The sequence below is a fragment of the Cyanobium usitatum str. Tous genome, from assembly GCF_003011885.1.
Classification (GTDB): domain Bacteria; phylum Cyanobacteriota; class Cyanobacteriia; order PCC-6307; family Cyanobiaceae; genus Cyanobium_A; species Cyanobium_A usitatum.
Map to the genome: position 1 here is coordinate 109,931 of NZ_PXXO01000006.1, position 55,804 is coordinate 165,734.

A 55,804-nucleotide genomic window follows, 5' to 3' on the forward strand; every position below is an offset into this window, starting at 1 on the left:
GCAGTTGCGGACTTCAGATAGGCATCTGCAGAAAGATCGTCGATCAGAAGATCTTTGTCAGCATCGGGATTGATGCCCAACGTGGTGTATGTGGCATCGCTTAGGGCTAAACCGTAGATTTTGCCATGCAGAAGACCATTTCTAGCTAGGAACTTATCCCGCTCAGATGCGGTGCTTTCGTTAATGGTGGTGCCATCAGCCAGTTTGCCCTTGATGCCGATGTAGATGCGGTTAGGGACGGATTTATCGTGGTTGTAGCCCGAGAGGACCATGGCCACGTAGTCCTTATGGCCAGGATTAATCGGCAGGAGCTTTTCATAGCCCCCCTGACCCAGGACGGGGACGGTGTACGCCGTTTTGTTTGCAACGTCGATCACCATCGACGCTAGGCCCATGGTGTCGTTCGCCGTGGCAGCGCTTCCGAAGTACCCGGCGCCCATGTTCCATTCTTCTGCCATGAACCAAACATCGTTAGCAAAGCCGATGTTGTTCCCATACTTATTGGCTTGCTCGAACCAAGATCCGCAGAAGGAATGGAAGTGGAAGTCAGCTTCGGTGAGCCTCATGTCCTTCGCGGGCCTACCACCACTCTGAGCGACGGCGCTGCCGAACTCAACATAGGTTCCGTCGGGCTTGGTCTGGTTGCCCCATTTGGCACTTAGATCAGTTTTGTCGCTGTTCTTGCCATCGACAACCTCTCCAAAGACGTTGTAGAGGGTGTCGAACAGGAAGCCGCTGCCTTTGACGATGTCAGCGCCGGTTTTGCCGGTCTGGAGGAAGTCGGCAAAGCCCGCACGGTCGTAGTCGACGTAATGGGTCTTGGAGCCGGTGAAGGTGACCTTGCCACCATTCAAGGGCTGGGCGTAGGTCTGGTTGGAGCTCGTGGCGTACGACTCGGACTGGAACGCCACCCGAATTGTGGTGTCGTTCAAAAGCCAGGCGGCATTGCCATCCGGCCAGCCGGTTAGGGCCAGGCCAGTGGATTTGTCGACTTCACCGACGGTGGCAAGGGCCTTGAAGGTTCCGTTGGGGAAGTCGGTGCGGCCGCTGCGCCCGTCGATGAGATGCTCGGGGGCAGTGGAGGTTCCGGCCTGGGGGATCAGGGCCGTTGTTTCGCCGATGGTTTTGAGGTTCACCTGGTAGGTGTCGAGGGTGCCAGAAACTTCATTGGCAGCTAGTAAGAAGCCACTGCCATCGCTATCGGTGCTTACGAACTCGAGCCCTTCAGGGGAGATCGAGTTCACGTTCTGAAGCAACTTGAAGAAGGTTGCCTTGCTTGGATCAGTGACGTCGTAAACGGCGATGGATGCGGATGTGCCCCGCTCCATACCGATAAAGGCGAAGACACGCCCGTTGATCTCCTTGGTGGTGACCATTTCGGGTTCCATGCCCTTGTCGTCACTGCGACCATCGTCATAAATGCCGGCTGTCTTGGCGATCTCGTCAAGCTGGTTGCCCGAATCGAACACCAGGTTGCCTTTGGTGTCGTAAATGCGGAAGCTGCGGCTGCCGAAGGCATAGGCTTGGTCAAGGGTGCCATCTTTGTTGTAATCTCCCTCGGAATTGATCAGGTTGAGACGATCACCAAGGTTAGCCCTGTCAGCTCCCGTCAGATCTTTCGAACGGGTTGCATCGTTGATGTGCAATCCTCCAGTTTTGAGATCACCGTTACGATCATCCCCTTCTCCGGCAACAATCAAATAGGTAATGTTGTTGCTTGCGTAGGCCGTGATGCCATCGGCCATGGGCAGGCCGTAGACGTCTTTAATGCCTATGGCACCACCGGCATCTGTTGTTGTGTTGGATGTATCGATTGGAGTGGATTTGAAGCTGATTACCGCAGCCGAGTTATCGGCGCGGCCATCAACGGCAACGAAATCGTTGTCGTTAAACACCACCAAGCTTCCATCGGGCTTGAGGGCTAGGCCCTCTGGCTTGTCGAATGCTGGGTTGGCGCCGACACTTGGAATGTTCAGCAGCTCCGTGCGCTGAACCATCCGGATGCCCTTGGCGGCCAGGGCATCGGCAATGCTGGTTGTCTCCAGCAATTCGGGTTGAGTGAACCCGATTTTGGCAGTCCAATCGAAGCCGAGCACATTGGTGGCACCGATGAGGTCGATCTCGACAACCGATTTATTTGCGGATGCCCCGGTGAGCGAATCGCGCTCAATCAGCAGAAAACGCTCGCGGGCTGCGTCATAGACCGCATCGCCAATCTTGTCGACCTTGGCTGATCCAGCCAGCTTGGAATCGGCATCGAGGAGATGCAGATATTCAGCTTTGGGAGTACCAGTTGCGGGGTCAATGGCAAGAATACGAATAAACTCTGCGTTTTTGAACCCACTGGGTTGTAACGCACTCTGTACGAAGGCATACAGGTATCCATCCTTGCTGTTGAAGGCCATGCCTTCAAAACCGCGGTTAATCAAACGGTTGGCATAGACGGCTGGCAGAGTCGCGAGGGTATAAGTTGAAACATCCCCACGACCCTGCGGATAGGTCACACCACTAAAGTCAGTGCCGCTAGGCACATAACGGCGTACCAGATTGCCGGTTTCGCTATCGAACAGGGCAATCTGGGGAAAATATTCATCTGAAACGGCAAACATTGGTTTGCCGCTGTTCATTGATGCAACCGTGATCAGGTTGATCGACTCGGTATCCAGGCCGAAAGCATCCCTGGGAATCTCGGTGTAAACATTGTATCGACCAGCATCATTTGCGATGCCGTTGCCGGCTTGGCTCAGTTGGAAGCCCTTGTCGTGGGTGGCTAGGGCGCCGATGCCGGTGGAGCTGCGGAAGCCGCCGCTGCCATCGGGTACCTTGAGGGTGATCGCCTGAAGTTGCTGGAAGCCAGAAGCGGTCTGGGCGAGCTTGTAGATCGTGATCGGAAAATCCGGATCATCAAAAATCTTGCCGGTCCTGTTTGCATCGCTGGGATTGTCGTTGGTGCGATCGCCAATGGCAGCGGCCTGGGGACCCCGGTCAGTGATCACATAGAAAATGTCCTGACCATTCTCGATGCCTCCGTAAACCGCACCGGAAAGGCCACCTGCGGTCACCTCGCCTGGATTAACAACTCCATTGCTGTTGAAATCAGGGCGACTGTTGCTATTGGTTCCTGTGGGGTAGGAGAGCGAAAAGGTGTAGTTGGCGGCCTTGGCTGTGCCGCGGCTCCAATCCTTGATGCCCATGCCCCAGACCTTGGTCAGGGTGCCGGTGGCCAGATCGATCTCGGCAACAGCATTGTTCTCCTGCAGGGTGACCCAGGCTGTGTTGCCGAGGGTCGCGATCGATTCGGGCTCAAAGTCCTGGGCGACGGTGGCATCCTTGCTGCCGCCGCTGATGCGGATGCCCTGCAGGTTGAGGCGTGCGGCCTGACCGTTGAATGCTTCAAAATTAACGGTCTTGACCGTGAAGCCAGTGGCGTTAGCGGTGGTAGGTCCGAAAGAGGTGGTATCGATCACTGAGATCGTCCCCTGGGCGTCGCTCTCGGCAATGGGCGTGTCGATCACCTCGCCTTCATTGGCGACGACAAGTTTTTTTCCATCGCTACTGAAGCTCACCGCGTCGGGCAGGGCCCCCACAGTCACCTTGCCCAGTTCGGTCAAGGTTGCACTTGAACCTGAGCCACTGAGGCGATAGAACGCCACATGGCCGTTGGCCGACTTGGGCTTGGTGGCGTCTGCGACCGCGACAGCCACGAGATCGCCACTGACGTCGACGCTCTGAGCTGGACCAGCAAGGGTCAGCTTGCTGACCCGGCTCGGGGCAAGCTGACCGTTGAAGGCGAGGAGCTCTAAGGTCTCTCCGCCTGTAATGACAAGTACAGAATTATGTTCCTTTGAATACGAAACAATCTCGGCACCACCGAGGTTGACGTTGTTAAGGAGACCAAAAGACATGATGGCTTTTGAATTTTCCAAAACTTAACGACCCGGTTGGCTTCTCGATGTCCTGGTGGATTCAGTTGCATGTGACGAGCGATACACCATGATTTTTTGCGGACCTTAGTCAGAGTTCACCCCGGCCCTGTGCAGTCGGCAGGTTTACCTGGATGGCCAAGTCAAAATGGTGCATTTTGCGGATGGGCTGCCAGCTCAGCTCAATTTGACGGCGAAACCCTTGGCGTGGGAAATGGGTAAAGGCTTGGTGGTCGTTTGCCAATCTTCCCCAAAGATGAGGTCTGGCATTTTGGGATTGGGGCGATCGCCGCTGTCATGGCTGGCGGCGCCAATCCAGTAGTTCAGGGCACCAGCATCGAATCAGCAAGGCTGACCCCCATCGCCCACGCTCAGATCTGTGAGGCCACTCAGGAATGTGCCAGGAATGCGATCTTTTTGATGACCGGCGTGGTGCCGCTTAGATCGAGCTCGGCGAAGGCGTTGTTCTCCTGCAGGGAGATCCAGGCGCTGAAGTCGATGCTCTGCACATCAATCTGGGCTAGCGCCACTGGCATTTCTGCCAGGAAGCCGCTGGTGTCGATCACCGAGATCGTGCCTTCGGGATCGATTGTGTACAGCGCATCCGGCTCGCCTTCATTCGTTACTAGAAGCCGGGTGCCTTCAACATTGAACTTCACCGCATTGGGCAGGGAACCAGCTGTGCCGCTGCTCAGAAAGGTTGGTAGCGGAATTGGTCAGGTCGTAAAACTGAACAAACCCAGGTTCGGTCTTGATCTTGTTCTGAACTGCAACGGCAAGCAGTTTCCTGAAGACGGCAACACCCTGCAGGGTTTCGAGGCTACCCTCGGGACGTGCAATGGCGATGGACGTTAGGTTGGATGGGTCAGTCAGATCTGATACAACGATGGCGCCAGAGCCGCTACCCACTGTGTAGAGATAACCAGTGTCAGCGCTGTAAGCGGAGATTTCCGCATTCGCCCCAAAGCTTGCCATAGAGAGGACATCCTCAGCTGCAAGCACCGCCGGGTCAAGAAGATTGACGACGAGTGAAGCGCTGAGTTGGATCAAGTGTTACAAGATTGCCAACCTCGTGCTCGGTAGAGAGTTAAGGAGTGGCTATCGGTTTGTTTGCTGGAGGGCTGAAGTTAGGAGCCATGCTTTAACTCTATTCAGCGATATAAGCACTGAGTTGTTGCGTCTGTCTTGGGTGCGACTCCTTAATCAAGGTTATACCTTCTTGGCTGTCTCTTGCCTTTCCGAACAGTTTTCACGTTGTTAGCCGCCAATCCCGCAGCGCTGCGATCAACACAAACCAAGCCAGCCGCAGCTTTGCCAGCAGCCCCTGCTGGGCGGCCAGTTGGTCGTATTTGGCGCGACCGCACTCCGTTTTGATCCAGCGGTAGGCCTGCGGCTGGGGATGGTCCATGAAGCCATCTTGCCGCGCAGGGTCCTAGGGGACCTGCGGATCGCTTGGTCGCCTTAAGTGGGTAAAGCACTCACGGCTGATGGAACCTCCGCAACCCAGCGCCTGGGATTGGCTGGCCATCGATCGAGCCCCCCAGCCCCCGGATCTAAGTCAGATCGGCTCGCCGGAGGCCCTCACTGCCTATCTAGTGGGGGTGGAGGAGCGGATGCAGCGGCTTGCCCTCATCGTTGAGGCGATGAGGCAAAGCTGGGCGGCTGGAGGACTGCTGAGTGAAGCCCAGTTGCTGGAGAAGGTGACCGAGCTTGATTTGCGCGATGGGGTTGCCGATGGGCGCAATGTGGCGCCTGTGCTGCAGGTATGCGGCAAGTGTGGTTGCAACCAAACGGGCCAGCACCGTTTTGGGGTGCGCTGCGGCAGCGATGCGCTGCGGCCCGCTGAGGAGCTTTCTGATCCCTAATCTTTGCCAATAACCTTTTCCTGCTTGGAGATAGGGCAATGGCAGGTGGATGGCACAACTTTGAGGGGCGAGATTCGCGTCAAGCGCTATCGCCTTAGTAAGCAGGGTGATCAGGCAATTCTGGGTGCCCACTGTCAGCTACTGAAGCGATACCTGGATTTCAATAGCCAGTCACTGCAACGCTGTCTGGATTTGGAGAGTGGCCAACTGATCGATGATCTGCCCGCCTTTCTTGAGGCCAGCCATGCTGCTAGCCAGCAGGGACAGCTTGATCGCCTCTATCAAAGTCATCAAGATGAATTGGCCGTTCTTTTGTATGTGGGGCGTGCCGATGGGGTTTTGCAGCGGCGCGAAAAGGAATTGATTGCCCACTACCTGGTGGGCCGATTTACAGGTGGATCCCTGCAAGTTGAAGAGATCGCCCGTGATCTGGCCTGGAAGCCTGTGCCAAATCACGATGATTTCAAGTTGGCTACGCAACGGCTTGCTCAGCTGGAGGCTTCGCTTAAGAAGCAGATCGTGCAGTTATGCAGGCAGCTCATTGAGGTGAAGGAAACTCTTGATGGCGATGAGGAGGCATCTATAGCTGAGGTGATCGCCCTGCTCCAGCCTTAAGCAGAGCCAGCCTTAAGCAGCTCCAGCAGTCCAGCTTCATCCAACACCGCCACCCCCAGGCTTTCGGCCTTGCTGAGTTTGCTGCCGGCTTCCTCGCCGGCCACTACGTAGCTAGTTTTTTTGCTCACCGAGCCGCTCACCTTGCCGCCGGCCGCCTCGATCAGGGCTTGGGCGGCGCTGCGGCTCATAGATGGCAGGCTGCCGGTGAGCACAAAAGTCTGCCCGCTTAGGGGCGTTTCGGAAATAGCTCCAGGCTCCTCAGGCTCTGCTGCCAGCGAGAAGCCCAGCTGCTCTAGGGCCTGCAGCAGCAGCTGGTTGGCAGGAGTGGCAAACCACTGCTGCAGCGATTGGGCTATTTCAGCGCCAATGCCGAACACGGCGGTGATCGATTCGGGTGTGTTGGCCGTGGCGGTTGCCAGATCAGCAGCACTAGGGAAGGCCTTCGCCAGGGCTTTGGCGTTGACCTCGCCCACGTGGTGGATGCCCAGGCCGTAGAGCTGGCGGTGCCACGGTTGCTGTTTGGATGCCGCCAGGGCAGTCACCAGGTTGTCGGCGCTCTTGGTTCCCATTCGCTCCAGGCTGGCCAGCAGGGCCGCATCGAGGCCATAGAGGTCGGCGATCGAGCCCACCAGGCCCCGATCCACCAGCTGCTCGATCAGCTTGGCTCCCAGGCCATCCACATCCAGGGCTCCCTTGCTCACCCAGTGGCGCAGGGCGCCGCGCAGGATCGCCGGGCAGCTGGAATTCACGCAGCGGGTGGCCGCTTCGCCCTCCTCCCGCACCAGCTCCGAGCCGCACTCGGGGCATACCTGGGGCAGCTCCAGCCGCCCGGCTCCCGCTGGTCGCAGCTCGCTTAGAACCCTCACCACCTCGGGGATGATCTCGCCGGCCTTGCGCACCACGATCGTGTCGCCGGCGTGCAAATCCAGCTCCGCCAGGCGATCGGCGTTGTGCAGGGTGGCCCGGCTCACCGTGGTGCCGGCCAGGGGCACCGGTTCGAATTCGGCCACGGGGGTTATCACCCCGGTGCGCCCCACTTGGCAGGCCAGCCGCAGCAAGATGCTCGGCGCTTCCTCGGCGGCGTATTTGAGGGCGATCGCCCAGCGAGGCGCCTTTTGGGTGAAGCCGGCGGCGTCCTGGAGGCGCAGGTCGTTGAGCTTCACCACCACGCCGTCGGTGGCGTAAGGCAGGGCGCGGCGGCCCGTGTCCCAGGAGCTGAAGAAGGCTTGCACCGCCGCCAGATTCGGCAGCAGCTCGGCATTGGGGTTCACCTTGAAGCCTGCGGTCTGCAGCCATTGCAGGCTTTGCCACTGGCTGCTGGGCCCCTGGGGCGTGTCTTTCGGCAGGTGCAGGGTGTAGGCGAAGAAATCCAGCCGCCGCGCCGCCACTACTTTTGGATCCAGCTGGCGCAGGGTGCCGGCGCAGGCGTTGCGGGGGTTGGCAAACAGGGCCTCGCCGCGGGCGGCCCGCTCGGCGTTGATGGCAGCAAAGGTGTCATCGGGGATCAGGGCTTCGCCGCGCACCTCCACCCAGGCAGGTGGGTTCTCGAGCTGCAGCCGTAACGGCACCGAGGCGATGGTGCGCACGTTGGCGGTGATCTGCTCGCCCCGCTCGCCGTCGCCCCGGGTGGCGGCCTGCACCAACAGCCCGTGCTCGTAGCTGAGGGCTAGGGCGTTGCCGTCGATCTTCAGCTCACCGACCATCTCTAGGGGGGTGGCCGGCTCGCGGTCGAGCACCTTGAGCAGCCGGCCATACCAGGCGTCTAAATCGCTTGGGTTGAAGGCGTTGTCGAGGCTGAGCAGGCCGATGCGGTGCTCCACGCTGCTGAACCCCTCAGCTGGAGCGCCCCCCACCCGCTGGCTGGGGCTGTCTGGGGTGATCAGCTCCGGGTGGGCTGCTTCCAGCTCCAGCAGCTCGCGATAGAGCCGGTCGTAGACCGAATCCTCCATTTCAGGAGCATCCAGCACGTAGTAGGCGTGGGCGGCCCTTTGCAGCAGCTGCCGCAGTTCGCCGGCGCGGGCCTGGTTGGGGGGAGCGGCGCTCACGGCTACTGAATCAGGCCGCTGCGAGCTTGGTGATCCGATCTACCCGCCACTGCTCTTCGATTTTGACGAAGGTGAAGTCGAGGGGCAGCTCGTCTTTGCCCTCGCTTTTGAGCTTCACCGTGAGGATCAGCTGGCCTTCATCAAGCCTGGGCCGGCCGGATTTGAGGTTGCGGTACTTGTTTAGCTGCAGTCCCGCCAGAAAGCGGATGAACTGCTGCCGGTTGACGTGGGAGCGGTAGTTCTTGGTGGTGAGCATGTAGGCGCCGTCCACCTGGCCGCTGGCCACCTGGGTGAAGAACTGCTTGATCAGTGGGTTGATGCCGCGGGCGCTGAGCACCAGCTTCACGGCGTTCACGGTCCAGAAGAGCAGCAGGGAGCCTGCGCCGGCCGCTAGGGCCTTGGTGCCGATCTCGCGGGCGATAACCCAATCCATCTCGATTCCAGCTGCGCTTTAGAGGTGCAGAGTCTGACCGACGGCCTTGCCTCTTGGGACCTGGCGCCTGGGCTCGGCACAATGCGCCCAGCCCCTGCGTTCCTCTGCGGCATGCCCCTTGAGCCTCTGCTGCCGCTGTTTCACCGGCTCGACCGGGAATGGTTTGACGGCAGCCTGGCGCCGGCTGGTCAGCGGTTAGTGGATCTGCGCTGGAGCGATGGCCGCATGCGCCGCACCGCCGGGCTCTACCGGCGCGGACGCCATGCCGATGGCCGCCCCCTGTGCGAAATCGTGCTGTCGCGGCCCCTGCTCGATCCCCTGCCGCAGGAAGCCACCCTCAGCACCCTCTGCCACGAAATGATCCATGCCTGGGTGGATCGGGTGGTGGGTGTCGAGGAGGCCCATGGCCCCCACTTCCGCGCCCGTATGGCCGCCATCAACGGCGCCCAGGCTGGCTTCAAGGTGAGCATCCGCCACCGCTACCCCTTGCCCTCCAGCACCAGGACGCCCCGCTGGCTGGCCTCTTGCCCCAATTGCGGCGTCAGCGCCCCCTACCGCCGCCGGGTGCAGGGTTTGGCCTGCCGCTTCTGTTGCGACCGGCTGCACGGCGGCCGCTGGCACCCCAGTTGTCTGTTGAGATTTGAGCAGGCGGCCTAAGGTCCCGGCAGCACGGCACTGCCATGGGCGTTTTCCTCTGGACCCTGGAATTCGGAGGTCTCACCATTGCCTTGGTGGGGATGGGCCGGGAGCGCTGGCTGGCGGGTCGCCGTCGCTAGCTGGATCCTTAGCCTGGGGCCATGCCTGAATCCTGGAAAGACTTAGATCGCCTGGTGAGTGCGGGCCGCCAGCTCGTGGATGGGGTGTCCGGTGCCCGCCCCGGCTCCCGCAGCGGCAACCGGGGCGAAGGCCGCCGGCCCGCCGGCCCCGCCGGAATGCCCCGGCTCGATGGCCTGGGTCGTTGGGTGGAAAACAAGCTCGATTGGATCCTGGAAGACGAGGACGACTGGCGCGAGCCCTGGCAGGAGGCTCGCCCTGAACTCAGTTCCCAGGCCCGGCCGCGCCGCCGCCTTGATGCCATTTCTCGCCGCAGCGCCGAGCCGCTCCGGGGTCAGCCCAGCCAAGAAAGGGAGCCGCAAGAAAGGGAGCCGGAAGAATGGCCCGAAGATGACGCTTTCGCCCTGCCCCGTTGGCAGCGGCAGCCGCCTACTGCGCCCCAATCCCAGCCCCAATCGCAACCTCCATCTCAATCCCAGCTCACGGGCCGGGCCATGCCCCGCTCCACCAGGCGCCGAGCTGGTGGCTGAGGGTCCGCTCCGCCAAGCTGGTTAGGTTGGTCTCAAATGCACTTAAAAGATGGGCAGCCTTGTGGTGGTTGGCTTTCCGAAGGCGGAAGAAGCCGAGCAGGTGCGGCGCGAGCTGGTGGACATTCAGCGTGAGCAGCTGATTGCCCTAGAGGATGCGGTGGTGGTGGAGCACGACAGCGAGGGCCAGGTACACCTGCGTCAGGCGATCAATCTCACCGCTGCTGGCGCCCTAGGCGGTGGCTTTTGGGGCACCTTGGTGGGTCTGCTGTTTCTCAATCCCCTGCTGGGTGCTGCCGTGGGAGCGGGCGTGGGCGCAGCCTCGGGCTCCCTTTCCGACATCGGCATCAATGATGGCTTCATGCGCGAGCTGGGCGAGACCCTGCCCCGCGGCAGCGCGGCCCTGTGCCTGCTGGTGCGGGAAGCCACGCCAGATCGGGTGATTGAGCGCCTGCGCGCCCATGCTCCCCACGCCAAGCTGCTACGCAGCAACCTCAGCCATACCGACGAGGATCAGTTGCGGGAGCTGCTGGAGCGGGCGCGCCTGCAAGCAGAAGCCCTGCGTTTGGGTTGAGCCTGCGGGCCGACCTGAAAGTTGCAGCCCCGCTGGCGCAGCTCCTGATTCACCTGGGTCACCAGGTTTGCAGGTAGGTCGCTGGCCATTTCCTCGGCGGAGGTGTTGATCGAGGGGGACCCCTGTTCCAAGGCGCTGAGCAGGTCTGCCCATTGGTCGATCAGGTTGCGCTCGGCCATGGGACGCAGACCCTGCTCCTGCAGCAGGGTTGCGCAGCCTTCCCCGTTCCAAACGGCGTTGGGGCAGGTGGCATGGGGATGGTGTTGATAGGCCAGGCCCTGTTGCAAGGCCGTACTGGTGGGGGCACCGTTCTGCTGGCGCAGGCCGGCATCGCTGAGTAGCCGGCCGCAATGCACGGCGGATATGCCGAAGATGCGGCCGAGGTCGGTGAGGCTCAACCAGAGGCTTGTAGTCATGGCCAGGCTCCCTGGCGCAAGTGGCCCCATGCTGGACACCGCACTAGGCGCGTCAATCCGTCAACCGCGAATTGCTGTAAGCCGTTACTGAGTTTGTAAATCGTGACAAAGCTTGGCTGGGCCCAGCCAGTGCTCAAGGGCTGGTGAGAACACCTCCCGAATCACGGTGAGCTCCTTGCCCCCGCGGAAGAAGCGGTAGTGGCGACTCCAGAAGGGGCCCGCCAGGCCAAAGCGCTGCTCGAGCCAGGGAGCAGCAACAAGGGCCAGGCCATCTACCTCGCGGAACAGTTCAGCCCGTTTGGCCGTCAGGCTGCGCCAGATCGGCAGCTCCCGCTGCTGCAGGTAGGCGTCGGCCTGGCTTTGATTCCACCAGCTCTCTGCCCAGGCCAGGGTTTTGTCGCCGCAGCGCAGCCATACCTGGCGACGCAGCAGGGGACCATCGAGCTCCACGATTTCCGGGGGCGGTGGCGCGCCGGCACCGCCCCCGGCTGGCTCAGGCGCCATGGCGATCAGCTCGATCTCCACCGGTTTGCCCGTGAGCGACTCCAGGTGCCGGGTGGGGCTGCCGTCACCCAGTAGCAGCAGGCGCCAGGGGCCGCTCAGCAGACCATCGCCAGCGGCGGTGCTGCCATCGCTGAGGTTGAGCTGCCAGTGGGGTTTGGGGGATGGGAGCAGAGGAGAGGATTGCAGACGGTCCTTGCCATATGTCGGTGTCATTTCCGAATTCTGGCCAGCGGTGTCATCCAGCTGCGTTGGTTGGTGCCGATAGGGACGTCAGATTGGGCTGAGTTAAATCAAGCAGACTTCATTTCGATCTGATCAGCTCTCTCAGGGCGGTCGCGGATTCGTGTGAATTTGGGAGAGAAGGGGTCCAGGCTTCCTTCAAGCTGCTTGGGGCAATGTTGGGACTCCTGAGCCGCCAATCACAAATCCTTAGTACGCCTAAATAGGATATCTAAATAATTGACTCCATAGGGCTTGTCGCCGATATTAATTACGGAGTCACATTCAAATCCCATTGCGAGAAGACTGCTAATCAATTCACTTGCATTGTATGTATCAATTCCTTTTAGGCGGGTTTCGACGATGATCCAACGCAGTCGTTTGTTGCTAATAAGATTTTGGCTGCCCTTTAAAACACCAAGTTCGAATCCTTCTGTGTCGATTTTCAAGAGAATTAATTCACCAGATTCTTGATTATTGGCCGTAATTTTTGGCAATAGGTCATCCAAGGTTTTGACTGGAACCAGTATTTTGTCTGCATCTTTGAATTTGTCCCAATCGCGAAATAGGAATGATGATGCCTTTTTGGCATCATACAAGTGCAATTCAGTGTTCGCGGGTCCAGCCCCTACCGGAAGCAACTCTCCTTGAACTTTGGCGAGAAGCCTGTTGCGGATAAAAGAGTGATATCTGGGATTTGGCTCTACTAGATAATAATATGAATCAGGATAATTATTAATTAAAAAATCCGTTCCAGATGCTACTCCAACGTCAATAATAATCGCCGGATTGAGTTTTTTAAGGATGGACCCGGTTGGAATCCTGTGCATTATGTTGAGCTCAAAAAGTGACAGAATGGGCTGCAACAACATCTTCATCTTTTTGGATATGTGCCACGACTTTTTTGCCATCTGTACTTAGTTGGCGTTCTTGAATGATCAGATTAGGCTAGCCTATCTTTGTGCATGCAGCGCGATGATCATATGAATTCTTCGGGGGTATCCCGCCAAGTGCTGTCACTGCCGGTGCTCTAATCCCCCTTAAGCGCCTTTCGCCATGAGCGCACCGCTGAGCGCAGGGATCACCGCAACGGCACGCGTGATTGTCTGTTGGCCGCACCGAGCGCTTTTGACCGTGATGATGGAGGCCCTATGTCTTCGCCTTATCTACCGCTTCGGAGAAAGGCTCGTTGATGAAAGTCAGGATGTTCTAACGACTCTTATGGCGGAGATGGGCAGCAATTTATCTATCACTTTTCGCTTAATTAAAGTAATTAATATTTTTTAGGCTTGCGAAGATTAGGGCGAATTGACCATTCCAGATTATTTTAGGGATAGTGCAGTATCGCTCTGATATCCAAGGGCGAGAGCCAGGTTGCGACACGACATCCACACCTTTGAAGCCTCATTATCCGAAAGATGTGTGCGATAGCTGCCGATAGCATTGAATAATGGTTGATTAATTTGGTAATCTCGATATTCATTATGTGTAGCGCTTGCCCCGTATTCGGATTCATTAAGAGGTGGCTCTGGATGCTCATGTCCTGTCGATGTGCCATCTACAGTTCCTGAGTACCAACTCAAAGGCTGGCGGTGAAAGTCAAGCTGTGAATCTTCAAAATTAAAGCCCAAGAAGACCATTACTTCTGATAATGTCTCTCGGGTGTTTGTTACAAGGTTTTCATAAAGTACAATCTTGCATTGTGGATTTCTTGACCAATAAAGGGCACGTCTGTTGTCGGCTTTCCAACGTGCTAGCGATTTTTCAAGATTTTCGTAGCGACGTTTCATGGAGCCGACTGCATCTTTAGGGTTTCTTGAAATCAAAACTATTTTCGTAGAGGGTGCGCAATCCAAGATAAATCTAATGCTTCGGATATGTTTAGGGGTTTTTTCTACCCATTTTTCCGCACCACTTTCAATGACTTTTTGCTCAAAGGTTTTAATGCCTGCGGCGTACCATGTGTAGCTTCCCCTTCTTGCAATACCAGTCTCTCCCGGTATGGCATGGATTCGTGAATGGGCTCCAATTAGGCGAGTTAAAATGGATGTGCCCGAATGCCCACAGCCACATACATGTATCCCGCCTTGGAGTTTAGGACGCAAAAATCTACGCATATAATTAATTATTTGTGGAATTATCCTCTATGTCTATATCGCTCCATAGGGTCTTAATCCATGATATTGGCATAATGAATTTTCTTAAAAGAGCTGGGTTTTTTTCACGCCAAACACGACTCAGGTGAGCCCGGCGTCCTTGATATTGTGGCGAGTCGGTAGTCCATTTCCCAACCATGGCTTCTGCAGGATTGGGGCCACCTGGAAACGTAATAATTTTACAGCCTTTTGGAATCCTGGCTGCTTTGAATAGCCTCCATGGCATTGGCCCAAGGCAATGAAGTCTAAAATGTCGCGTCCAGCCCCTAGGCCAAAATTTTAGAAATTTTTTAGTGCTATGCGTGATGTAATGTTGTTCAAACTGAAAGCGGTCCGCAATAGCTTGTGAGTCTTTTTGAAAGATTGCCAGGATATCGGAGTGCGCACCGATTGTAAATCGAAAGACCGATGTTTGGCCTAGCCTGCTCAGTGGGCGAGCCCAATTTCTTTCCAGAATAATATCCTCTGGATTGCCAAAATTGAAATAGCAATCAATATTGTCAATTATGATGCTGTCAAGATCGAGAAATAAGACAGTCCCATTTAGGTGTTGCTCAATTTCTTTGCCCCAAAGGGCAACTTTTTTCCATTTTCCACGGGTCTTTGTGGGGGGGGCGCAGCCAAGTTCAGGAATGGGATAGCTGAGGATCGCGGGATCGAGTCCGCTGCTGTCATCTGTTAAGCAGGCGAAGCTGAATTCGCCCGTCACGTGTGTTTTGGCGCCAGCATATAGTCGATTAACATATTCAGGGCCATACTTGTCGCCCCACTTCATGCAAACGAGAATCTTTGGGCTATTCATCACTAGTTGCAGCGTTGTGACTGGATCCGGTTAGGGCCTTGTAATTAAATTTAGCAAATCCTTGGTGGTAAATTGAATGCACTCGTTGATGCATGGCCTTATTTTGCTTGCGCGTTCGCCAATGGTAAGCCCTTGTCATGCGATCAAAGGGATTTCGCTCAATGCTAATTTTCATATATTTGCCCCCAGGCTTGATCAAGCTTTGCACTTGATTTCTTGCGCAGGTATATGGCTGTCGAATTTCATTTTAGTTTTTCTTTTGAGATAAGATTTCAGGCGTTCACCGGCGACAAGCGAGGAAGCAGCCCATGTGCTTGTTAGGATAGGCAACCCTAGCTCGCGCCTGGTTGATTCATCATCTGAGGGCCAGGGCTATTTCGGGAAAGTGGTGTTATGATGTCTTGTTTTGAAAGAAATGCGGATAAGGCAATTTCAGGTGAAGTCACTGCCGTTTTCTGATTTTTTAGGAGGATAAATTTGTGCTGATGAGATATGAGTATTTTGCTTATGAAGTCTGATCTTGGGATGGTTTAAAAGCCACTGCTAATGCTGATGCGGCGCTGCTCGCCGCCCTTCTCAATGACCGCTGTATCACCACTGGCTGAGCGCAAGCGCCAGCCGCTGCTGCCGATACTCTCGCCCACGGCGGCGCTGGTAGAGCTACCGCCCAGCTGGAAGATTGCTGAGCCGCTTTGCCCGGGCACCTGCACCACTCCCACGAGCTGGGGAGCGTTGCCACCACCGCCACTATTGCCACCCCGACTATTACCAGCACCACTCGAGGCGTTGCCCCCAGGGGTGCTCGCTGAGCCGGTGGCAGCGGGTGCCGGACTGGTGATGCGGCTGTTGATGGGCACTTTGAGTACGTCGGCTGCTGGGGAGCTGCTGGCTGGCAGGGTTGCCAGCTCTTCCATCCAGGGTTCGCCTGGAGGCGGTGGGGGCAGCTCTCCGTCTTCCCCTGCCCCAACTGCCGCGGCTGCCTGGGCGGGCTCGTTTGCTTGGGCTGGGGTTGTGCCGGGCCCCATGGTGCGCAGCCGCTCGATCAGCAGCATGTTGCGCTCCTGGCGGATGGCCTGCTGGCTCTGGTTCCAGAGGCCGAGCACGGCCAGGGCCATGCCTGCCACCACCATCACCGTCACACTGGCTCCTGCCAGTAGCAGGCTGGGCTGGCGGCCAACCTGATCCGCAAGCCGCTGCAGGGCGCTGCCTGCCCTGGGTGGGCGGCGCTTTGCTGAGGCCTGCTTTGGTTTGGAAGTTGGTTGTTTGGCTGGGGGTGGCGGCAGATCATGCAGCTCTACGGGGATGCTGCCGGCATTGGAAATTGCTGCGGGCGTGTCGCAGACCTCCACCTCAATCGGCTTTTCGGGCTCGAACACCCGATTGAGCACCTGCTCTGCCTTGAGTTCCCAGTAGGCCCGGGAGGTAGGTATGCCTCGTACCGGACTCACCTGCTGCTACCCCTTATCTAGTGGGGTCAAGATTAACGGCCCTTTGCAGACTTGACGAGGTTTGGCGTTTGCGTAGCTCCAGCCAGAGCAGCAGGGCCGTGACGTCGGCAGGACTAACCCCGGGGATGCGGGCGGCCTGGCCCAGGCTGAGGGGTTGGATTGAATTGAGTTTCTCGCGGGCTTCCTTTGAAAGGGTGGCAATGGTGGCGTAATCCACGTCTGCTGGTAAGGCCCGGTGCTCCTGCTTTTTCACCTGGTCGATCTGCTGCTGCTGGCGGGCCAGGTAGCCGCTGTATTTGATGTCGATCTCAGCGCCCTCACGGACGTCGCTTGGCAACTCCACCGGCGCCAGGCCCAGGCGCACCAGATCGCTGCTGTGGAAGCCGGAGCGGCGCAGCAGGTCGGCCAAGGTTATCGATCCCTTGATGGGGGCTTGGGTCTGGGCCTCCACGGCGGCGGCAGCCGGTTCGCTGCCCTTGAGGCGCACCGATTCCAGGCGCTGTTTTTCGGCGCTGATGGCTTGTTGTTTGGCGTTGTAGATGGCCCAGCGCCGCTCGTCGATCAGGCCCAGCTCCCGCCCTAGGGGGGTGAGGCGTCGGTCGGCGTTGTCGCCCCGCAGCACCAGCCGGTATTCACTGCGGCTGGTAAGTACGCGGTAGGGCTCGCGCAGATCCTTGCTGATCAGGTCATCGATCATGGTGCCGATGTAGCTGCCCTCCCTGGGGAAGTGCACCGGCTCTTGGTCCCGCACCAGGCGGGCGGCGTTGAGGCCAGCCACTAGGCCCTGGGCCGCGGCTTCCTCGTAGCCGGTGGTGCCGTTGAGCTGGCCGGCGCAAAACAGCCCGGCTACCCGCTTGGTTTCCAGCGACGGCTTGAGCTGGGTGGCGGGCAGGTAGTCGTAGTCGACGGCGTAGGCGGGCCGCAGCATCACGCATTGCTCCAGGCCCGGCAGGGTGCGCAGCAGTTCGAGCTGCAGCCGCTCCGGCAGGCCGGTGGAGAAGCCCTGCACGTAGATCTCAGGCGTGTCGCGGCCCTCGGGTTCGAGAAAGATCTGGTGGCTTTCCTTCTCGGCGAAGCGCACGATTTTGTCTTCTATTGAGGGGCAGTAGCGGGGCCCCTTGCTGTCGATGAAGCCGCCGTAGATCGGCGTCAGGTGCAGGTTGTCGCGGATCAGCTGGTGGGTGGCGGCCGTGGTGCGGGTCATGTGGCAGCTCATCTGCTCGCCGCTCACCCAGGAGGCCGGATCAAAGGAGAAGAAGCGATCTACGGCATCGCTTGGCTGCTCTTCGAGTTGGTCGAGGGCGATGCTGCGCCGGTCTACCCGGGCTGGGGTGCCAGTTTTGAGCCGGCCCATCTGGAAGCCCAGCGCCTCGAGGGCTTCGCTGAGGCCAACGGCGGCCTGCTCTCCTGCCCGGCCGGCGCTCATCGACTGGCTGCCCACCCAGATCTGCCCGCCCAGGAAGGTGCCGGTGGTGAGGATTACGGCGGCGGCGCCGTAGCTGCTGCCGAAGTAGGTGCTGATGCCGCTGATGCGGGCGTCCTCGCCGGGGGTGCCCTCCACCACCAGCCCGGTCACCATCGCTTCGCGCAGGGCCAGGTTTGGCGTGTGCTGGAGCAGCTGCAGCATCTGGCGGGCGTACTGGCGTTTGTCGGTCTGGGCACGCAGGGCCCACACAGCGGGGCCGCGGCTGGCATTGAGCACCCGCTTCTGCAGGGCTGTGGCATCGGCCAGCCGGCCGATCACCCCTCCGAGGGCATCCACCTCATGCACCAGCTGGCTCTTGGCCGGACCGCCCACCGCCGGGTTGCAGGGCTGCCAGGCGATGCGATCGAGGTTGAGTGAAAACAGGGCCGTGTTTAGCCCCAGCCGAGCGGCGGTTATGGCGGCCTCACAGCCGGCGTGGCCGCCGCCCACCGCGATCAGATGAAAGTGTTCGTTGGGGCAACGGGTGTATTCATGATCGAATCCTAGGAATCGGTGCCGGAGGGCTTGTGGTGTTGCCGATCCGGCAGCTCGATCCAGGCGTATTGAATGGCATAGGGCTCATCAGGGTGCCAGTGAGACGGCAGGGTCAATCTCTGCCAGTTGACCCGTGGCTTCTGCAGATTTGGGCTGCCCGGTGGCGTGGGGTCCAGAACGCGGGCCAGCAGGGGGGCGATTGACTCGGTCTTGTCCCGACGGTCGATCAGCACCAGCAGGCGGCTGCCCGGCGTGGGCGCTTGGATCCGTAGCGGGGCCCCCGGTTTCAGGGCGAGGGGGGTGAGCACCGGTATCTCCGGCAGTGTCTTGCGGGCGTTGCCGCCAATCAACCCATTGCTGGCCAGGACCAGATCGGGTACGCCGTGGCGCTGTTGGATCTCAGTCAGGAGCTGGGGTATAGGGTAGTTGGGGCGGCTGGTCTTGCCGGTGAGAGCTGCCAGGGCTGTCCGCCCTGGCAGCAGAAGGGCTGCGCTGCCAGCAGCTGTGACCCCCACCCGGATCGCCCAGCGCAGGCGGTTGGCCGGCAATGGACTAACCAGGCTGGCGGCACTCACCGGCACGGCGAAGAGCAGGGTCTGATACCAACGGTCCTTGATGCGAGTGGCGCCGCTGGCGAGTACCACCACAAGCAGCACGGCCACCACCACCAGGGGCAACCGTTGCAGCAAAGCCTGCTCCGGAGCCCGGGCCGCCGGCGCCAGATGGAGGTTGGCTCTGTCGGGCCAGAGCAGGGCCAGTGTGGCGATCCAGAAGGGTGTAAGAAAGGCGATGCCGGCCGCTAGGGCGCTGAACAGTCCGCTGCCCGGCAGGGCGTCCCGTGGGCGGGTTTTGGCCATGCTGCTCAGGGCTAGATCGCTGTGGCTGAGCACCCAGTTCAGGTGGGGGGCCAGCAGCAGGCCTGCCGTGAGGATGGCTAGCAGCAGCTGGGGTCGGGCTAGGGCCTGACGGCAGCGGGGAATGGTGAGGGCCGTGAGAAGCAAGCCCGCGTCGAAGATGGCCACGTTGTACTTGCTCAGCAGACCCGCAGCCACGGCCAGGCCAAGCAGCGCGTGGTTGCCCCAGTTGGGCCTTTGGGTGACGCGCAGTAGCTGCAGCAGGGTGCAAGCCGCCATGGTGGTGGCCAGCACGGAGTGGGTGAGGTCGCGCTGGGCTTCCCAGATGAGTTGGGGGATCAGCGCCAGACCACACACCACCAGTAGCTGCTGATCGCGGCGGAAGTTGAGCTGCTGGCCTATCCGTAGCACCGCCGCCACGAGCAGGCTCAGCAGCATCACCTTGAGCCCACGCAGGGGCCACAGGGCTGGCCCCGTGATCAGAAACACCAGCCTCACCAGATAGGTGTACAGCGGTGGCTGGGGCCCGTAGCCCAGACTCCAGCTCTGGGACAGCAGTAGTTGTTCGGCCTGGTCCAGGTCGGCCGTGGCTGACACCAGGCCCTGGCTGATCGCATTGAATAGCAGGTAGAGGCTGATGCCAAGCCATAGTCGCAGCGTGAAGCTGCCCATCCAGGCGTTGTTGGGGGGGGCAGGCGTCACGGATCAAGCCGCCAGGTTGCGGAAGCGGGTGAACTGGGGCTCAAACAACAGCTTGACCGTGCCCACCGGGCCGTTGCGGTGCTTGGTCACGATCACCTCCGTAATGCCCCGGTCGGGGGTTTCCGGGTTGTAATACTCGTCTCGGTAGATCATCAGCACCAAATCGGCGTCCTGCTCGATTGAGCCCGATTCGCGCAGGTCACTGAGCATCGGCCGCTTGTTGGTGCGCGATTCGACGCCGCGGCTCAGCTGGGATAGGGCGATCACCGGCACGTTGAGCTCGCGGGCCATGCCCTTGAGGCCCCGGGTGATGCGGCTGAGCTCCTGCACCCGGTTGTCGGGGGTGGAGCCCTCCATCAGCTGCAGGTAGTCGATCACGATCAGGCCCAGCTCCTTTCCGGTTTCGGCCATGAGCCGGCGGCAGAGGGAGCGCATCTCCAGCACGCCTGAATTGGGTTTGTCGTCGAGGAAAAGGGGCAGCTGGCCCAAGCTATTGATGCCCTGGCCCAGCAGGGGCCACTCCTCCTGCTGCAGCCGGCCGGTGCGCAGCCGTCCGCTTTCGATGCCCACCTCCATCGACAGCAGGCGGTAGGTGAGCTGCTCCTTGCTCATCTCCAGGGAGAACACACACACCGGCAGCTGGTGCAGCTGGGCTACGTTTTTGGCGATGTTGAGCACGATTGAGGTTTTGCCCATCGCTGGCCGGCCGGCCACGATGATCAGGTCGCTGCGCTGCAGGCCCTGGGTGATGGCATCGAGGTCGTAGAAGTTGCAGGGGATGCCGGCCACGGCGGTGCCCAGCGAGCGGCTCTCGATCTCGTTGAAGGTGCTGGTGAGGATCTCGGCGGTGGGGGTGAGGCCGGTGCTGGGCTTCTCCTGGCTGATCGCGAAGATCTTTTGCTCGGCCTCATCGAGCACCTGCTCCATCGGCTTGCTCTGGTCAAAGCCCAGGGCAATCACCTCATTGCCGGAGCGAATCAACTGGCGCCGCAAAAACTTGTCCATCACCAGGCGAGCCACCTGGTCGATCGAGGCCGTTGAGGTGATGCGCTCCACCAGCTCCACCAGCCGGCCCTGACCGCCCACCTTCTCCAGGGCGCCGGTGTCCGCCAACCAGGCGCACATCGCCGTGAGGTCGGTGGGTTTGCCCTGGCTGTGCAACATCACCGCCGTGCGGTAGATCTCGCGGTGGGCGCCGAGATAAAAGGCCTCTGCCTGCAGCACGTCGGCGATGCGGCCGATGGCGTCTGGGTCGAGCAGGATGCCGCCCAGCACGGCCTCTTCTGCCTCCAGGTTCTGGGGCGGCACCGAATCGGGCAGGGCCTCAAAACGGGCTTCCGAGCGCCCGTCTGAACGGGATTCGCGGCTGCTGGATTGGTTTAGGGGAACGCTCACCATGATCTTGGGGGCGCTTAGCCAGGAGGGCAATCTTGAGCGCGGCGGCGCCATTTGGCCACCCCACGGGCCCTACCGGTGGGGGTTCAACACACAAGCTGCCCTATCCCTGGGGTTTCAACCGGGGGCTCGGGACTCAGAAGCTGGCGACTTCCAGGTTGAGCTCGGCGGTGACTTCGGGGTGGAGCTTCACCTGCACCTTGTAGGAGCCGGTGCGGTGGATTTCGGGCACCGTGATGTCGCGGCGATCCACTTCTTTCTTGGTGGCAGCTTCGATCGCTTCGGCCACGTCACCGTTGGTGACGGTGCCAAACAGCACGTCGTCGCCGCCGGTTTGCTTCTTGACCGTGAAGCGGCCGATCGTGTCAAGGGCGGTGCGGAAGGCGATCGCCTCAGCCTTGAGGGCAGCCTGACGCTCCGCCTCCTTAGCGCGGCGCGCTTCCACCTGGCGCAGCACAGCTGCAGTCACGGGCTGGGCCTTGCCGGTGGGAACCAGGAAGTTGCGGGCGTAGCCGGGGGCTACCTCCACCAGATCACCGTTCTTGCCCAGGCTGAGAACGTCTGCGTTGAGGACGACTTGAACGCGCTTAGCCATGGCAAATAAGTAGGAGATTGATCAAGACCCGATCCAACACCCTAAATCAGGGGGTGATCAGGCCTCAGGTCCGCTGAGGCTCAGCAGCTGCGGGCAGGCGTACGTGCTTGGCCAGTCCCAGGAAGCGCATCAGGCGGATGTGCTGCCAGGTGAGATCGATTTGGGGGCCAAAGCCGTGGCGAGCCGAGTGGGGAAAGGCGTGGTGGTTGTTGTGCCAGCCCTCGCCGAAGGTGAGCGCCGCGACCCACCAGTTGTTCTTGGAGCCATCACCGCTGTCGTGGGCAACGCTGCCCCAAAGGTGGGTGGCCGAATTCACCAGCCAGGTGCAGTGGTACACAACGACCAGGCGCAGGGGAATGCCCCAGAGAACCAGGGCCCAGCCACCAGCGCCCGTGGCGGTGCCGATCCAAAACAGCAGGGCCGCTAGGGGCGCCTGCAGCAACAGGAAATTGGTGTTCAACCAGCGGTAGTAGGGATCTTTGGCGATATCGCCGGTGAGCCGGGGCACGGCAGCCATGGCGGGGATGGCCTGGAGCATCCAGGCCATGTGGCTCCACCAGAAGCCCTTGAGGCTGGTGTGGTGATCCACTTCCGTATCGGAAAACTTGTGGTGGTGGCGGTGCAGGCCCACCCAATCGATCGGGCCGTGCTGGCAGCTGAGGGCGCCGCAGGTGGCGAAGAAACGCTCCAGCCACTGGGGCACCCGGAAGGCGCGGTGGCTGAGCATGCGGTGGTAGCCAATCGTCACGCCCAGGCAGGCGGTGACCCAATAGAGCACTAGGAAGCTGGCCACGGCGGGCACGCTCCAGAACTGGGGCAGCAGGGCAACCAGCGCCAGCACATGGATGACGGCCATGAAGCCGATGGTGACCCAGGGGGTGGTTTTCGACCCCTTGGCGCTAGCGGCCTTGCCATGGCGCGGCCGGTGCAGGGCCTCGGCGCGGCGCTCGCCGCTGACGCCTTGGTTGATGAAGGCGGGCTTGCGGGTGGCAAGGCGCTGGGCGGCTGGTGCGCTGGGGCTAACTGGTGCGGCCATAACGGACCGACTCCGTACTGATCGGTAGAATGGTAGCAATACGGATCCATATCGCGTGGGGTACCGGGAAGATCTCCTATCGGGTCGGGTCGCTTTTGCCCATCTAATCAAGGTGTGGCATGAGCGCAACGGCTGGTCGCACCGGGTGTTGCCGGCCCTGGCTGAGGCCCTCGATCTGGGCCGGGTCCACAACTCCCAGCTCTCGATGCTGCGCAACGGCAAGCTGGCCTCCCCCGGCCCGGAGGTGTTCCTGGCCCTTGGTCGTATCAATCAGCTGCTGGCCCGCGAGGTGCGTGGCGGCAGCCTGGGCGACGGCCTGCGCCAGCGCCTGGCCGACAGCCCCGAGCTGGTAGCGGCCCTGGAAACCTCTGCCCTGCCCGTGCAGGACGAGGGCGCTCCGGTGCTGGGGCCCGGCGAGCTGCTGGAGGTGTTTGTGGGCCTGCGCCAGCCGCCGGTGGCCTTTGATCTGCGGATCGATGCGGCCGAAGCTGTGCCCTTGAGTGCGGCTTTGGCCCAGTTGTTCACGGCGGGGCGGCCCTGGCGTTTGTGCCGCGAGCCGGTGCTGGCTGCCTATCCGGTCGAGAAGCGGCAGCGGCGGGAGCGGTTTGCCGAGGTGATGGCGGGCCAGCGCGATTTTTCCGCAGCTGAGCTCGACAGCGAACTCCCTGATATGCGCCGCACCCTGGCTCGGCTGGGGGCGACGGGCGAGGCGGAGCTGGAGCCGGATCAGTTTCTTGAGCTGCTGCGCCAGCAGGCCAAAGCGATGGGCTTAACGGCCACCGGCGCCATGGCAAAACTGGATCTAGCAGCTGCAATTAGGCAGCAGATCCAGGCTCCGCCAGCCAGCCCTCAGGAGGGGTTGTAGCTCGCTTCCCGCACTCGCTTGGCCCAGCCAAGCTTGCGCAGCAGCTTGATGTGCTGCCAGGTGATGTCGAACTCAAACCAGCGCAGGCCGTGGCGCGCTGAATGGGGGAAGGCGTGGTGGTTGTTGTGCCAGCCCTCGCCGAAGCTCAAGATTGCCACCCACCAGCAATTGCGCGAGAGGTCGGGGGAATTGAAGTTGCGGTAGCCGCAGAAGTGGGTAGCGGAATTCACCAGCCAGGTGACGTGATAGACGATCACCAGGCGCAGGGGGATCGCCCAGAGCACCAGGCCTAAGCCGCCGCCATGGACTCCGGCCAGCTCGCCATACCAGTAGAGAGCGACGCCGAGCGGCAGCTGCAGCAGCAGAAACCAGCGATCCAGCCAGCGGTAGAAGGGGTCGCGCTGCAGGTCGCCGGTGAGCCGGCCCACGTGTTGCAGGGCCGGGATTTCGTGCAGCATCCAGTCGCTGTGGGCCCACCACAGGCCCCGGGCCGCGTCGTGGTGGTCGTTGGGTTGGTCGGAATACTTGTGGTGGTGGCGGTGCAGTCCCACCCATTCGATCGGGCCGCTCTGGCAGGCCAGGGCTCCCATCAGCACTAGGAGGTGCTCCAGCCACAGGGGGGCACTGAAGCTGCGGTGGGTCAGCATCCGGTGCAGCCCCAGGGTCACCCCCAGCACGGTGGTCCAATAGAGCACCGCCAGCACCACCACGGCCTGCCAGCTCCAGAAGCGCGGCAGCAGGGCAAACACCGCCCCCACGTGCATCACCAGCATGAAGCTGGTGGTGCCCCCCTTGAATTTGCGCTGGCGGCCCGGCAGGGGTTGGCGCCTTTCGGATACGGCAGCGCGGATGCGCTGATCCTCAAGCGCGCTGGGTGTGGCCGCACCCAAAACTTGGGCCGAATCGGTGCTGACTACCAAGGAACTCTCCGGGTGGTGCTCGCCCGATTCACGCCTGGGCAGCTGGGGAAATCTAGCTAGGCGTCGCCCGGCAACATGGGACTCCCTGAGGGCTAGGCAGATGGCGGATGCAGCGGAGGCCTTGGCCCGTCGGGCCGCCGAGCGGGTGGCCGCTGCAGTGGCCTCAACCGCCGCTGCCGCCGCCCACCACACCAGCCAGGTGCAGCAGCGGCTGGCCCGGGTGCTTGAGGCTTTCGCCGCCGAGCGGCTCGGCAGCCAGCACTTCGCTTCGGTGAGCGGCTACGGCCATGGCGATCAGGGCCGGGAGCTGCTGGATCGGGTGTTTGCCCGGGTGCTGCAGGCCGAGGCGGCGGCCGTGCGCCTGCAATTTGTCAGCGGTACCCACGCCATAGCAGCGGCGTTGTTTGGTGTGCTGCGCCCTGGCGACCGCCTGCTTGCCCTCACCGGCCGCCCCTACGACACCCTCGAAGAGGTGATTGGCATCCGCGGCAGCGGCCAGGGCTCCCTGGCGGAATTCGGCATCGCCTACGCCGAGCTGGCGCTCACCGCCGCCGGCAGTGTCGATTTCGACGGCCTGGAGGACGCCCTGGCTATTCCTACCCGCATGGTGCTGATCCAGCGCAGTTGCGGCTATAGCTGGCGGCCGTCCCTGTCGGTGGCCCAGATTGGCCTGCTCTGCGAGCGGGTAAAAGCGCTCCAGCCCGGCTGCGTGGTGTTTGTCGACAACTGCTACGGCGAGCTGGTGGAGGCCCAGGAGCCCACGGCGGTGGGGGCCGATCTGATTGCCGGCTCCTTGATCAAAAACCTCGGCGGCACCATCGCCCCCACCGGCGGTTACGTGGCTGGCCGGGCTGAGTTGGTGGAGCAGGCCTGCTGCCGGCTCACGGCGCCGGGTATCGGCGGCGAGGGGGGCACCAGCTTTGACCTCAACCGCCTGCTGGCCCAGGGACTTTTCCTGGCTCCCCAGATGGTGGCTGAGGCCCTGATCTGCAGCGAGCTGGTGGCGGCCGTCTTCTCGGATCTGGGCTACGCGGTGCAGCCCCTGCCCGGTGCCCCCCGCAGCGACGTAATCCAGGCGGTGCGGCTCGGCGATCCCGAGCGGCTCAAAACCGTTTGCCGCGCCTTTCAGGCCGCATCACCGGTGGGCGCCTACCTCGATCCGGTGCCGGCGCCGATGCCCGGCTACGCCAGTGCCCTGGTGATGGCGGGCGGCACCTTCATCGACGGCAGCACCAGCGAGTTTTCCGCCGATGCGCCGCTGCGGGAGCCCTACGTGCTGTTTGCCCAGGGCGGCACCCACCGCGCCCATGCCCAGATCGCCCTGGAGCGGGCTCTGGTGGCACTGGCTCAGGCAGGTCACCAGGTTTGATTCCGCCGATCTCACCGCCGTTTATCGCCCCCACTTCCGACAGAATGGCGCGTACTTGTTGCTCTGCAATGGCGCTCCCCATCTCCGGTGATTGCCGCTATGCCGACAGCCACGAATACGTGCGCCCTGAGGGCGAGAGGCTGCGGCTGGGCCTGAGTGCTTTCGCCGTCGACCAGCTCGGCGACATCGTGTTTGTGGAGCTGCCCGCAGTGGGCGCCAGCCTTGTTCAGGGCGCCAGTTTTGGCAGCGTTGAATCGGTGAAGGCGGTGGAAGATCTGCTGGCGCCGGTGAGCGGTGTGGTGCTGGCCCGCAATGAGGCGGTGCTAGCTAGCCCGGAGGAGCTGCAGAACGATCCCTACGGCGAGGGTTGGCTGCTGGTGCTCCAGCCAGCTGATCCGGCCCAGCTCGCTGGACTGCTGGATGCGGCCACCTACTCCGCCAAGGTGCAGGGCGCCTGATGGGCACTGCGGACTCACCAGCCCTTTCCTTTATTGGGCGCCACATCGGTCCGAGCGCCGCTGAGCAGCAGCGGATGTTGGCGGAACTCGGAGCGTCCAGCCTCGAGGCCCTGGCCGCCCAGGTGGTGCCCGCCGATTTGCTTCTAGATCCGGCGGCCTCGGCTGCGGGTTTGCCCGAGCCCTGCAGTGAGGCCCAGGCCCTGGCTGAACTTGCCGAGATCGCTGCGGCCAACCAGCTGCAGCGCAGCTTGATCGGCCAGGGCTACTACGGCACCGCCACGCCGGCGCTGATCCAGCGCCAGGTGTTTGAAAACCCCTCCTGGTACACCGCCTACACCCCCTATCAGGCCGAAATTGCCCAGGGCCGGCTTGAGGCCCTGCTGAATTTTCAGACCCTGATCAGTGAGCTCACCGGCCTGCCGATCGCCAATGCCTCCTTATTAGATGAGGCCACCGCCGCCGCTGAGGCCATGGCCATGGCTAGCGCTGTCTGCAAGCGCACCGGGGCCGGCCGCTTTCTTGTGGATCGGGCCGTGTTCCCCCAGACCCTGGCGGTGCTGCAAACCAGGGCCGAGCCCTTGGGCATCCAGCTTGAGCTGGTGGCAGCCGAGTCGCTGGCTTCAGCTCCCCTGCCAGCGGATGCTTTTGGTTTGCTGATCCAGCTGCCTGGCCGCCAGGGCCGGCTCTGGGATCCCAGCGAGCTGCTGTCTAGCGCCCGCCAGGCCGGGGTGATCACGGCTGTGGCGATCGATCCCCTGGCCCAAGTGCTGCTGGAGCCGGTGGGCCACCTCGGCGCTGATATCGCCGTCGGTAGCGCCCAGCGCCTGGGGGTGCCGCTGGGTTTTGGCGGTCCCCATGCCGCTTTTTTGCCACGGGCGAGCAGTTCAAGCGCCAGATCCCCGGCCGCCTGGTGGGGCGCTCGCTGGATGCGGCAGGCCAGCCGGCCCTGCGACTGGCCCTGCAGACCCGCGAACAACACATCCGCCGCGACAAGGCCACCAGCAACATCTGCACCGCTCAGGTGCTGCTGGCAGTGATGGCTGGCTTTTATGCGGTGCACCATGGCCCCGATGGCCTGGAGGCGATCGCCCGGCGCTTGCTCAGCCTGCGCGCGGCCCTTGTGGCTGGCTTGGAGGCCCTGGCTCTGCCGGTGTTGTCGGGCCAGGGTTTTGACACGGTGTGGCTGCCCCTGCCGCCGGATCAGGCCGAGGTGCTGGTGGCTGCTGCCCTGGCGGCTGGCTTCAACCTGCACCAGGCAGAAGATGGCGTTGGCATCAGCCTTGATGAGCTGAGCAGCGCCGAGGAGCTGGAGCGGCTGCTGCGGGCGCTGGCCGGGTGCGCTGGGCCTTGGCATGAGCTGGGCAACAGCCCGCCTGCTGGTAGGGCCATGCCCCTGCGCCAGCAGCCTTGGTTGCGGCAGAGCGTCTTCCATCGCTATCGCAGTGAAACCGAGCTTTTGCGCTACATCCAGCGCCTTTCTGCTAAGGATTTATCGCTGGTGCACGGGATGATCCCGCTGGGTAGCTGCACCATGAAGCTCAATGCCGCCGCCGAGCTGGCGCCGGTGAGCTGGCCGGCCTTCAGCCAGCTGCACCCCTTCGCCCCGGCTGAGCAGGCCGCCGGATACCAGCTTCTGGCAGCGGATCTAGAGCGCTGGCTGGCGCTGATCACCGGTTTTGCCGGTGTGTCGCTGCAGCCCAATGCCGGCTCCCAGGGGGAATATGCCGGCCTGCTGGCGATCCGGGCCTGGCACCGCAGCCAAGGGGACGCCCATCGCACCGTTTGCTTGATTCCCACCAGTGCCCATGGCACAAACCCAGCCAGCGCCGTGATGGCCGGCCTGCAGGTGGTGGCGGTGGCCTGCGATGAGGCCGGCAACATTGATCTCGCCGACCTGGAGGCCAAGGCAGCTGCCCACGCCGAGCAGCTGGCGGCGCTGATGGTCACCTATCCCTCCACCCACGGCGTGTTTGAGCCGGCTATTCGCCGTATCTGCGAGCTGGTGCACGCCCGCGGCGGCCAGGTGTACCTCGATGGCGCCAACCTCAACGCCCAGGTGGGCCTGTGCAAGCCGGGTCTCTACGGCGCCGATGTCTGCCACCTCAACCTGCACAAGACCTTCTGCATTCCCCACGGCGGCGGCGGCCCCGGTGTGGGCCCCATTGCGGTGGCATCCCACCTACTGCCCTTCTTGCCGGGTGCCCCTGGCCAGGCTGGCGGGGTGGGGCCCGTGGCTGCGGCACCCCTGGGCAGTGCTTCGATTCTGGCAATCAGCTGGATGTATATCCGCATGATGGGAGGTGCGGGCCTGCGCCAGGCCAGCCAGGTTGCCCTGCTGGCCGCCAACCTGCTGGCCGAGCGCCTGGAGCCCCATTTCCCCGTGCTTTACCGGGGCGCTGGCGGGCGCGTGGCCCACGAGTGCATCCTCGATCTGCGGCCGCTCAAGCGCAGCTGCGGCCTGGAGGTCGATGACCTGGCCAAGCGCCTGATGGACTACGGCTTCCATGCCCCCACGGTGAGCTGGCCAGTGGCGGGCACGGTGATGGTGGAACCCACGGAAAGCGAGTCGCTCGCTGAGCTCGACCGCTTCTGCGCGGCCATGGTGGCGATCCGCCAGGAGGCCGCGGCGCTGGAGGCCGGCAGCGCCGATCCCCTCAACAACCCCCTCAAGCGAGCCCCCCACACCCTGGCTGCCGTGACTGCTGACCACTGGGATCGGCCCTATACCCGCCAGCAGGCGGCATTTCCGGCTGGTGAGGATCAGCGCCAAGCGAAGTTTTGGCCGGCGGTGGCCCGGATCGACAACGCCTACGGCGATCGCAACCTGGTGTGCACCTGCCCGAGCATGGAGGAGCTGGCAGGGCAGGAGCTGGCAGAGCAGGAACTGGCCCAAGTGGTACCAGCTGCCACTGTTCATTAGTGCCGTCATGGCGCACACTGTGCGGGCTTGACGCCTGTTAACAGGCACAATCAGCGCTTTAGCCATTCATTCTCGGGACCATGAAGGGCAGCAACGACGGAACTGATACAGGAACGGGCCAGGTGCTGCGGGTGGAGGGCACCAACGTGGTGCGTGTTCCTTTTGGTGTGCGTCGCTCCCGCCGTCCCCGTCCCCAGCGTCCCGATCACTGGGCCACCCTGGTGCTGCCTTTTCACATCCACCACGACCCAACGCCACCTCCCCAGGCAGCTTGAAGTTGGGTTTGGCTAAATCAAGCCGCTTAAATTGCTTCGCCCAAGCGCCAATCAACTAGGGCTTTGACGTCAGCTAGGGAGCTGGCGGGTGCCCGAAATGGCAGCAGATGCATGGGACTTCGCTCGGGGCGCACCAGCCAGGTGAAATCGGCCTGGGGGATCAGCACGAACCCCCGATAACGCACCGTTGCCCGCACCCCGAGGGGATAGTTGCTAGTTGAGGCGATAGCGGTGCTGGCGCTGGCCATTCTTGGGGTCAAAACTGCAGCTATTGCAGCGGGCTGGCGGCAAATTCGCGGCCGTTTACTGAATTACTTTGGGATTGCCTTTACACCCTGCAAACGGTCTGCGCGGATCTAGGCCTAGACCCTGAAACCCCATTGCTTAACGGGGTTTTTGCTCTGGACTTTTCGACGTAGCAATTGGTTGAGATAGTGTTCTGGGCTACAAAAATTGCAGCCCAGTTGGGGTATTAAACACCCAGAAGTTGGGGCTCCCGGTAGGGCACGAAGCTGGCCTTGCGGGCGCCGCAGATCGGGCAACGCCAGTCGTCGGGGATCGCCTCAAAGGGGGTGCCCGGAGTGATGCCGGAATCGGGGTCGCCTGCTGTGGGGTCGTAAATCATCGAGCACAGTTTGCAGATCCACTTGCCCGCTACGGGCTCATCTGCCTCTCCTGCCACCCCCTTGCCCTGCAGGGCTTCGAGGGCGATGCCATAGCGCTCGGCGTGGTGCTGCTCGATCGGCGTCAGCAGGCCGAAGTTTTTGGCGGCGGTGCGAAAGATACCGGCGTGCTGCTGTGATTCGTCGATCTGCTCCTTGAATTCAGCTGCGGCTTCGCTATCGCGATCGGTGCGGGCCTGGGCGGCAAACTCCGGATACATGGTCGTGTATTCGTAGGTTTCGCCCTCGATCGCCAGCTCCAGGCAGCGGCTGAGCAGGGCCTGCTTCTGCTCGCCGGAGAGGTTGGCGGGATCGTCGATGACGAGTTCGGGATGGAGCAGCCGGAAGTGGGCGAAGGCGTGCTCGGTTTCCTGGGCGGCGGTGTCGCGAAACAGCTTGGCCAGCTCGGGGTTGCCGACCTGCTTGGCCACCTCCGCGAAAAATAGGTATTTGCGATTGGCCATGCTCTCGCCGCCAAAAGCGGCTTCAAGATTGGCCTTGGTGCTGGGCTTGGCGATATCCATGGCTTGGCAGGTGTAGTAATTGGTGGGGAGTTTAGCTTGTCCGTAGCCGATACGACTATGAGTTAGCTGTGTTTGCGTGGCCCCGTGACTCCGGGGCCACGGGCTTTGCGGCTCTCAGTAGTTGGCGCCGCTGCGGCGCTGGTGCACGGCCGTGGTGGCGCTGGCGTCGAGCACGCCGCCCTGGCTCACCTGGGCATACAGCAGCCAGTGGTCGCCGCATTCCATGCGCTGCTGCACCGTGGCCTCCAGCCAGGCCAGGGCCTCCGGTAGAAGCGGTTGGCCGCTGGGGCTGTGCTCCAGCTCCAGGCCGGCGAAGCGGTCGGCGCCTGGGGCAAACGGCTGCAAAAACTGCTTCATCGGACCGTTTTCACGCCCTGCGGCCAGCACGTTGAGAGCAAAGCGATCGCCGACGTGCAGCAGGGCCTCCACCGCCCGGTCTTTCGCTACGGCCACAGTGAAGCCAGGCGGTGAGAAGCTGGCCTGGCTCACCCAGCTGGCCACCATGGCGCTGCTGAGGCGGTTGCCGCCCTCCCCTTTGCTGGTGGTGAGTACGCAAAGGGAGCCCACCACCCGGCCCAGGGCCTGCACTGCTGGATTGCTGCGGCTCTCGCTGAGTCCGCCACTGGCGGTTCGGCGCTGCGCCTTGCGCTGTTCGCTCTGCAGTTGGCGGCCAAGGGCGGTGCCGGTTTCCTCGATGGCTTTGAGGCTGGCCGCATCGGGGCTGAACTTCACCTTGATCGGTTCAAAGGCGAAGTGGAAGCCGCCATCGCGCAGCTTGCTCTCCAGCAGATCCAGGGCTTCACCGCTCCAGCCAAAGCTGCCAAAGACCCCAACCGGCTTGCTGCGGTCGCCCTCAGCTAGCACCGTGCCCAGGGCTGACACGATCGGTGTGGGGGCATGGCCGCCAAGGGTGGGAGAGCCGATCAAAATCGCATCGCAGCTGCGGATCGCCGCCAGCAGCTGCTCAGGTGGCGTGAACTCGCAGTTGATGCTCTCCACCCGCACGCCGGTGCGGGCGACCCCCTGGGCGAGGGCATCGGCGATGGCGGCCGTGTTGCCGTAGGCGCTGGCAAACAGCAGTGCCACCGAAAGGCGCGCCCGCTCCTGGGTTGCGCCCCAGCGGTGGTAATCGTTGAGGAGGCTGCGCCAGCTCTCGCTGATCGCCGGCCCGTGGCCGGGCGCAATGGTGCGGATGTCGAGGGCTTCGAGCCGCTCCACCACCGACTCCACCTGGCGCGCCATCGGTGCCATCAGGCAGTCGTAGAAGTAGCGGCGGTCTTCCTCACTGCTGCTGCGGTTGGCCTCAGCGAAGCTTTCGCTGCAGAGGTGGGCCGCGAAAAACTTGCCACTCATCAGCAGGCCGCTGGTCTCCTCGAAGGCCATCAGCGCCCCGGGCCAGCGGGGGGTGGGGGTGGGAATCAGGCGCAGCACGTGGCCGTCGACGAGGTTGCGGCTGGCCTCCTGCTTCACCACATCGATCCGAGGTAGCGCTGGGATCGGCTCGGGGGTTGTCTCGCTGCCGGGGGCGACCGGTTTCTGCAGGTTCCAAAGCTCTTCGAGCAGCTTGGCGCCGGTGTTGGAGCTCACCAGCAGCTGGTTGGGCCAGCGGGCCGCCAGTTGGTGCAACAGGGCTACCCGATTGGGGTTGACGTGACCCACCACCACCTTCAAGGGGGCCTCGGCTGGCACCAGCTTCGCCAGCTCTGCTAGGAAGGGCTCGGCAAAGGAGGCGCCGGGGGGATGGACCAGCAGGGGCACCTCCTGGAACAGGAAGCTGTTGGCGGTGGTGCCGCGCTCCAGGCCGTATTCCACCTCGAAGCGCAGCCGGTTGGGGCTCAGCCCCTTGAGGCAGATCAGCCCCGGCTCGATGGGGAGCTGGATGACTTGGCGGGCCATTAGTAGTGGTTCCCGACTTTGCGGTGGTGCACGGCGGTGCTGGCTTCGGTGTCGGCCACGTTCCCCTGCTCCACCTCGGCGTAAATGATCCAGTGGTCGGGGCCTTCGAGGCGTTGCACCACGCGGCAGCCCAGGTAGGCCAGGGCATCACCGAGCACCGGGCCGCCCGTGGCGGCGCCCTCGAGGGTGCTTACCCCGGCGAAGCGGTCGGCTCCTGGCGGGAAGCGCTTGAGGAAATGGCGCAGCAGCTCCTGGTGGTTGTCCTCCCGCAGGATGTTGAGCACGAAGCGATCGTTCACCTGCAGCAGCGCCTCGATGGCCCTGTCTTTGGCTACCGCCACCGTGAGGCCGGGGGGCTCGAAACTTGCCTGGCTAACCCAGCTGGCCACCATCGCCGAGCTGCGCGTGCCCTCCGGTGTCTCCTGCCGCGCCGTCACCACATACAACCCCCCGGATAGGCGACCCAGAGCCTTGTCGAGATCGGCATCGAGAGACTTCATCGCGGCGATTGTCTTCTCCTTGGTGAGCAGCTGGCCTAGGTCGGTGCCGGCTTCCTCGCAGCGCTGATAGTCGTTGCCGCCAGGCACCTGGCGCACCCGCAGCGGTTCAAAGGCGGTCTTCTGGCCGAGGCTGCGCAGCTGGCTGGCCACGGTGTCGATCGGCTCGTCGTCACCGCCGAAGGCGTCGTAGCTGCCCACCCACTGCTTCGGTTTGAGGGCCGCTAACAATGTGCCGATCGAAGCTTGCAGCTCGGCATCGGGCCGGGCTGGCCAGGTGGGCACCACCACGGCGCTGGCTTCACCGATCAGGGCACTGAGCTCCTGGGCGTCGGTGGCGCGCAGATCCACCAGCTGCACTGCGGCGCCGGCCTTGCCGATGCCGCGGGCAATCGCCTGGCTGAGCCGGTCACAGAAGCCGTATTGGCTCAGATAGCAAACCGCCGCATAGTCCTCGCCGCTGCTGCGCTCTGAACTCCACTCGCGGTAGTCGCCCAACCACAGGCCGAGGTGGTGGCGCAGCAGGGGCCCATGGCCCACAGCCACTGTGCTGATCTCGGGCAGGCCATCCATGCGCTTCAACGCCTGCAGCACGCTGCGGGCGTTGGGGCCCATCAGGCAGTCGTAATAGAAGCGAAAATCGGGGGCTATGGCGCCGGGATCGGTGTCGAACAGCTCCTTGGAGCAGTAGTGCAGGCCGAAGGCATCGCAGGTGTAGAGGATGCCGGTGCCGTGGTCGAAGGAAAAGATCGTGTCGGGCCAGTGCAGGTTTGGAGCGCTGAGAAACTCGAAGCGGTGGGCCACGCCACTGGTGGGGTTGGTGCCCAGATCGAGCTCTTCGCCGCTTTTTACCGCCCGGCTTTTGAAGGGCCGGTGCACCTGATTCTCAAGAAACTGGATCGCCACCTTGGAGCCCACGATCTCGATCTCGGGGTTGAGGTCGAGCAGGTGGCCAATCAGTCCCGAGTGGTCGGGCTCGGTGTGGCTCACGATCAGGTGATCGATCGCCAGCGGGTCGATCTGCTGCTCCAGCAGCGGCAGCCAGGTGTCCTCAAACTTGAGGTGGCTGGTGTCGATCAGGGCTGTGCGCGCGCCCCGCACCAGGAAGCTGTTGTAGGTGGTGCCGTTGCGCAGGCCAAACTCAATATCGAAGCGGCTGCGGTCCCAGTCGAGCGAGCGGATTGTGGTGGTGTCCGGTCCGATCGGCTCGCATTGCAGGCTCAGCCGGGCTGCGGTTGCGACGGCACCAACCATGGATCGATCCGCAATTTGCCCAACTTTAGGAAGCCCGCCCACAAAAAAGGCCCGGCGGGTGGGCCGGGCCTGGGAGGGGTCTCTTCTCTCGTGTCCGCTCGGCCCTGATCAGCCCTCCACCTGCACCTGCACGGTGGTGAGGTTCTGGGCCTTAGGTGCCGTCACGGTGAGCAGGCCGTCGCGGTAGTGGGCTTGCAGGCTTTCACGGTTGATGCCACCGGGAAAGCGGAAGCTGCGGCTCCAGGTGCCGTAGCGGAATTCGCTGATCAAGGAGGCCTGTTTGGCGACCGGGGAAGAGCCATCGGGGCTCGGCTGGCGGCGCTCGGCGTTGATCACCAGGCTGCGGTCTGTGGCCTTGACGTCGATCGAGGTCTTATCGACACCGGGAAGCTCCAGGGCGATTACGTAGGCGGCATCGGTTTCGTGCACCTCGGCGGCCGGCACTCGTTCGGCGGCGGGACGCTCGGCAGCGCGCAGTTGTTGCTCGAGTAACTCGAAGGGATGTTGGTGCAGGGTGAGCATCGGATGTTCTCCGGGACACAGCCAATGTGCTGCGGCCAGCCGGGCGATGGCAGGGGGCAGACCGCCCGTTTTGGTTCGGCCCTTACGGCCCCGTTCGGTTGGCACCACTGGCAGGTAGGGGCAACCGGCAGCGCTGCTTTAAGGCGGCGATCACCCGGCCGATGGCGTCGGGATGGCCCTGCACGCTGAAGGCTTCCCGCTCCAGTTGCCGGTTGCCGTGGTGGTAGCGGGTGGTGAGGATGCCGCTGATCTCCTGCTCCACCACCGGGTTGAGCCGCACGCTCCAGCCCAAGGGCTGGAGCACGCCGGTGGGACAGCTCTGGGCTGCGTGAATGGCCTCATGCAGGAACACCTGGCGGCCGATGCCCAGCTCGAAGGCCACCGGCGCGATCCAGAGGGTGCGCGTTTTGGCTTGGAACAGCCCGTAGCTGCCGGGCACTGGCGGCGGGGCCAGCCGCACCTGAAAACCCCGCTGCTGCAGGGTTGTGAGCAGGGGCCTTAGCTCGGCGGGTAGTTGGGGCGGCGGCGCTGGGATGGTGGCGATCACAACAGGTATGCCCTCACAACAGAAACTCCCTCACAACAGCAACGCCCTCACAACAGCCACCAGCGGCTGAAGCGGGCGGCTTGGCCGCAGGGTTGGCCTGAGCTATCTCGGAGGGTCCAGAGGCGGGCGGCTTCGATGGCAAAGCGGCGGCCGCGGCTGTCGATGCGGATGCCCCGGTAGCCCGAGATCGCTTCTTTGGCTTGGGCTGCCAACAACGCCTGGCGGCGGCTGGCCCGCTCGGCTGGCTCGGCGGTGAGCCGCGATGGCATGCCCACCATCTCGGGCCAGGGGCGCTGCCACAGGCGCAGGGCCGCCCGGTTGGCATAGATCAGCCTTGGCCCTGGCTCGCTGCTGGGATCGGCGCCGTCATGGGCCAGCAGCACCAGCTCGGCGGCAAACAGCTCCTGGGCCACCAGCAGGGGCGAGGCGTCGGCGGCTAGGCAGGCGATCAGGGGGGTGCCGAAGGCGCGCTGGTAATTGCTGAGCAGGCACAGGGCCAGGCTTTGGGCCGCCGGCGTCAGCCAGGGGGGCGGACTTAGGGGCTCAGCTGTCATCACCGTTGGCCGGACCCATGGCCTTGGCCATGGCCAGGGCCGCCAGCTGCTGGCCGTGGGCCTTGAGGTGCTCCAGGAAGTGGAGATTGGCCTCGGGGAAGCGGGGTTCTTCTGCCAGGGGCAGGGGACCGGCGGCATCGAGGCCGGTGTCGCCCTCCAGGGCTGGTGTGATCACGACCAGATCCGAATCGAGGGCTGCGCCGTAGCGCCACCAGCGGTTTGGGTCCTTGATGGCTGGATGCACCGGCTGCAGCGCCACTGCGGCGACCGGCTGGGAGCCCTGTTTGGCTGCAGCCTGTCTGGCCTGTTTTGCCAGCGCCTTGCGCCGCCGCTTGGCCAGGTCGGCCAGCAGCTGGGCCCGGGTGCGGCCGCGCAGCTGGAACAACACGAAGGGGTCTTCGCTGAAGCGATCGCCCATCAGGTAGTAAACGGCGCTGACGTGCTTGCAGGGGTTGGCCTTATCGGGGCAGCTGCACTCGCTGCGCACCTCCTGCAACTTGAACGGAAACAGGCGCTTGCCGCTGGCCGCGAAGGCGCGCTCGATGTCCTGGGGCATGACGCCGGCTAGCAGCTGGGCCGACCAGCGCGCCTTCTGGGTGAGGGCGTCGAGCACGTAGTTCCAGTCGTCGTCGTGGAGCACGTCGAGCCAGAGCTTCACCTTGTAGGGCTCCTCGTCGGTGCCCTGCACCCGGGCATGCACTCGCCGCCCCTCAAAGCGGATCGAGGTGACATTGCCGCTGCGGGCATACTCCCAGGCGCGCTCCAGGCGCTTTTTGAAGCGGTAGGAGTTGATCAGCTCCATCCACTGCTCCACCCACCAGGGCTGCTGGGCCAGGCCCTGGTCGCCGAGCTGGGTGTTGATGGCGCTGGCGTAGGTAGTGGGGGTGAGGGTCATGGTTTCAATCCTCTTCGCTCAGGGCCACTAGATCTTTGAGCTGGCCCACATCAAAGCCGCCGAGCCAGTCTTCACCGGAGCCGACGATTTCTGCAGCCATTTTTGACTTCTCCTTGATCATGCGGTCGATCTTTTCTTCCACCGAGCCGCTGGTGATGAACTTGTGCACCAGCACCCGGTTTTGTTGGCCGATCCGGTAGGCCCGGTCGGTGGCCTGGTTTTCCACGGCCGGGTTCCACCAGCGGTCGATGTGGAAGACGTGGCTGGCCCGGGTGAGGTTGAGGCCCACACCACCGGCCTTGAGCGACAGCAAAAACAGCTGGGGGCCGCGGGGGTCGTCCTGGAAGCGATCGACCATCGCCTGGCGCTCGGTTTTGCTGGTGCTGCCGTAGAGGAACGGCACCTCTTGGCGCCATTTGCGCTCCAGGTGGGCCTTGAGCAGTAGCCCCCATTCGGCGAACTGGGTGAACAGCAACGCCCGGTCGCCCGCTTCGATTACCTCCTCGAGGATCTCCTCGAGCCGCTGCAGCTTGCCGCTGCGGCTGCTGAAGCTGCCGTTGCCGCTTGCCAGCACGGCCTCGGCGTTTTCCTTCAGGGCCAGGGCCGGGTGGTTGCAGATCTGCTTGAGCTTGGTGAGCAGGGCCAGCACCTGGCCGTGCTTCTGGCCCAGCGGTGCCCGGGCGATGGCATCGAGGCTTTCGTCGACTGTCTTGTTGTAGAGCTTCTTCTGCTCGGGAGCCAGGCCCACCCATTCATTGAGCTCCACCTTCTCCGGCAGGTCGGAAATGATCGATTTGTCGGTTTTGAGGCGCCGCAGGATGAACGGCCCCACCCGGCTTTTGAGATCCCGCAGCGACGACATGTCGCCGTACCGCTCGATCGGCAGCCGGTAGCGCTGGCGGAAGAAGGGCTCATCGCCGAGCACCTTGGGGTTGAGGAAATCCATCAGCGCCCACAGCTCGCTGACGCGGTTTTCCACCGGCGTGCCGGTGAGGGCAATCCGGAAGCGGCTGCCCCCTTTGCCGCCGCGGCTGGGGCGGGCCAGGTCCCGGGCCGCTTGGCTTTGTTTGGCGGTGTGGTTTTTGATCGCCTGGGCTTCGTCGATCACCACCCCCTGCCAGTCGATGCTTTCGAGCAGCTCGCTGTCACGCTGCAGCAGGCCGTAGCTGGTGAGCACCAGATCCACGCCCTTAAGGGCTTTTTTGAGAGCCTCGGGGCTGCTCGGTCGCCGCGGGCCGTAGTGCTCCCGCACGAGCAGTTCGGGGGTGAAGCCGTGGGCTTCGCGCTTCCAGTTGGTGAGCACCGAGGTGGGCGCCACCAGCAGCACCGGTCGTTTGAGTTCGTCTTCGGCCTTGAGGTGCTGCAGGAAGGCCAGCAGCTGGATCGTTTTGCCCAGGCCCATGTCGTCGGCTAAGCAGGCGCCTTGGTCGAAACGGTGCAGGAAGGCCAGCCAGCCCAGGCCCCGCTCCTGATAGGGCCGCAGCTGGCCAGAGAAGCCAGGTGGGGCGGGCAGGGGGTCGGGTGCTTTCTGCTGGTGGTACTGCTCCAGCACGGCCTGCAGCCGGGGGCCGGCATCGAAGCGGTGCACCGGCAGCCGATGGAAGGTGTCGCCGTCGCTGGCGGTGAGCCGCAGGGCGTCGTCGAGGCTCAGGCCCGGATCGGCAACGCTGAAACGCTCGGCGTTGCGCAGGTCGGCGGGACGCAACTCGATCCAAGCCCCCTTGTGCTGCACAAGCGGGCTGCGCTTGGCCTGCAGGCGCTCCAGGTCCCGCAGGGTCAGGGTGACGCCGCCGATCATGAATTCCCATTCCCAGGTGAGCGTTTCGCCCAAGGTGAAGCCGCGCGATTTCTCAGGCAGCTCGGCCTTGATCGACAGGCCCAACCGGCTGGCCAGGCCCCCTGCGAGGCTGGCCGGCAGCACCACACCCACGCCCACATCGCGCAGCTGGTGGGCGCCGGTGCGCACCAGCACAAACGCCTCGGCTGGCGTGAGCTGCATCGTTTCCGGGGTGGCCGAATCCAGCCCCCGCACGATCGGTTCAAACACCGTCAGGGCCCGGCCCATGCCTTCAAGCAGCAGCTCGCTCGGTTGGGGCACGGCCACTTCACCCATCTGCATGCCCCGATCACCGGCGGCCCAGACGGCGGCGGCGGGCACCCGCAGGCTCGGGTCGGCTTCCGCCTGCAGCCCGAAGCGCAGCTCCCAGAGCTCCTCGCCCTCGGCGGGGGTGAACAGCTCCAGGCAGGTGCGGGCTGGCTCCACCTTGCCCGCCACCCCTTCACGCCAGTGGTGGGTGGCGATGCTGAGGCGCTCCAGCTCCTCCTCGCCCAGGCTGAGGCTGCCATCGCCTTTGCCCAGGGCCTTCTGCCAGGCCGCCAGCAAGGGATCGAGCCCGCCTGCGCTGGCACTGAAGCCCACCCGCAGCTGGCCATCGAGCAGGGCTTCCAGCAGGCTGGCCACCCGCAGGCGCCCGCTGCCGGGGCGGCGGCAGGCCAGGGAGGGGTCACCGCTGGGGCCTGCGGCCAGGGCGCAGGTGGCCACCTGGGGCAGGCCGCTGGCCAGGTCTTCGAGGCGGCGGCGGTCGTCTTCGCGGTTGAGGAGGGGCAGCCAGCGGGCCTTGCCCTCGGCGATCTGGGGCAGCCAGCGGCCGCGAGCGATCAGGCTCAGGGCCCAGCGCTGTAGGTGACTCCACCAGCGCAGCTCATCGGCCATCTCCGGGTGCTCACCAGCCAGGGGTATCTGGCTGAGCCATTCGCCCGCGTTGGCAGCATCGAGGGCCCAGCCCTCCACCTGCCAGGGCCACCATTCGAGCTGTTTGGGAATCGGTTCGCCGGCCTGCAGGGGCAGGCCGCTCCAGGTGCTGGCACTGGTGCGGCGGCCCTTGGCGGCTTGGTTACGGCTGGGCAGGGTCAGGGTGGCCCGGGCTGGGCGCAGGGCCTCCGACCACAGCCCGTTGTCGTCGAGCCAGGTGGCCAGGTCGTCTTCGTTGAGGGCCAGTGGGTGCTCTGGGGCCTCCAGCTTTGGCACGGCAGGGGTCGCCACCCGCCAGGTGTCGGCCCACAGGAATAGGCGGCCGCCCGAACCCTCGGGGGGAAACAGCCAGGTGGCGTGCAGCAGGCTCATGAACCCGGCCTTACGGCCGTCGGGCGGGCAGGAGGCGTGGTGCCAAGCGCTGCGCTGAATGCAGCACCAAAGCGCTGCCGATCAGCGGCAGCCAGAGCGGCAGCCACCCGCGGATCAGCGCCATCATCACAGCTGGTAGGCCCGATGTCAGCTCTAGGGGACTGCCGAGGCTGCGAATTCCACACACCGCACCCACCAACCCCGCCTGTAGGTGGCTGTCGTCGGGGTCGACTCGTTGCAGGTGAAAGGCCAGCAGGCCATAGAAAAAGCCGCAGCCCGCCGAGCGCAGGGCCGGATCCAGCCCTGCTGCCACCAGCTCTGGCAGGCCCGCGACGGCACCGGCGGCCAGGGCCCAACCGATCGATTGCAACCTCAGCTGGTCGCGGGGCTCGCTTTCGGCCACAGACACGGGGGTCGGGTGCGGTCCATTGCTGGGCGATCATGGCCTGCTAAGGGTTGTAATGCTTCGCCATGGCCGTCACAGCACATACCGGTCGTCCTCGCACCGGTGCTGAGATTCGCGCCGCCTTCCTCGACTTTTACGAGCAGCGGGGCCACAAACCGATGGCGAGCGCCTCGCTGATCCCGGACGACCCGACGGTGCTGCTCACCATTGCCGGCATGCTGCCGTTCAAGCCGGTGTTTCTGGGTCAGCAGCCACGGCCGGCGCCGAGGGCCACCAGCTCCCAGAAGTGCATCCGCACCAACGACATCGAAAACGTGGGCCGCACGGCGCGGCATCACACGTTTTTTGAGATGCTCGGCAACTTCTCCTTCGGCGACTATTTCAAGGAGCAGGCGATCCAGTGGGCCTGGGAGCTGAGCACCGGGGTATTCGGGCTTTCGCCGCAGAATCTGGTGGTGAGCGTCTTCCGCGAAGACGATGAGGCAGGCGCTATCTGGCGCGACGTGGTGGGGGTGAACCCCAAGCGGATCATTCGCATGGATGAGGCCGACAACTTCTGGGCCTCAGGCCCTACCGGCCCCTGCGGCCCCTGCTCGGAGATCTATTACGACTTCAAGCCCGAACTCGGCGACGACGGCATCGACCTGGAAGACGACTCGCGCTTTATCGAGTTCTACAACCTGGTGTTTATGCAGTACAACCGCGACGCGGAGGGCATCCTCACGCCGCTGGCCAACCGCAACATCGATACGGGCTTGGGGCTTGAGCGCATGGCCCAGATTCTGCAGGCGGTGCCGAACAACTACGAAACCGATCTGATCTACCCGCTGATTGAAACGGCGGCGGGCCTAGCTGGGGTCGACTACCGCGGCCTCGACGCCAAGGGCCAGACATCGCTCAAGGTGATCGGCGACCACAGCCGTGCCATCACCCAGCTGATCTGCGATGGCGTGACGGCCTCCAACCTGGGCCGCGGCTACATCCTCAGGCGCCTCCTGCGCCGTGTCGTGCGCCACGGACGACTCCTCGGCATCGACAAGCCTTTCCTGACGGTGATGGGTGAGGCGTCGATCGCCTTGATGCAGGTCGCCTACCCCCAGCTGCTGGAGCGCCGTGAGGTGATCCTGGCCGAGCTCGCCCGCGAGGAGGCCCGCTTCCTGGAAACCCTGGAGCGGGGCGAGAAGCTACTGGCTGAGGTGCTGGCAGCCAAGCCAACCCAGATCAGCGGCGAGCAGGCCTTCGAGCTCTACGACACCTACGGCTTCCCGCTGGAGCTCACCGAGGAGATCGCTGAGGAGCAGGGGCTCACGGTGGACCTGGCCGGTTTTGAGGCGGCGATGGAGGCCCAGCGCCAACGGGCCAAGGCCGCGGCGGTGAGTATCGACCTCACCCTGCAGGGGGCGATTGATCAGGTGACAGCCGCTGCGGCCGCTACCGCCTTCAAGGGCTACGAGGCTTTGGAGCACCCCAGCTGCGTGCTGGCCCTGGTGGTGAACGGTGAGCCGGCGGAGCGTGCCTTGGCGGGGGATGCAGTGCAACTGGTGCTCGATTCCACCCCTTTCTATGGCGAAGGCGGCGGCCAGGTGGGCGATCGGGGCGTGCTCTGCGGCCAGGGGGCCGATGGAGCAGGGGTGATCGTGGCGATTGATGGCGTTAGCCGCAACCGCTCAGTGTTTGTGCACAGCGGCCGCATCGAGCGCGGCAGCCTGGCCATTGGCGAGCTGGTGAATGCCCAGGTGGACCGGGCCTGCCGCCGCCGCGCCCAGGCCAACCACACGGCCACCCACCTGCTGCAGGCGGCGCTTAAGCAGGTGGTGGATCCCGGTATCGGCCAGGCCGGCTCGCTGGTGACCTTTGATCGACTGCGCTTTGATTTCCACTGCCCCCGGGCCGTGGCGCCGGCTGAGCTGGAGCAGATCGAGGCCCTGATCAACGGCTGGATCAGCGACGCCCACCGCCTGGAAGTTCAAGAGATGGCGATCGAGGCCGCCAAGGCCGCCGGCGCTGTGGCGATGTTTGGCGAGAAGTATGCCGATGTGGTGCGGGTGGTGGATGTGCCCGGCGTGTCGATGGAGCTCTGCGGCGGCACCCATGTGGCCAATACCGCCGAGATCTGCCTGTTCAAGATCGTGAGCGAGGGCGGCGTGGCTGCCGGCATCCGCCGCATCGAGGCGGTGGCAGGCCCGGCGGTGCTGGCCTATCTCAATGAGCGCGATGCGGTGGTGAAGCAGCTGGGTGAGCGCTTCAAGGTGCAGCCCGGCGAGATCGTCGAGAGGGTGGCGGCTCTGGCCGATGAGCTCAAGGCCAGCGGCAAGGCGTTGGCGGCGGCCCGCGGCGAGTTGGCGCTGGCCAAGGCTTCAGCGCTGGCTAGCCAGGCCCAGGCTCTCGGGGAGTTCCAGCTGCTGGTGGCCCGCCTTGATGGCGTCGAGGGTGCCGGCCTGCAGAGCGCGGCCCAGGGCCTGGCCGATCAGCTAGGCGCTGGCGCTGCCGTGGTGTTGGGCGGGCTGCCCGATCCGGCCGATCTGGCCAAGGTGATCCTGGTGGCGGCCTTTGGCAAGGCGGTGATCGCGGCCGGTCCCAAGGCTGGTGCCTTCATCGGCGCGGTGGCCAAGGCCTGCGGTGGCGGCGGCGGCGGCCGACCCAATTTGGCCCAAGCGGGCGGGCGTGATGGTGCAGCACTGGATGGGGCCCTGGAGCAGGCCAAGGCGCAGCTGCGGGCTGTGCTCGCTTGAGGCCTGCCTCAGCCAAGCTGTTGCCAGAAAGTACCGAGGCCCAATGACTTGGAATCTGCTCCGGTTGTTGCCGCTGCTGTTGCCCTTGCTTCCCGCTGCTGGGTTGGCCCAGTCCCAGGTGCAGCTCGCTTGTACGGGCACCCTGGTTGAGGCTCGCGGCAGCGCCGAGCTGAAGCGACCCACCCAGCGCCTGCGTTTTTCCCTGACCCTGGAAACGGAGGAGCCCAGCACCGATGCGGCCCTGGCCAGCCTGCAGCGACGTCTGGCCGAGGTGCGCACCACGCTCAAAAGCCTGCAGGTGGTTGATCTGGAGATCACCTCCCCTTCCACCTGGCAGCGGCCCGCTAGCCGTGACAAAGCTGGGGCGGTGCAGGCCAGCCTGCAGGTGTCTGGCCAGCTGGCACCTACCCAGCTGCAGCCACTGGTGCGTCAGGTGGGCGGGCTGCCTGGGGTTCGCCTGTCGCCCGTGGCCACCGAGGCGGATGCGGCGGGTGATCGGGCCGCCAGGCGGCAGTTATTGAGAGCCGCCTACCAGGACGCCTTGCGGCAGGCCCAGGACGTCGCTGCTGCAATCGGCCTGCGGGGACTGCAGCCCCTGGAGGTGCAGCTTGAAGGTGGGGGCAGGCCGGTGGCTATGCGGGCCCTGGCCATGGCTGATGCGGCCGTTCCACCCTTTGATCCAGCTGAGCTGCCCGGTCCGATGGAGCGCCTCAGCTTGCAGGTGCGCTTCTGCGCTCGCTGAATCCTCAGCCCTGCAGATAGGTGGTCTGGCGCAGGCTCGTTTCCAGGTGGGCCATCAGCCGGCGGGCGTCGCTGATGCCCAGAGAGCCTTGGCCGATGGCTGCCTCGCTGGCCACCCGCAGCCGCTCCAGCAGCAGCTCCGGGTTGTGCTCCATCACCTCCAGCACCTCGGCATTAGTGTCGCCGCGCACCACGTGATCGAGCTGGTAGCCGCCGTTGGCCTTGAGGCGGATGTGCACGGCGTTGGTGCTGCCGAACAGGTTGTGCAGGTTGCCCATCACCTCCTGGTAGGCGCCGCCTAGGAACAGGCCGATCCAGTAGGGCTCCCCTGGACGCAGGTTGTGCAGCTCCAGCAACGGTTTCTCCTGGCCTTGCCCGGAGCTCCTGGCCGGATCGATGAAGCGGGCGATTTTGCCGTCGGAATCGCAGGTGAGGTCGGCGAAGCTGCCCAGCGCTTCTGGTTTTTCGTCGAGGCGGTGAATTGGCAGCACCGGAAACAGCTGGTCGATCGCCCAGGTGTCGGGGGCCGAGCGAAACACCGAGAGGTTGGCGTAGTAGGTGGAGGCCAGGGCTGCTGGCAGGGCCCGTAGCTCTTCGGGGATCACCGTGGCCGCTGGCAGCCCTTTGATCCGCTCGGCGATGGCCTGGCAGCAGGCCCAGGTGAGCTGCTCGGCCAGGCCCCGCTCCGGCAGGCTCAGGTAGCCGAGGCGGAAGGTGGCCAAGGCGTCGTGCTTGAACTTGAGGGCGTCGTTCCAGGCCTCCTGCAGGGCTTCCACGCTGGCCTCAGGGGCTGTGATGGCGGCGTAGGTGTCGCGCAGGTTGCGCAGGATTAGGGCTTCGCTCTCTAGGGGTGTGGGCACGGCACCGGGCAGGCTGCCGGCGCCGAGCACGTCGAACACCAGCACTGAGAAGTGGCTAGCCAAGGCTCGGCCGCTTTCGCTCACCAGGGTGGGCACGGGGATGCCGTGGGGTTCGCAGCACTCCTTCACCGTTGCCACCACGTCGTTGGCGTAGTTCTGCAGCGAGTAGTTGGTGGAGGCGGAGCTGGCGGTGCGGCTGCCGTCGTAGTCGATGCCCAGGCCGCCGCCCACATCCAGGTAGCCCATGGGCGCCCCCAATTTGGTGAGCTCCCCGTAGATCTGGCCGGCCTCCTGCAGGGCGTCCTTGAGCACGGCGATGTCGTTGATCTGGCTGCCCACGTGGAAGTGCAGCAGGCGCAGCTCGCCCAGCAGATCGGCGGCCCGCAGAGCCTCCACCGTGGCCAGCAGCTCGGGGATGCCCAAGCCAAACTTTGCCCGTTCGCCCACTGAGCTGCCCCAGCGGCCGGTGCTGCGGGCCGAGAGCTTGGCCCGGATGCCGATCAGGGGTGCCGCACCCAGCTCGTGACTGGCGCTGATGATCCGCTCAACCTCATCGGCCTGCTCGACTACTACCACCGGTTGGCGTCCCAGGCGCCTGGCCAGGATGGCGGTCTCGATATAGCGCTGATCCTTGTAGCCGTTGCAGATCAGCAGCGCCTCGGGGTCGTCGATCAGCGACAGGGCAATAAGTAGCTCCGCCTTGCTGCCGGCCTCCAGGCCGAAGTGCCAGCGCCGCCCACTGCTCACCAGCTCCTCCACCACGTGGCGCTGCTGGTTGCACTTCACTGGAAACACCCCTTGGTAGCGGCCGGCGTAGCCGTACTGGGCGATGGCCCGTTCAAAGGCGCCGTGCAGTCGTTCGAGCCGGTCTTCGAGGATGTCGTCGAAGCGAATCAGCAGCGGCAGGCTTAGGTCGCGGCCCTGCAGCTCCTGCACCAGCTCCATCAGGTCGAGGGAGCCGCCCCGGTCGCCCCGGGGCTGCACCATCACGTGGCCGCGATCACTCACGGAGAAATAGGGGTCACCCCAGCGATCCAGCCCGTAGAGGGCGGCGCCGGCGGCGGCGCTCCAGTCGGTGGAATTCCGGTTGTCGGGGCTCGTCGCGCTCACGGCAGGGGGCTGGTGGGGGGCGGTGATCACTGCACCACTGTGCTTGCCAATGGGCAGGGCCGCCGCAGACGATGAGCCTGATTGACTTCTTCTCCATGGCCGCCGAACGCTCTTTCATTGCCATCAAGCCCGACGGCGTCCAGCGCGGTCTGGTCGGCGAAATCCTCGGCCGCTTCGAGCGCAAGGGCTTCAAGTTGGTCGGCCTTAAGCAGCTCACCCCCAGCCGCGAGCTGGCTGAAAGTCACTACGGCGTCCACCGCGAGCGCCCCTTCTTCGCAGGCCTTGTGGACTTCATCACCTCTGGCCCAGTGGTGGCGATGGTGTGGGAAGGCGATGGCGTCATCGCCAGCGCCCGCAAGCTCATTGGCGCCACCAAGCCCCTCGAGGCCGAGCCCGGCACGATCCGCGGCGATCTGGCTATCAACATCGGCCGCAACGTGATTCACGGCTCCGACGCCCCCGAAACCGCTGAATTCGAAATCGGCCTGTGGTTCCAGCCCTCCGAACTGAGCGATTGGAGCCCCGCCGACCAGGTGTGGCGCGTTGAGGGCTGATCAGTTCCGCTCAAATCGCCGCCAGCTGAAGTTATTCAGCTGGTCCTGTTCTGCCGGTTCTAGGTCGCCAAGGATCGCTCCCGCCACCAATTCGGCTGTGATCGCGGCCAGCAGCACGCCGTTGCGGTGGTGCCCCGCAGCCAGCCACAGGCCGGGGATGGGGCTGGTTCCTAGCAGGGGAGCTTCGTCTGGGGTGTGGGGCCGAAAACCCCACCAGCGCTCCATCGGCGGCCAGGCGCTCGCCTCCGGCAGCAGGCTGGCTAAGCCCTCCTGCAGCTGGCGCTGGCCGGCGGGGGTGAGCCCTTCGCTAAAGCACGCCTCGGGTTCGCTGGTGGCCCCCACCACCAGCAGGCCGTCTTGCCTCGGCACCAGGTAGGTGCCGGGCCCGAAAATCACCCGCCGCAAGGCCTGCCGCGGCCCCTGCAGCGACAGCATCTGGCCCTTCACCGGAGCGATCGGCAGCTGGGGCAGTAGCTGGGCGCTCCAGGCACCGCAGGCCAGCACCGCCCGCTCGGCAGGGAGATGGTGCTCCTCGCCTTCAGCGCTGCGTAGACGCACCCCGCTGAGGGCGCCGGTCGGCTCGCAGACCAGTTCCAGCACCTGGCTGCCCTCCTGAAAGGTCACCCCCAGTTCCACGCAGGCCCGCTCCAGGGCGCGCATCAGCCGGCGGCGGTTGTCGATCTGGCCGTCCTGTTCAAACAGCAGGCCCTCCTGCCAGCGCTCGCCAATGCCGGGAATCTCTTGCTCCAGGCCGCGGCGATCGAGCCGTTGGCCGAAGGCGGCGGTGGGATAGGCATCCCGTTCCGCCGGCGTGGCGAAGGGCACCACGATGCCGCAGGGCCGTAGACCGCAGCTCAGGCCGCTATCGGCTTCGATCTGGGCCACCCAGGAGGGGATGAGCTGCAGGCTGGCCTGCCCCAGGGCGAGCAGGTCGCCGCTGAGCCCCTCGGCGTGGGGCGCCAACATGCCGGCGGCTACAAATCCGGCGGCTTCGCTGCGGCGCCGGCTCAGCACCCGCACTGCCTCGCCGCGGCGGGCGAGCTGGTGGGCCATGGCCAGGCCCATCAGGCCACCCCCCAGCACCGTGATGGCTGGCCCCTTGGCTGCAGTCATGGCTGGGCCGGCGCCGCTGGCTCCAGCCCCAGCACCGTGGCCCCGCAGGAGCGCAGGGCAGCGTCAGCGGTGAGTAACAGCAGTGGTTCCTGGCGGCTTTGCACGAGCAGCAGTTGGTCGAAGAGGTCGCTGGGGGCGGCGCTGCTATCCAGCTCGGCCAGGGCCAGCAGGTGCTCATTGCGCAGGGGCAGCCAATGGAAGTGCTGGCGGGTCACCTCCTGCTCCAGGCGAGCCAGGTCGAGTTGCACCCGGCCTTGGCGTTGCTTGAGGGCCAGTTCCCAGAGGCTCACCTGGCTCACGAACACCTCTGCTCCCGGTGCCTGTACGGCGGCAATGGCCCAGGCCGGCAGACGCGGGTCGTCGGCCAGCCACCAGAGCAGCACCTGGGTGTCGAGCAGCAGGCGTTTCATTGCAGCGGTGCGTCGAAGTTGGCGGAGATGGCAATGGCGTGGCGCATGGCGCCCGGCGCGTGGGCGGCGCTGGGGCTGGGCACCCAGGCGCTGAGGCGGGCTACCGGTTTGCCTGCCCTGGCGATCCATATCTCCTCGCCCTGCTCCACCTGGAGCAGCAGGCGGGAGAGCTGGGTTTTGGCCTCATGCACATTCACCAGCTGGGGCCGGTTGCTTGGTGCTGGCTCAGGGGGGAATGGCGGGTAGGCCATGGCTGCAAAAACCTCTGGACTTAGTTTTAGCTTAGCTAACCAGCGCAAACTGCTATCCGCCCCGGAGCCCCCTTGCCCCCGTCAAGCCGGCGTCCAGTGCCTCCCCATAGGATCGGCTCAGGCATTGATACAGGCCATGGCAGGCGCGGCAGTAGCACCAGAATTACTAGCCCAATCCCAGCAGGCTCCTTGGGAGGCGGTGATTGGCCTGGAGACCCATGTGCAGCTGGGCACCGCCAGCAAGATTTTCACCAGCGCCTCCACCGCCTTTGGCGACGCCCCCAACACCCATATCGACCCGGTGGTGTGTGGCCTGCCTGGCACATTGCCAGTGCTTAATCAAAAGGTGCTCGAGTATGCAGTGAAGGCGGCCCTTGCCCTCAACCTACATATTGCTGCGCACAGTAAGTTTGATCGCAAACAATATTTTTATCCCGACCTGCCCAAGAATTATCAGATCTCCCAATTTGATGAGCCAATCGCCGAAGATGGCTGGATTGAAGTGGAAGTGGCCGAAAAAGGCAAGGAAACCTATCTGAAGCGTATCGGTATAGAAAGGCTTCACATGGAAGAAGACGCCGGCAAGTTGGTGCACGCCGGTAGTGATCGCCTAGACGGCTCCACCCACTCCCTGGTGGACTACAACCGCGCCGGAGTAGCTCTGGCTGAGATTGTCAGCAAACCGGATTTGCGCACCGGCCGCGAGGCGGCGGAATACGCCTCGGAGATTCGCCGGATCATGCGTTATCTGGGCGTGAGTGACGGCAACATGCAGGAGGGTTCCTTGCGCTGCGATGTAAATATCTCCGTGCGGCGCGGCCCTGATGCCCCCTTCGGCACCAAGGTGGAAATTAAGAATATGAACTCCTTCTCGGCTATTCAGAAGGCGATTGATTACGAGATTCAGCGCCAGATCAAGGCCTACGAAGCCGGTGAGCCGGTGCGGCAGGAAACCCGCCTTTGGGATGAATCCAAGCAGCTCACTAAGAGCATGCGCGGCAAGGAGGGCGCCAGCGACTACCGCTACTTCCCCGATCCCGACCTTGGCCCCATCGAGGTGAGCGATTCCCAGCGGGAGGGCTGGCGCGCCGAGCTGCCCGAGTTGCCCGCTGCTAAGCGGCATCGCTATGCCGAGCAGCTGGGTCTGTCGATCTACGACGCCCGAGTGCTCACCGATGAGCGCTCGATGGCCGAATACTTCGAGGCCGCGGTGGCTGCCGGCGCTGATGCCAAGGGCATCGCCAACTGGGTCACCGGCGATATTGCCGCCTATGTAAATGCCAATAGGCTGGCTATTGCCGAGTTGCCCCTTAAGCCCGAGCAGCTAGCTGAGCTGGTGCAGCTGATTGAGGGCGGAATTATTAGCGGCAAAATTGCTAAAGAGATTCTGCCCGAGTTGCTTGAGCAGGGCGGTTCTGCCAAGGCGATCGTGGCGGAGCGCGGCCTTGGCATGATCAGTGACCCCGCTGCTATTACGGCAATTGTGGAGGAGCTGCTGGCTGCCCACCCCGAGGAGGTGGAAGCCTTCCGCGGCGGTAAAACCAAGTTGCAGGGTTTCTTTGTGGGTCAGCTGATGAAAAAAACCGGTGGCAAGGCCGACCCCAAGCTTGCCAACCAGATTCTGATCCAGAAGCTCAACGGCTGAGCGCTTGCTCCACTGCGGCGGCTTGCTGCTCGGGCTCGCCCCGGTTGTTGAGCACCACATCTGCCAGCTGGCGCTTGCGCGCCAGCGGCCACTGGGCGGCTATCCGGGCGCGGGCATCGGCCTCGCCCAGGCCATCTCGGGCCATCAATCGCTGCAGCTGCTGCGTCTCGTCGCAGTCCACCAGCCACACCTCGCTGCAGAGGGTCTCCAGTCCCGCTTCGAATAGCAGCGGCACCACCAGCACCACTACCGGCTCCGCCGCCAGTTCCTCCAGCTCGGCTGCGAAGCGCGCACGTACCAGCGGATGCACTAGCTGCTCCAGCCAGCGGCGCTCGGCGCCATCGCCAAACACGATCTGTCCCAGGGCGGCGCGATCGATCTCTCCGCCGGGCGAGCGGACCCCAGCCCCGTAGCGCTCCAGCACCGCGCCGGCCCCGGGACTGCCGGGCGCCAGTGCTTCGCGGGCGTACACATCCGCATCCAGCAGCGGCAGGCCCCGCGCCGCCAGCAGCCGGCCCACGCTGCTCTTGCCGCTGGCGATGCCGCCGGTGAGGCCAATGCGGCGTGCAGCAACCATGGCTTGAGAAGGGGCTTGGCGCTATTCCATGCTCAGGTTCGCAGCAGCTGCAGCCCGTGACCCACCCCTGGCACCCAATCCCCGGTGGCATCTCCGCTCCCCGTGGCTTTCTGGCCGCTGGTGTTACCGCGGGCCTCAAGGCCTCCGGCAAGCCCGACCTCTCCCTGCTGCTGGCGCCTGAGGGCGCCGTGTGCGCCGGCACCTTCACCACCTCGGTGGTGCGTGCCGCCTGCGTGGACCTCTGCTCTGAGCGCCTGGCGGCCTGCGGCGGTCATGCCCGGGCGGTGCTCACCAATTCCGGCCAGGCCAACGCCTGCACCGGCGACCGGGGTCTGATCGACAGCCTGCGGGCCACCCAGGCCGTCGCCGATCGGTTGGGTGTGGCGCCTGAAGAGGTGCTGATCTGCTCCACCGGTGTGATCGGCGTGCCGATTCCGATGGGCACCTTGCTGGCGGGACTGGATCCATTGGTGGCGGCCCTCAGTCCAGAGAGTGGCGCCGCGGCAGCCACTGCCATCCTCACCACCGATCTGGTGGCTAAGCAGATCGCTCTGGAGGCGGATCTGGGCGGCCGCACCGTGCGCATCGGCGGCATGGCCAAGGGCTCGGGAATGATCCACCCAAATATGGCTACGATGCTGGGCTATCTCAGCTGCGACGCGGGCGTGCCCGCCGAGGTGTGGCAGGCGATGGTGCGGCGGGCGGTGGATCGCTCCTTCAATGCGATCACGGTGGACGGCGACACCAGCACCAATGACACGTTCCTGGCCTTTGCAGCCGGAGAGCTCCTAGGCCACGAGCACTTCGAAGCGCTGGAGGCCGGCCTGACGGCGGTGTCGCAACACCTGGCCAAGGCGATTGCCCGCGATGGCGAGGGCGCCACCTGCCTGATCGAGGTGCAGGCGCAGGGAGCCGCCGATGACGCCGGCGCTCGTGCCATTGCCCGCACCGTGTGCGGTTCCTCGCTGGTGAAATGCGCCGTGCATGGCCGCGATCCCAACTGGGGCCGGATTGTGGCCGCCGCCGGCCGGGCCGGCGTGCCCTTTGCTGCTGATCTGGTGGCCCTGTGGCTGGGCGAGCACCAGCTGATGGCCGCCGGCCAGCCCCTGGCCTTCGATCGCGCCGCCGCCAGCACCTATCTGCAGAGCGACACGGTAATTATTCGCCTGGTGCTGGGCGATGGCCCCGGCACAGGTGTCGCCTGGGGCTGCGACCTTTCGGCCCAATATGTCCGCATTAACGCCGATTACACGACGTAGAGGCAAATCTATTGCGCTGGAAGGGTTCTGAGGGTTGACTGGGTGACGCTTACGGAACGCTTACGGAGGAGACAGACGTAATTCCCAGTGCTCATCAGGAAATTGATACGTTTAAGTCGATGCTCTTTTCTCAAATCCATTGGCAGAAGCGGATTTTTTCCGTAAGCAGGGCACCTCACCCACCCTCAGGACACCACCCCGTTACCACCTCCTGCCGAGCAACCCACTGAGAACACCGCTTGGTCAGGTGCTCGCCCTGAGGAATCAGACCCTGATGAATCGGACAGGTGAGCAGGGTGACGCAGTGCCTTCCCACCTCGTAGCGGAAGTGCTGGCAGGTGATGCAGACGCTTGAGGAGCGGGAGGGTTTGAGGACATTCCACTCAAGAAACTCCCATTCCTCAGCGGGGGTCGCAGGGGGCACGGGAACGGCAGCAGGCATCGCAAAGGAGCAGATACACCTGTACTACTCACGCTGAGGCGGTGAGGTCAAGGAGTCCATTGAGTCCCTTATCGCCAAGACAGTCGCCAACAGCAGGAAACGCCAATACCCTGCTCACAAGACCCAACAAGACCCGATGAAGCGCCTGTTGCTACTCGCCCTGACCGCTGTGACGCTGCTGATGGGCACGAGTGCTAGCGCCTGCGAGAAGCACTTGAACGGTCATCAGAACGGATCTGACACCGACCTGGAAGGCAGCAAGAAGTAGAGGTGTAGGTGCCAACAAAACTCCAAAACCTCAGAGGTCAGTCACTACTGTTCCGCTGCTTGGAAACGGGATTCGTAACCACTGCTCCTGCTCTTGGTCGCTACCAAAGCGGAAGGGGCATTGACCCATCAAGGCGGGAACTGGTGGGGGAGCGACCTGACAACTGGGTCAAAGAAGTGCCAACAACGGTCTGTGAGCACTGTGGAATGGTCGTGAAGGGCACCCAGTGGACGCTGAGGCAGCACCAGCAGACCAAGCGTTGTCAGAGGGCAGGAGAGGCAATAGCGCCACAGATGCAAAAAGAACAAGTCTTAAAAGAGATGGACGGCGCGACGAAGGGAGTGAACGTTAAGACCTATAAAGGAAGCACCATTAGTCCAAAGTTAGCAATCAGAGTCGCTAAAGCAAATCCACTGCTAAAACAGTCCGCGAGAGACTAGTAGTTTAATGTGGCAACCGAAAGCAAGTGTCTAAGCACAAAGGCAATTTCATAAGGATTGTGTACCTTGGCGTTGGCACTTTGATACTCATCTCCGCTCTTTCATCGGGGCAAGCATTGCTAACCGTCAGCGGCATATTCATTTTCTTCGCAATACTGTGTGGTGTATGCGATATGTGGGAGTGGTAAATGAAAAAGTGCAAGTCTTTTAGTTTGCCTGCTGTAGCAACAATTTTGCTTTCCCACCTGTTAATTGCTGACCCCATCCACGGGAAAGAACTTTGGTTAAGGTGCCCAGACCGAGAAGGTTACCTAATTGGTTTAAGCGATAAAACAAAGACATACACGCTTAACGACTGGTTTTTCATTGATCAGAGCGGGCAATTAAAGATTGGCGGAGACTGGTTTCACGGAACAGCATCATTCACTCCGCATCATATAGAGTTGCTTTTCTCGCCAACGATGGAATATAAAGGCAAGAAAGTCACCTGGATGAAGCGCCTAGTGATTTCAAGAATAGACTTGAGTCTTATGGAATTCTACAGAGAAAAAATAAACAATGGTGACTGGTCAAAAGAAGATACTAGTAACTACAAAAGAGGCAAATGCGTGATCGCAAAAGATCCTGGTATTAAGCATAAAATCTAAACCCTACGGCAATTATTTCGGCACCCATTTGCCCGTGCTCGCATTCCACTGTTTTCCATAGGAATCCTGGGGCGTCCAGTTGCCCTCCATCGGATCAGAAGCGCATTCACCAGCAGGGAACAGATGGACTCGCTGAGAAACCTTGCCAGATTTCTGGTCAAGTCTGATTTGCTCAGCGACCACCTTCTTCGTGTTGTCAAATAAAGGGATCAAATCCATAATACTGGAATTAAGATAAGTCAAAAGGAATGACGAACTTGTCGTATCTTGAGTTCAAGTTCCTGAACCTTGAGTTTGCTCTGAGTAAAGGACTGAACAATGTGAGAAGGGGCATCCGACTGGGGATTGAAAGACATTATTTCCTGTTCCCATTCCCGCTGCTGATAGATCGCCGCAACAAGTTCCTCTTCAAGTGCCTCAATGCTCTGGCGAGTCCTATGAGTAACGAAATCTTCCAGTGGCGTTTTGCCAGACAACTCACCGATTGAGGGCGACTTCTGGAGTGGTAGAGGCATTAGTGGTTAATGCGAAGTGATTGATTCTAACTCCCGAGTCAAGGATTAGCACCAGACGGGGAATGCAATACAAATGAAAACCTCGTAAAATCAAGCACGACAGCAAGATAATCAAATAATTGTAAATGGAAGGCGATAGGGGCGATCCATTTTTGACAACTTCTTGGGTTTTGGGTTCTCAAGTTGCTTCAACAACTCAAGCGCCAACTCAGTATTTCCAGACTTGATTGCATTCTTGACTTGCGTCTTGATAGACGGCACACGCTTGCCAGTTGATGTCATAGCAGACAAGGATGAATGATTTTATGGAGGGTTGCGCAATACTGCGATAACACCCACTGTAACTTCTGTGCCCAGAGAGCAATCAAGATTTTATACCGTGGATAAGCAAAATCAACAAGATGACCCTGCCGACATCCGAATAGGGATTGCTTCCGACAGGTAGCAGCGCAATGGTTGCGGGTCTATCTGGAGCAGAGGAAAGAAGAACTCAGGCATCTAGAGGGGCATAAGTCCCCATCTCACTCTCACAGTCCTGAATATCTGCCAGCAGATCCCCCAGAAGCATCCGCACCCTGGGGGACTGCTCAGAGTGCCTTGAGGCATTAAGCGCAAGCACCGTGATGCGAAGGGTGATCTGCTCCAAGGTCAGCAGGGCACTCTCAAGCACTTCGGTGGAGAGTGCAGAGGTCGTGAGCAGGGGCATCGGATCTGGAACGACTGCTCACAGTGTTCCCACAGGCATCCGACCAGGGAGTGCTTCCGACAGGTAGAGGCGCAATGGTTGCGCTCCTACCTGACCGCAGGTGCCGTCCAATGGTCACATCGGTTGCTGGATGCCACCTGAGCAGGCAACACGACTTGCCACACCCTGCAGATGCCATTACTTCCCTGGCACCCGTTGAAGTTCTGGCAGTTGATGCAGCGAGGAGCAGGTGACGCCATATGTGACGGTTGGGCAAGCGTCCATCGTAAATCCCGAGGGTTCTATGCAACCCCTGCATAACGGGCAAAACCCAGTTCAGCAGGCGAGAATGGTCGGAAGTGACAAGACCGTGTGACCGACTCAGCGACCTTCGCCACCCCTGAAGCAGGCGACGAAGAGACTGGTGAAGACCTGGGCGGTCTCGATGACCTGCTGGCATCGCTGCGGTCAGACGACGAACCAGCGCCCAAGCGAGGTCGAGGCAGAGCGAAGAAGGAAGCACCCGCCAAGGATTTCAAGGCAGTGCTCTGGGCGAGTGCCGACAAACTTCGTGCCCAGATGGATGCGGCGGAATACAAGCATCTTGTTCTGGGTCTGATCTTCCTCAAATACATCTCAGACACCTTTGCTGCTCAGCAAGGCAAGGTGCTTCAGACGGTTTCCAACCCCGAATCCGACTTCTACCTGGGGGATGACCCTGCTGATCACCAGGCAGCACTAGAAGACCGTGACTACTACACCCAGGAGAACGTGTTCTGGGTTCCTGCTGATGCTCGTTGGGAATCGCTACGGGCACGGGCGAAGCAACCCGATATCGGGCAACTGATCGATAAGGCACTGGTTGCCATCGAGAACGAGAACCCAACGCTGCGGGGCAAGTTGGATAAGCGGTTTGGCGCCGCCCAACTGGAACCAGGGCGACTTGGTGAACTGGTGGATCTGATCTCCACCATTGGATTTGCCGACGACCAGCGTTCAGGTGATGTGCTGGGTGAGGTCTACG

The 55,804-nt window shown here is 62.9% G+C and carries 55 protein-coding genes and 1 pseudogene (2 of these 56 cut by a window edge); 19 read left to right on the plus strand and 37 right to left on the minus strand.

The genetic code is table 11. The features are described 5' to 3' along the window. The 4 genes from C7K55_RS06825 to C7K55_RS13750 all read right to left on the minus strand — a co-directional run. On the minus strand, positions 1–3,926 hold the 5' portion of the coding sequence (locus C7K55_RS06825; protein ID WP_106502674.1) for a choice-of-anchor I domain-containing protein. It extends 1,555 nt beyond the left edge of the window; 3,926 of the gene's 5,481 nt are visible here — the first part of the coding sequence; the start codon lies at positions 3,924–3,926; its stop codon lies off the left edge, out of view. Between the two features lie 386 nt (positions 3,927–4,312). Continuing rightward, positions 4,313–4,582 (minus strand): choice-of-anchor I domain-containing protein, encoded by a 270-nt coding sequence (locus tag C7K55_RS06830; protein WP_106502675.1) that lies wholly within the window; start codon positions 4,580–4,582, stop codon positions 4,313–4,315. Next, entirely contained in the window at positions 4,566–4,973 is a 408-nt protein-coding gene (locus C7K55_RS06835; protein WP_106502676.1) for an LVIVD repeat-containing protein, read from the minus strand. The genes C7K55_RS06830 and C7K55_RS06835 overlap by 17 nt, the downstream gene beginning before the upstream one ends. 199 nt (positions 4,974–5,172) lie before the next feature. After that, the gene (locus tag C7K55_RS13750) at positions 5,173–5,331 is read right to left on the minus strand and encodes a hypothetical protein (protein ID WP_193486218.1); all 159 of its coding nucleotides are present in this window, start codon (positions 5,329–5,331) and stop codon (positions 5,173–5,175) included. Between the two features lie 79 nt (positions 5,332–5,410). Between C7K55_RS13750 and C7K55_RS06840 the strand changes: the two genes are divergently transcribed. Together C7K55_RS06840 and C7K55_RS06845 are read left to right on the plus strand one after the other, a co-directional pair. Beyond that, positions 5,411–5,788, plus strand: coding sequence for a hypothetical protein (locus tag C7K55_RS06840; protein ID WP_106502677.1), 378 nt, complete (start codon positions 5,411–5,413; stop codon positions 5,786–5,788). 45 nt (positions 5,789–5,833) lie between these two features. Then, a complete protein-coding gene (locus C7K55_RS06845; RefSeq protein WP_106502678.1) occupies positions 5,834–6,403 on the plus strand; it encodes a tellurite resistance TerB family protein in 570 nt (189 codons plus the stop codon). Here the strand turns inward: C7K55_RS06845 and ligA are convergent. Beyond that, entirely contained in the window at positions 6,400–8,448 is a 2,049-nt protein-coding gene (gene ligA / locus C7K55_RS06850; protein WP_106502679.1) for an NAD-dependent DNA ligase LigA, read from the minus strand. The two genes, C7K55_RS06845 and ligA, sit on opposite strands and share 4 nt — an antisense overlap. 10 nt (positions 8,449–8,458) lie before the next feature. Beyond that, entirely contained in the window at positions 8,459–8,881 is a 423-nt protein-coding gene (locus tag C7K55_RS06855) for a hypothetical protein (protein WP_106502680.1), read from the minus strand. Between the two features lie 111 nt (positions 8,882–8,992). Here C7K55_RS06855 and C7K55_RS06860 point away from each other — a divergent pair, with 111 nt between their 5' ends. The 3 genes from C7K55_RS06860 (at position 8,993) to C7K55_RS06870 (ending at position 10,756) form a co-directional block, all read left to right on the plus strand. Further along, complete coding sequence (locus C7K55_RS06860) at positions 8,993–9,538, plus strand: SprT family zinc-dependent metalloprotease (protein ID WP_106502681.1); 546 nt, start codon at positions 8,993–8,995, stop codon at positions 9,536–9,538. 140 nt (positions 9,539–9,678) lie between these two features. Continuing rightward, positions 9,679–10,185, plus strand: a complete 507-nt coding sequence (locus C7K55_RS06865) for a hypothetical protein (RefSeq protein WP_106502682.1) — start codon at positions 9,679–9,681, stop codon at positions 10,183–10,185. A 49-nt stretch (positions 10,186–10,234) separates the two neighbouring features. After that, positions 10,235–10,756 (plus strand): DUF1269 domain-containing protein, encoded by a 522-nt coding sequence (locus tag C7K55_RS06870; protein WP_106502683.1) that lies wholly within the window; start codon positions 10,235–10,237, stop codon positions 10,754–10,756. Here the strand turns inward: C7K55_RS06870 and C7K55_RS06875 are convergent. From C7K55_RS06875 to C7K55_RS06885, 3 genes are all read right to left on the minus strand, one after another. Then, entirely contained in the window at positions 10,696–11,172 is a 477-nt protein-coding gene (locus C7K55_RS06875; RefSeq protein ID WP_193486222.1) for a hypothetical protein, read from the minus strand. The genes C7K55_RS06870 and C7K55_RS06875 overlap by 61 nt on opposite strands. An 84-nt stretch (positions 11,173–11,256) precedes the next feature. Beyond that, the gene (locus C7K55_RS06880) at positions 11,257–11,889 is read right to left on the minus strand and encodes a chorismate lyase (protein ID WP_106502684.1); all 633 of its coding nucleotides are present in this window, start codon (positions 11,887–11,889) and stop codon (positions 11,257–11,259) included. A gap of 206 nt (positions 11,890–12,095) precedes the next feature. Next, positions 12,096–12,767, minus strand: a complete 672-nt coding sequence (locus tag C7K55_RS06885; RefSeq protein ID WP_206603485.1) for an FkbM family methyltransferase — start codon at positions 12,765–12,767, stop codon at positions 12,096–12,098. A gap of 184 nt (positions 12,768–12,951) precedes the next feature. Here C7K55_RS06885 and C7K55_RS06890 point away from each other — a divergent pair, with 184 nt between their 5' ends. Then, entirely contained in the window at positions 12,952–13,182 is a 231-nt protein-coding gene (locus C7K55_RS06890) for a hypothetical protein (protein WP_106502686.1), read from the plus strand. 35 nt (positions 13,183–13,217) lie between these two features. On the opposite strand, the gene C7K55_RS06895 is transcribed toward C7K55_RS06890, so the two are convergent. From C7K55_RS06895 to C7K55_RS06925, 8 genes are all read right to left on the minus strand, one after another. Then, on the minus strand, positions 13,218–14,000 hold the full coding sequence (locus C7K55_RS06895; RefSeq protein ID WP_161956139.1) for a sulfotransferase family protein: 783 nt from the start codon (positions 13,998–14,000) through the stop codon (positions 13,218–13,220). Positions 14,001–14,016: 16 nt separating this feature from the next. After that, positions 14,017–14,826 carry a glycosyl transferase gene (locus tag C7K55_RS13270; protein ID WP_127431996.1) on the minus strand — a complete coding sequence of 270 codons (810 nt, stop codon included), beginning with the start codon at positions 14,824–14,826 and terminating at the stop codon, positions 14,017–14,019. 557 nt (positions 14,827–15,383) lie between these two features. After that, a complete protein-coding gene (locus C7K55_RS06900) occupies positions 15,384–16,301 on the minus strand; it encodes a hypothetical protein (RefSeq protein WP_106502688.1) in 918 nt (305 codons plus the stop codon). A 13-nt stretch (positions 16,302–16,314) separates the two neighbouring features. Continuing rightward, positions 16,315–18,225, minus strand: coding sequence for a tRNA uridine-5-carboxymethylaminomethyl(34) synthesis enzyme MnmG (gene mnmG / locus C7K55_RS06905; RefSeq protein WP_241518237.1), 1,911 nt, complete (start codon positions 18,223–18,225; stop codon positions 16,315–16,317). 44 nt (positions 18,226–18,269) lie between these two features. Continuing rightward, positions 18,270–19,817: an ArnT family glycosyltransferase gene (locus C7K55_RS06910; protein WP_127431997.1), complete on the minus strand. Its 1,548-nt coding sequence runs from the start codon at positions 19,815–19,817 to the stop codon at positions 18,270–18,272. A gap of 3 nt (positions 19,818–19,820) precedes the next feature. Further along, complete coding sequence (gene dnaB, locus C7K55_RS06915) at positions 19,821–21,215, minus strand: replicative DNA helicase (protein WP_106502691.1); 1,395 nt, start codon at positions 21,213–21,215, stop codon at positions 19,821–19,823. Positions 21,216–21,348: 133 nt separating this feature from the next. Next, the gene (gene rplI, locus C7K55_RS06920; protein WP_106502692.1) at positions 21,349–21,807 is read right to left on the minus strand and encodes a 50S ribosomal protein L9; all 459 of its coding nucleotides are present in this window, start codon (positions 21,805–21,807) and stop codon (positions 21,349–21,351) included. A 64-nt stretch (positions 21,808–21,871) separates the two neighbouring features. Next, a complete protein-coding gene (locus C7K55_RS06925; RefSeq protein WP_106502693.1) occupies positions 21,872–22,843 on the minus strand; it encodes an acyl-CoA desaturase in 972 nt (323 codons plus the stop codon). Between the two features lie 55 nt (positions 22,844–22,898). Here C7K55_RS06925 and C7K55_RS06930 point away from each other — a divergent pair, with 55 nt between their 5' ends. Then, complete coding sequence (locus C7K55_RS06930; protein ID WP_106502694.1) at positions 22,899–23,708, plus strand: hypothetical protein; 810 nt, start codon at positions 22,899–22,901, stop codon at positions 23,706–23,708. Here C7K55_RS06930 and C7K55_RS06935 read toward each other — a convergent pair. Beyond that, positions 23,693–24,598 carry an acyl-CoA desaturase gene (locus C7K55_RS06935; protein WP_106502735.1) on the minus strand — a complete coding sequence of 302 codons (906 nt, stop codon included), beginning with the start codon at positions 24,596–24,598 and terminating at the stop codon, positions 23,693–23,695. The two genes, C7K55_RS06930 and C7K55_RS06935, sit on opposite strands and share 16 nt — an antisense overlap. Positions 24,599–24,728: 130 nt before the next feature. Here C7K55_RS06935 and C7K55_RS06940 point away from each other — a divergent pair, with 130 nt between their 5' ends. The 4 genes and pseudogenes from C7K55_RS06940 (at position 24,729) to C7K55_RS13755 (ending at position 29,650) form a co-directional block, all read left to right on the plus strand. After that, complete coding sequence (locus C7K55_RS06940; protein ID WP_106502695.1) at positions 24,729–25,997, plus strand: methionine gamma-lyase family protein; 1,269 nt, start codon at positions 24,729–24,731, stop codon at positions 25,995–25,997. A 68-nt stretch (positions 25,998–26,065) separates the two neighbouring features. Continuing rightward, positions 26,066–26,455 carry a glycine cleavage system protein GcvH gene (gene gcvH, locus C7K55_RS06945; protein ID WP_106502696.1) on the plus strand — a complete coding sequence of 130 codons (390 nt, stop codon included), beginning with the start codon at positions 26,066–26,068 and terminating at the stop codon, positions 26,453–26,455. Next, positions 26,455–29,375: pseudogene (gene gcvP, locus C7K55_RS06950) on the plus strand (aminomethyl-transferring glycine dehydrogenase). The gene gcvH and the pseudogene gcvP overlap by 1 nt, the downstream one beginning before the upstream one ends. A gap of 80 nt (positions 29,376–29,455) precedes the next feature. Further along, the gene (locus tag C7K55_RS13755; protein WP_106502697.1) at positions 29,456–29,650 is read left to right on the plus strand and encodes a hypothetical protein; all 195 of its coding nucleotides are present in this window, start codon (positions 29,456–29,458) and stop codon (positions 29,648–29,650) included. Positions 29,651–29,676: 26 nt separating this feature from the next. Here C7K55_RS13755 and C7K55_RS13760 read toward each other — a convergent pair whose 3' ends face one another. From C7K55_RS13760 to C7K55_RS07005, 10 genes are all read right to left on the minus strand, one after another. Further along, on the minus strand, positions 29,677–29,898 hold the full coding sequence (locus tag C7K55_RS13760) for a hypothetical protein (protein WP_106502698.1): 222 nt from the start codon (positions 29,896–29,898) through the stop codon (positions 29,677–29,679). A gap of 224 nt (positions 29,899–30,122) precedes the next feature. After that, positions 30,123–30,836, minus strand: coding sequence for a rubrerythrin family protein (locus C7K55_RS06965; protein WP_106502699.1), 714 nt, complete (start codon positions 30,834–30,836; stop codon positions 30,123–30,125). Positions 30,837–30,950: 114 nt separating this feature from the next. Next, on the minus strand, positions 30,951–32,732 hold the full coding sequence (locus tag C7K55_RS06970) for a diflavin flavoprotein (RefSeq protein ID WP_106502700.1): 1,782 nt from the start codon (positions 32,730–32,732) through the stop codon (positions 30,951–30,953). Next, positions 32,732–34,483, minus strand: coding sequence for a diflavin flavoprotein (locus C7K55_RS06975; RefSeq protein ID WP_106502701.1), 1,752 nt, complete (start codon positions 34,481–34,483; stop codon positions 32,732–32,734). The genes C7K55_RS06970 and C7K55_RS06975 overlap by 1 nt, the downstream gene beginning before the upstream one ends. A gap of 108 nt (positions 34,484–34,591) precedes the next feature. Further along, the gene (locus C7K55_RS06980) at positions 34,592–35,005 is read right to left on the minus strand and encodes an Hsp20/alpha crystallin family protein (protein ID WP_106502736.1); all 414 of its coding nucleotides are present in this window, start codon (positions 35,003–35,005) and stop codon (positions 34,592–34,594) included. 82 nt (positions 35,006–35,087) lie between these two features. Then, positions 35,088–35,552: a hypothetical protein gene (locus C7K55_RS06985; protein ID WP_106502702.1), complete on the minus strand. Its 465-nt coding sequence runs from the start codon at positions 35,550–35,552 to the stop codon at positions 35,088–35,090. Between the two features lie 47 nt (positions 35,553–35,599). Next, positions 35,600–36,106 carry an MEKHLA domain-containing protein gene (locus tag C7K55_RS06990; RefSeq protein WP_106502703.1) on the minus strand — a complete coding sequence of 169 codons (507 nt, stop codon included), beginning with the start codon at positions 36,104–36,106 and terminating at the stop codon, positions 35,600–35,602. Continuing rightward, positions 36,096–37,001: an SWIM zinc finger family protein gene (locus C7K55_RS06995; protein ID WP_106502704.1), complete on the minus strand. Its 906-nt coding sequence runs from the start codon at positions 36,999–37,001 to the stop codon at positions 36,096–36,098. Before C7K55_RS06995 ends, C7K55_RS06990 begins: the two co-directional genes overlap by 11 nt. A gap of 4 nt (positions 37,002–37,005) precedes the next feature. Then, positions 37,006–40,125 carry a DEAD/DEAH box helicase gene (locus tag C7K55_RS07000; RefSeq protein WP_106502705.1) on the minus strand — a complete coding sequence of 1,040 codons (3,120 nt, stop codon included), beginning with the start codon at positions 40,123–40,125 and terminating at the stop codon, positions 37,006–37,008. Positions 40,126–40,135: 10 nt separating this feature from the next. After that, positions 40,136–40,534, minus strand: a complete 399-nt coding sequence (locus tag C7K55_RS07005) for a hypothetical protein (RefSeq protein WP_106502706.1) — start codon at positions 40,532–40,534, stop codon at positions 40,136–40,138. 62 nt (positions 40,535–40,596) lie between these two features. Here C7K55_RS07005 and alaS point away from each other — a divergent pair, with 62 nt between their 5' ends. Beyond that, positions 40,597–43,263 carry an alanine--tRNA ligase gene (gene alaS, locus C7K55_RS07010; protein WP_106502707.1) on the plus strand — a complete coding sequence of 889 codons (2,667 nt, stop codon included), beginning with the start codon at positions 40,597–40,599 and terminating at the stop codon, positions 43,261–43,263. Between the two features lie 43 nt (positions 43,264–43,306). Beyond that, positions 43,307–44,005: an SIMPL domain-containing protein gene (locus tag C7K55_RS07015; RefSeq protein ID WP_106502708.1), complete on the plus strand. Its 699-nt coding sequence runs from the start codon at positions 43,307–43,309 to the stop codon at positions 44,003–44,005. Positions 44,006–44,009: 4 nt separating this feature from the next. Here C7K55_RS07015 and speA read toward each other — a convergent pair whose 3' ends face one another. Next, complete coding sequence (gene speA, locus C7K55_RS07020; protein ID WP_106502737.1) at positions 44,010–45,974, minus strand: biosynthetic arginine decarboxylase; 1,965 nt, start codon at positions 45,972–45,974, stop codon at positions 44,010–44,012. A gap of 95 nt (positions 45,975–46,069) precedes the next feature. Between speA and ndk the strand changes: the two genes are divergently transcribed. Then, positions 46,070–46,528, plus strand: coding sequence for a nucleoside-diphosphate kinase (gene ndk / locus C7K55_RS07025; protein WP_106502738.1), 459 nt, complete (start codon positions 46,070–46,072; stop codon positions 46,526–46,528). On the opposite strand, the gene C7K55_RS07030 is transcribed toward ndk, so the two are convergent. From C7K55_RS07030 to C7K55_RS07040, 3 genes are read right to left on the minus strand one after another with little or no spacing between them, the layout of a single operon-like run. Then, entirely contained in the window at positions 46,529–47,641 is a 1,113-nt protein-coding gene (locus C7K55_RS07030) for an NAD(P)/FAD-dependent oxidoreductase (RefSeq protein WP_106502709.1), read from the minus strand. Next, on the minus strand, positions 47,638–48,051 hold the full coding sequence (locus C7K55_RS07035) for a type II toxin-antitoxin system VapC family toxin (protein ID WP_106502710.1): 414 nt from the start codon (positions 48,049–48,051) through the stop codon (positions 47,638–47,640). The genes C7K55_RS07030 and C7K55_RS07035 overlap by 4 nt, the downstream gene beginning before the upstream one ends. Next, a complete protein-coding gene (locus C7K55_RS07040; RefSeq protein ID WP_106502711.1) occupies positions 48,048–48,302 on the minus strand; it encodes a type II toxin-antitoxin system Phd/YefM family antitoxin in 255 nt (84 codons plus the stop codon). Before C7K55_RS07040 ends, C7K55_RS07035 begins: the two co-directional genes overlap by 4 nt. A 136-nt stretch (positions 48,303–48,438) precedes the next feature. On the opposite strand from C7K55_RS07040, the gene gatB reads away from it, so the two are divergent. Then, entirely contained in the window at positions 48,439–49,947 is a 1,509-nt protein-coding gene (gatB, locus tag C7K55_RS07045) for an Asp-tRNA(Asn)/Glu-tRNA(Gln) amidotransferase subunit GatB (protein ID WP_106502712.1), read from the plus strand. On the opposite strand, the gene coaE is transcribed toward gatB, so the two are convergent. Then, complete coding sequence (gene coaE, locus C7K55_RS07050; protein ID WP_106502713.1) at positions 49,937–50,524, minus strand: dephospho-CoA kinase; 588 nt, start codon at positions 50,522–50,524, stop codon at positions 49,937–49,939. The two genes, gatB and coaE, sit on opposite strands and share 11 nt — an antisense overlap. Positions 50,525–50,580: 56 nt before the next feature. On the opposite strand from coaE, the gene argJ reads away from it, so the two are divergent. Next, positions 50,581–51,783 (plus strand): bifunctional glutamate N-acetyltransferase/amino-acid acetyltransferase ArgJ, encoded by a 1,203-nt coding sequence (gene argJ, locus C7K55_RS07055; RefSeq protein ID WP_106502714.1) that lies wholly within the window; start codon positions 50,581–50,583, stop codon positions 51,781–51,783. Positions 51,784–51,958: 175 nt separating this feature from the next. Here the strand turns inward: argJ and C7K55_RS07060 are convergent, their stop codons facing one another. Next, a complete protein-coding gene (locus C7K55_RS07060; protein WP_315856806.1) occupies positions 51,959–52,207 on the minus strand; it encodes a galactose oxidase in 249 nt (82 codons plus the stop codon). Between the two features lie 154 nt (positions 52,208–52,361). Between C7K55_RS07060 and C7K55_RS14140 the strand changes: the two genes are divergently transcribed. Next, the gene (locus C7K55_RS14140; protein WP_254970027.1) at positions 52,362–52,493 is read left to right on the plus strand and encodes a hypothetical protein; all 132 of its coding nucleotides are present in this window, start codon (positions 52,362–52,364) and stop codon (positions 52,491–52,493) included. 628 nt (positions 52,494–53,121) lie between these two features. Continuing rightward, the gene (locus C7K55_RS13275; protein ID WP_127431998.1) at positions 53,122–53,580 is read left to right on the plus strand and encodes a hypothetical protein; all 459 of its coding nucleotides are present in this window, start codon (positions 53,122–53,124) and stop codon (positions 53,578–53,580) included. Between the two features lie 12 nt (positions 53,581–53,592). Here the strand turns inward: C7K55_RS13275 and C7K55_RS13570 are convergent, their stop codons facing one another. From C7K55_RS13570 to C7K55_RS07070, 3 genes are all read right to left on the minus strand, one after another. Further along, entirely contained in the window at positions 53,593–53,799 is a 207-nt protein-coding gene (locus tag C7K55_RS13570; RefSeq protein WP_127431999.1) for a hypothetical protein, read from the minus strand. Between the two features lie 20 nt (positions 53,800–53,819). Next, a complete protein-coding gene (locus C7K55_RS13285) occupies positions 53,820–54,095 on the minus strand; it encodes a hypothetical protein (RefSeq protein WP_127432000.1) in 276 nt (91 codons plus the stop codon). 490 nt (positions 54,096–54,585) lie between these two features. Beyond that, positions 54,586–54,801 (minus strand): hypothetical protein, encoded by a 216-nt coding sequence (locus C7K55_RS07070; protein WP_106502717.1) that lies wholly within the window; start codon positions 54,799–54,801, stop codon positions 54,586–54,588. A 351-nt stretch (positions 54,802–55,152) separates the two neighbouring features. Between C7K55_RS07070 and C7K55_RS07075 the strand changes: the two genes are divergently transcribed. After that, on the plus strand, positions 55,153–55,804 hold the beginning of the coding sequence (locus C7K55_RS07075; RefSeq protein WP_206603486.1) for a class I SAM-dependent DNA methyltransferase. 1,058 nt of this gene lie beyond the right edge of the window; only the first 652 of its 1,710 coding nucleotides appear in the window; it begins with the start codon at positions 55,153–55,155; its stop codon lies beyond the right edge, outside the window.

Coding starts and splice junctions, on each gene's coding strand:
- C7K55_RS13750 (WP_193486218.1), bottom strand. CDS start 5,331: ATGGACCATCCCCAGCCGCAGGCCTACCGCTGGATCAAAACGGAGTGC.
- C7K55_RS06840 (WP_106502677.1), top strand. CDS start 5,411: ATGGAACCTCCGCAACCCAGCGCCTGGGATTGGCTGGCCATCGATCGA.
- C7K55_RS06855 (WP_106502680.1), bottom strand. CDS start 8,881: ATGGATTGGGTTATCGCCCGCGAGATCGGCACCAAGGCCCTAGCGGCC.
- C7K55_RS06860 (WP_106502681.1), top strand. CDS start 8,993: ATGCCCCTTGAGCCTCTGCTGCCGCTGTTTCACCGGCTCGACCGGGAA.
- C7K55_RS06865 (WP_106502682.1), top strand. CDS start 9,679: ATGCCTGAATCCTGGAAAGACTTAGATCGCCTGGTGAGTGCGGGCCGC.
- C7K55_RS06870 (WP_106502683.1), top strand. CDS start 10,235: ATGGGCAGCCTTGTGGTGGTTGGCTTTCCGAAGGCGGAAGAAGCCGAG.
- C7K55_RS06875 (WP_193486222.1), bottom strand. CDS start 11,172: ATGACTACAAGCCTCTGGTTGAGCCTCACCGACCTCGGCCGCATCTTC.
- C7K55_RS06880 (WP_106502684.1), bottom strand. CDS start 11,889: ATGACACCGACATATGGCAAGGACCGTCTGCAATCCTCTCCTCTGCTC.
- C7K55_RS06885 (WP_206603485.1), bottom strand. CDS start 12,767: ATGTTGTTGCAGCCCATTCTGTCACTTTTTGAGCTCAACATAATGCAC.
- C7K55_RS06890 (WP_106502686.1), top strand. CDS start 12,952: ATGAGCGCACCGCTGAGCGCAGGGATCACCGCAACGGCACGCGTGATT.
- C7K55_RS13270 (WP_127431996.1), bottom strand. CDS start 14,826: ATGAAGTGGGGCGACAAGTATGGCCCTGAATATGTTAATCGACTATAT.
- dnaB (WP_106502691.1), bottom strand. CDS start 21,215: ATGGTGAGCGTTCCCCTAAACCAATCCAGCAGCCGCGAATCCCGTTCA.
- rplI (WP_106502692.1), bottom strand. CDS start 21,807: ATGGCTAAGCGCGTTCAAGTCGTCCTCAACGCAGACGTTCTCAGCCTG.
- C7K55_RS06925 (WP_106502693.1), bottom strand. CDS start 22,843: ATGGCCGCACCAGTTAGCCCCAGCGCACCAGCCGCCCAGCGCCTTGCC.
- C7K55_RS06940 (WP_106502695.1), top strand. CDS start 24,729: ATGGCGGATGCAGCGGAGGCCTTGGCCCGTCGGGCCGCCGAGCGGGTG.
- gcvH (WP_106502696.1), top strand. CDS start 26,066: ATGGCGCTCCCCATCTCCGGTGATTGCCGCTATGCCGACAGCCACGAA.
- C7K55_RS13755 (WP_106502697.1), top strand. CDS start 29,456: ATGAAGGGCAGCAACGACGGAACTGATACAGGAACGGGCCAGGTGCTG.
- C7K55_RS13760 (WP_106502698.1), bottom strand. CDS start 29,898: ATGGCCAGCGCCAGCACCGCTATCGCCTCAACTAGCAACTATCCCCTC.
- C7K55_RS06965 (WP_106502699.1), bottom strand. CDS start 30,836: ATGGATATCGCCAAGCCCAGCACCAAGGCCAATCTTGAAGCCGCTTTT.
- C7K55_RS06970 (WP_106502700.1), bottom strand. CDS start 32,732: ATGGCCCGCCAAGTCATCCAGCTCCCCATCGAGCCGGGGCTGATCTGC.
- C7K55_RS06975 (WP_106502701.1), bottom strand. CDS start 34,483: ATGGTTGGTGCCGTCGCAACCGCAGCCCGGCTGAGCCTGCAATGCGAG.
- C7K55_RS06980 (WP_106502736.1), bottom strand. CDS start 35,005: ATGCTCACCCTGCACCAACATCCCTTCGAGTTACTCGAGCAACAACTG.
- C7K55_RS06990 (WP_106502703.1), bottom strand. CDS start 36,106: ATGACAGCTGAGCCCCTAAGTCCGCCCCCCTGGCTGACGCCGGCGGCC.
- C7K55_RS06995 (WP_106502704.1), bottom strand. CDS start 37,001: ATGACCCTCACCCCCACTACCTACGCCAGCGCCATCAACACCCAGCTC.
- C7K55_RS07000 (WP_106502705.1), bottom strand. CDS start 40,125: ATGAGCCTGCTGCACGCCACCTGGCTGTTTCCCCCCGAGGGTTCGGGC.
- alaS (WP_106502707.1), top strand. CDS start 40,597: ATGGCCGTCACAGCACATACCGGTCGTCCTCGCACCGGTGCTGAGATT.
- C7K55_RS07015 (WP_106502708.1), top strand. CDS start 43,307: ATGACTTGGAATCTGCTCCGGTTGTTGCCGCTGCTGTTGCCCTTGCTT.
- ndk (WP_106502738.1), top strand. CDS start 46,070: ATGGCCGCCGAACGCTCTTTCATTGCCATCAAGCCCGACGGCGTCCAG.
- C7K55_RS07030 (WP_106502709.1), bottom strand. CDS start 47,641: ATGACTGCAGCCAAGGGGCCAGCCATCACGGTGCTGGGGGGTGGCCTG.
- C7K55_RS07035 (WP_106502710.1), bottom strand. CDS start 48,051: ATGAAACGCCTGCTGCTCGACACCCAGGTGCTGCTCTGGTGGCTGGCC.
- C7K55_RS07040 (WP_106502711.1), bottom strand. CDS start 48,302: ATGGCCTACCCGCCATTCCCCCCTGAGCCAGCACCAAGCAACCGGCCC.
- gatB (WP_106502712.1), top strand. CDS start 48,439: ATGGCAGGCGCGGCAGTAGCACCAGAATTACTAGCCCAATCCCAGCAG.
- coaE (WP_106502713.1), bottom strand. CDS start 50,524: ATGGTTGCTGCACGCCGCATTGGCCTCACCGGCGGCATCGCCAGCGGC.
- C7K55_RS14140 (WP_254970027.1), top strand. CDS start 52,362: ATGAAGCGCCTGTTGCTACTCGCCCTGACCGCTGTGACGCTGCTGATG.
- C7K55_RS13275 (WP_127431998.1), top strand. CDS start 53,122: ATGAAAAAGTGCAAGTCTTTTAGTTTGCCTGCTGTAGCAACAATTTTG.
- C7K55_RS13570 (WP_127431999.1), bottom strand. CDS start 53,799: ATGGATTTGATCCCTTTATTTGACAACACGAAGAAGGTGGTCGCTGAG.
- C7K55_RS13285 (WP_127432000.1), bottom strand. CDS start 54,095: ATGCCTCTACCACTCCAGAAGTCGCCCTCAATCGGTGAGTTGTCTGGC.
- C7K55_RS07070 (WP_106502717.1), bottom strand. CDS start 54,801: ATGCCCCTGCTCACGACCTCTGCACTCTCCACCGAAGTGCTTGAGAGT.